The sequence below is a fragment of the Microvirgula curvata genome (assembly GCF_054781615.1).
Genome location: NZ_BAAGUB010000011.1, coordinates 57,672 through 115,342 on the forward strand (window position 1 = coordinate 57,672; position 57,671 = coordinate 115,342).

Annotated in this window: 44 protein-coding genes (2 of these 44 cut by a window edge); 17 read left to right on the top strand and 27 right to left on the bottom strand. The window is 65.3% G+C overall.

What is annotated here, in order from left to right:
• Positions 1 to 561 carry the 5' portion of a peptidylprolyl isomerase gene (locus ACYVG8_RS06050; RefSeq protein WP_460745174.1) on the bottom strand. The gene continues 159 nt to the left of window position 1, outside the view, so 561 of the gene's 720 nt are visible here — the first part of the coding sequence; the start codon lies at positions 559 to 561; its stop codon lies off the left edge, out of view.
• Between the two features lie 82 nt (positions 562 to 643).
• On the bottom strand, positions 644 to 1,327 hold the full coding sequence (locus tag ACYVG8_RS06055; RefSeq protein WP_460745175.1) for a hypothetical protein: 684 nt from the start codon (positions 1,325 to 1,327) through the stop codon (positions 644 to 646).
• Between the two features lie 233 nt (positions 1,328 to 1,560).
• Between ACYVG8_RS06055 and ACYVG8_RS06060 the strand changes: the two genes are divergently transcribed.
• From ACYVG8_RS06060 to ACYVG8_RS06075, 4 genes are read left to right on the top strand one after another with little or no spacing between them, the layout of a single operon-like run.
• Positions 1,561 to 2,682 (top strand): AAA family ATPase, encoded by a 1,122-nt coding sequence (locus ACYVG8_RS06060; RefSeq protein WP_315384401.1) that lies wholly within the window; start codon positions 1,561 to 1,563, stop codon positions 2,680 to 2,682.
• A complete protein-coding gene (locus ACYVG8_RS06065) occupies positions 2,679 to 3,119 on the top strand; it encodes a bpX5 domain-containing protein (RefSeq protein ID WP_107889636.1) in 441 nt (146 codons plus the stop codon). Before ACYVG8_RS06060 ends, ACYVG8_RS06065 begins: the two co-directional genes overlap by 4 nt.
• Positions 3,116 to 4,921 (top strand): hypothetical protein, encoded by a 1,806-nt coding sequence (locus tag ACYVG8_RS06070; protein WP_460745176.1) that lies wholly within the window; start codon positions 3,116 to 3,118, stop codon positions 4,919 to 4,921. The genes ACYVG8_RS06065 and ACYVG8_RS06070 overlap by 4 nt, the downstream gene beginning before the upstream one ends.
• A complete protein-coding gene (locus ACYVG8_RS06075) occupies positions 4,908 to 7,703 on the top strand; it encodes a bpX6 domain-containing protein (protein ID WP_460745177.1) in 2,796 nt (931 codons plus the stop codon). Before ACYVG8_RS06070 ends, ACYVG8_RS06075 begins: the two co-directional genes overlap by 14 nt.
• A 19-nt stretch (positions 7,704 to 7,722) precedes the next feature.
• Here the strand turns inward: ACYVG8_RS06075 and ACYVG8_RS06080 are convergent, their stop codons facing one another.
• From ACYVG8_RS06080 to ACYVG8_RS06110, 7 genes are all read right to left on the bottom strand, one after another.
• A complete protein-coding gene (locus ACYVG8_RS06080) occupies positions 7,723 to 8,985 on the bottom strand; it encodes a hypothetical protein (protein WP_460745178.1) in 1,263 nt (420 codons plus the stop codon).
• A complete protein-coding gene (locus ACYVG8_RS06085) occupies positions 8,982 to 10,226 on the bottom strand; it encodes a TolB-like translocation protein (protein ID WP_460745179.1) in 1,245 nt (414 codons plus the stop codon). Before ACYVG8_RS06085 ends, ACYVG8_RS06080 begins: the two co-directional genes overlap by 4 nt.
• Positions 10,223 to 11,755, bottom strand: a complete 1,533-nt coding sequence (locus ACYVG8_RS06090; protein ID WP_460745180.1) for a hypothetical protein — start codon at positions 11,753 to 11,755, stop codon at positions 10,223 to 10,225. Before ACYVG8_RS06090 ends, ACYVG8_RS06085 begins: the two co-directional genes overlap by 4 nt.
• 182 nt (positions 11,756 to 11,937) lie before the next feature.
• Entirely contained in the window at positions 11,938 to 12,633 is a 696-nt protein-coding gene (locus tag ACYVG8_RS06095; protein WP_107889630.1) for a hypothetical protein, read from the bottom strand.
• Between the two features lie 148 nt (positions 12,634 to 12,781).
• On the bottom strand, positions 12,782 to 13,570 hold the full coding sequence (locus tag ACYVG8_RS06100; protein WP_028499637.1) for a hypothetical protein: 789 nt from the start codon (positions 13,568 to 13,570) through the stop codon (positions 12,782 to 12,784).
• 39 nt (positions 13,571 to 13,609) lie between these two features.
• Complete coding sequence (locus ACYVG8_RS06105; protein ID WP_460745181.1) at positions 13,610 to 17,494, bottom strand: Hint domain-containing protein; 3,885 nt, start codon at positions 17,492 to 17,494, stop codon at positions 13,610 to 13,612.
• A gap of 161 nt (positions 17,495 to 17,655) precedes the next feature.
• Positions 17,656 to 17,949 (bottom strand): hypothetical protein, encoded by a 294-nt coding sequence (locus ACYVG8_RS06110; RefSeq protein ID WP_169735651.1) that lies wholly within the window; start codon positions 17,947 to 17,949, stop codon positions 17,656 to 17,658.
• A gap of 239 nt (positions 17,950 to 18,188) precedes the next feature.
• Here ACYVG8_RS06110 and ACYVG8_RS06115 point away from each other — a divergent pair, with 239 nt between their 5' ends.
• Positions 18,189 to 19,553, top strand: coding sequence for a tetratricopeptide repeat protein (locus ACYVG8_RS06115; RefSeq protein ID WP_460745182.1), 1,365 nt, complete (start codon positions 18,189 to 18,191; stop codon positions 19,551 to 19,553).
• Between the two features lie 267 nt (positions 19,554 to 19,820).
• Here ACYVG8_RS06115 and ACYVG8_RS06120 read toward each other — a convergent pair whose 3' ends face one another.
• Positions 19,821 to 20,753, bottom strand: a complete 933-nt coding sequence (locus ACYVG8_RS06120) for a CsgG/HfaB family protein (protein WP_373280392.1) — start codon at positions 20,751 to 20,753, stop codon at positions 19,821 to 19,823.
• Between ACYVG8_RS06120 and ACYVG8_RS06125 the strand changes: the two genes are divergently transcribed.
• Complete coding sequence (locus tag ACYVG8_RS06125; RefSeq protein ID WP_460745250.1) at positions 20,655 to 21,149, top strand: hypothetical protein; 495 nt, start codon at positions 20,655 to 20,657, stop codon at positions 21,147 to 21,149. The two genes, ACYVG8_RS06120 and ACYVG8_RS06125, sit on opposite strands and share 99 nt — an antisense overlap.
• Before the next feature lie 35 nt (positions 21,150 to 21,184).
• Here the strand turns inward: ACYVG8_RS06125 and ACYVG8_RS06130 are convergent, their stop codons facing one another.
• The 5 genes from ACYVG8_RS06130 to sbcD all read right to left on the bottom strand — a co-directional run bounded on the left by ACYVG8_RS06130 (position 21,185) and on the right by sbcD (position 28,984).
• On the bottom strand, positions 21,185 to 21,823 hold the full coding sequence (locus ACYVG8_RS06130; RefSeq protein WP_107889625.1) for a hypothetical protein: 639 nt from the start codon (positions 21,821 to 21,823) through the stop codon (positions 21,185 to 21,187).
• Between the two features lie 54 nt (positions 21,824 to 21,877).
• The gene (locus ACYVG8_RS06135; protein WP_460745183.1) at positions 21,878 to 22,942 is read right to left on the bottom strand and encodes a hypothetical protein; all 1,065 of its coding nucleotides are present in this window, start codon (positions 22,940 to 22,942) and stop codon (positions 21,878 to 21,880) included.
• Positions 22,933 to 24,099, bottom strand: coding sequence for a hypothetical protein (locus ACYVG8_RS06140; RefSeq protein WP_460745184.1), 1,167 nt, complete (start codon positions 24,097 to 24,099; stop codon positions 22,933 to 22,935). The genes ACYVG8_RS06135 and ACYVG8_RS06140 overlap by 10 nt, the downstream gene beginning before the upstream one ends.
• A 245-nt stretch (positions 24,100 to 24,344) precedes the next feature.
• Positions 24,345 to 27,767, bottom strand: a complete 3,423-nt coding sequence (locus tag ACYVG8_RS06145; protein ID WP_460745185.1) for an AAA family ATPase — start codon at positions 27,765 to 27,767, stop codon at positions 24,345 to 24,347.
• Positions 27,764 to 28,984 carry an exonuclease subunit SbcD gene (gene sbcD, locus ACYVG8_RS06150; protein WP_460745186.1) on the bottom strand — a complete coding sequence of 407 codons (1,221 nt, stop codon included), beginning with the start codon at positions 28,982 to 28,984 and terminating at the stop codon, positions 27,764 to 27,766. Before sbcD ends, ACYVG8_RS06145 begins: the two co-directional genes overlap by 4 nt.
• Positions 28,985 to 29,166: 182 nt before the next feature.
• Here sbcD and ACYVG8_RS06155 point away from each other — a divergent pair, with 182 nt between their 5' ends.
• The 4 genes from ACYVG8_RS06155 to ACYVG8_RS06170 all read left to right on the top strand — a co-directional run bounded on the left by ACYVG8_RS06155 (position 29,167) and on the right by ACYVG8_RS06170 (position 35,002).
• Positions 29,167 to 31,521, top strand: coding sequence for a TonB-dependent receptor (locus ACYVG8_RS06155; RefSeq protein WP_460745187.1), 2,355 nt, complete (start codon positions 29,167 to 29,169; stop codon positions 31,519 to 31,521).
• A 41-nt stretch (positions 31,522 to 31,562) separates the two neighbouring features.
• On the top strand, positions 31,563 to 32,711 hold the full coding sequence (locus ACYVG8_RS06160; protein ID WP_460745188.1) for a GGDEF domain-containing protein: 1,149 nt from the start codon (positions 31,563 to 31,565) through the stop codon (positions 32,709 to 32,711).
• A 272-nt stretch (positions 32,712 to 32,983) separates the two neighbouring features.
• Positions 32,984 to 34,315, top strand: coding sequence for a branched-chain amino acid transport system II carrier protein (gene brnQ / locus ACYVG8_RS06165; protein ID WP_107890342.1), 1,332 nt, complete (start codon positions 32,984 to 32,986; stop codon positions 34,313 to 34,315).
• A gap of 90 nt (positions 34,316 to 34,405) precedes the next feature.
• Positions 34,406 to 35,002 carry an HD domain-containing protein gene (locus ACYVG8_RS06170; RefSeq protein WP_107889622.1) on the top strand — a complete coding sequence of 199 codons (597 nt, stop codon included), beginning with the start codon at positions 34,406 to 34,408 and terminating at the stop codon, positions 35,000 to 35,002.
• Positions 35,003 to 35,006: 4 nt separating this feature from the next.
• On the opposite strand, the gene ACYVG8_RS06175 is transcribed toward ACYVG8_RS06170, so the two are convergent.
• Entirely contained in the window at positions 35,007 to 35,486 is a 480-nt protein-coding gene (locus ACYVG8_RS06175; RefSeq protein WP_112692335.1) for an AtaL-like protein, read from the bottom strand.
• Between the two features lie 156 nt (positions 35,487 to 35,642).
• Here ACYVG8_RS06175 and ACYVG8_RS06180 point away from each other — a divergent pair, with 156 nt between their 5' ends.
• A complete protein-coding gene (locus ACYVG8_RS06180) occupies positions 35,643 to 36,656 on the top strand; it encodes an RHS repeat-associated core domain-containing protein (RefSeq protein ID WP_158537424.1) in 1,014 nt (337 codons plus the stop codon).
• Between the two features lie 3 nt (positions 36,657 to 36,659).
• Here ACYVG8_RS06180 and purL read toward each other — a convergent pair whose 3' ends face one another.
• Positions 36,660 to 40,622, bottom strand: a complete 3,963-nt coding sequence (gene purL, locus ACYVG8_RS06185) for a phosphoribosylformylglycinamidine synthase (protein WP_460745189.1) — start codon at positions 40,620 to 40,622, stop codon at positions 36,660 to 36,662.
• 115 nt (positions 40,623 to 40,737) lie between these two features.
• Between purL and ACYVG8_RS06190 the strand changes: the two genes are divergently transcribed.
• Positions 40,738 to 41,076 (top strand): P-II family nitrogen regulator, encoded by a 339-nt coding sequence (locus tag ACYVG8_RS06190; RefSeq protein WP_028499651.1) that lies wholly within the window; start codon positions 40,738 to 40,740, stop codon positions 41,074 to 41,076.
• Positions 41,077 to 41,225: 149 nt separating this feature from the next.
• Here the strand turns inward: ACYVG8_RS06190 and ilvD are convergent, their stop codons facing one another.
• Positions 41,226 to 43,088, bottom strand: a complete 1,863-nt coding sequence (gene ilvD / locus ACYVG8_RS06195; RefSeq protein WP_460745190.1) for a dihydroxy-acid dehydratase — start codon at positions 43,086 to 43,088, stop codon at positions 41,226 to 41,228.
• Positions 43,089 to 43,388: 300 nt separating this feature from the next.
• On the opposite strand from ilvD, the gene lgt reads away from it, so the two are divergent.
• From lgt to ACYVG8_RS06210, 3 genes are all read left to right on the top strand, one after another.
• Complete coding sequence (gene lgt / locus ACYVG8_RS06200) at positions 43,389 to 44,252, top strand: prolipoprotein diacylglyceryl transferase (RefSeq protein ID WP_460745191.1); 864 nt, start codon at positions 43,389 to 43,391, stop codon at positions 44,250 to 44,252.
• Positions 44,253 to 44,319: 67 nt separating this feature from the next.
• On the top strand, positions 44,320 to 44,499 hold the full coding sequence (gene ccoS / locus ACYVG8_RS06205) for a cbb3-type cytochrome oxidase assembly protein CcoS (protein ID WP_107889612.1): 180 nt from the start codon (positions 44,320 to 44,322) through the stop codon (positions 44,497 to 44,499).
• Between the two features lie 237 nt (positions 44,500 to 44,736).
• Entirely contained in the window at positions 44,737 to 49,038 is a 4,302-nt protein-coding gene (locus ACYVG8_RS06210) for an RHS repeat domain-containing protein (protein ID WP_460745192.1), read from the top strand.
• 91 nt (positions 49,039 to 49,129) lie between these two features.
• Here ACYVG8_RS06210 and ACYVG8_RS06215 read toward each other — a convergent pair whose 3' ends face one another.
• The 7 genes from ACYVG8_RS06215 to ACYVG8_RS06245 form a co-directional block, all read right to left on the bottom strand.
• Positions 49,130 to 50,242 (bottom strand): glycosyltransferase family 4 protein, encoded by a 1,113-nt coding sequence (locus tag ACYVG8_RS06215; protein ID WP_107889609.1) that lies wholly within the window; start codon positions 50,240 to 50,242, stop codon positions 49,130 to 49,132.
• Between the two features lie 143 nt (positions 50,243 to 50,385).
• Positions 50,386 to 51,042, bottom strand: coding sequence for an adenylate kinase (gene adk / locus ACYVG8_RS06220; RefSeq protein ID WP_107889608.1), 657 nt, complete (start codon positions 51,040 to 51,042; stop codon positions 50,386 to 50,388).
• A 39-nt stretch (positions 51,043 to 51,081) separates the two neighbouring features.
• Positions 51,082 to 51,846 carry a 3-deoxy-manno-octulosonate cytidylyltransferase gene (gene kdsB / locus ACYVG8_RS06225; protein ID WP_460745193.1) on the bottom strand — a complete coding sequence of 255 codons (765 nt, stop codon included), beginning with the start codon at positions 51,844 to 51,846 and terminating at the stop codon, positions 51,082 to 51,084.
• The gene (locus ACYVG8_RS06230; RefSeq protein ID WP_107889606.1) at positions 51,846 to 52,028 is read right to left on the bottom strand and encodes a Trm112 family protein; all 183 of its coding nucleotides are present in this window, start codon (positions 52,026 to 52,028) and stop codon (positions 51,846 to 51,848) included. Before ACYVG8_RS06230 ends, kdsB begins: the two co-directional genes overlap by 1 nt.
• 6 nt (positions 52,029 to 52,034) lie before the next feature.
• Positions 52,035 to 53,033, bottom strand: a complete 999-nt coding sequence (gene lpxK / locus ACYVG8_RS06235) for a tetraacyldisaccharide 4'-kinase (RefSeq protein WP_107889605.1) — start codon at positions 53,031 to 53,033, stop codon at positions 52,035 to 52,037.
• Positions 53,030 to 53,455, bottom strand: coding sequence for an ExbD/TolR family protein (locus ACYVG8_RS06240; protein ID WP_028499661.1), 426 nt, complete (start codon positions 53,453 to 53,455; stop codon positions 53,030 to 53,032). The genes lpxK and ACYVG8_RS06240 overlap by 4 nt, the downstream gene beginning before the upstream one ends.
• On the bottom strand, positions 53,455 to 54,060 hold the full coding sequence (locus ACYVG8_RS06245) for a MotA/TolQ/ExbB proton channel family protein (RefSeq protein ID WP_028499662.1): 606 nt from the start codon (positions 54,058 to 54,060) through the stop codon (positions 53,455 to 53,457). Before ACYVG8_RS06245 ends, ACYVG8_RS06240 begins: the two co-directional genes overlap by 1 nt.
• A gap of 52 nt (positions 54,061 to 54,112) precedes the next feature.
• Here ACYVG8_RS06245 and ACYVG8_RS06250 point away from each other — a divergent pair, with 52 nt between their 5' ends.
• A complete protein-coding gene (locus ACYVG8_RS06250) occupies positions 54,113 to 54,325 on the top strand; it encodes a hypothetical protein (RefSeq protein ID WP_146745031.1) in 213 nt (70 codons plus the stop codon).
• 95 nt (positions 54,326 to 54,420) lie between these two features.
• The gene (xseA, locus tag ACYVG8_RS06255) at positions 54,421 to 55,767 is read left to right on the top strand and encodes an exodeoxyribonuclease VII large subunit (RefSeq protein ID WP_107889604.1); all 1,347 of its coding nucleotides are present in this window, start codon (positions 54,421 to 54,423) and stop codon (positions 55,765 to 55,767) included.
• A gap of 45 nt (positions 55,768 to 55,812) precedes the next feature.
• Here the strand turns inward: xseA and ACYVG8_RS06260 are convergent, their stop codons facing one another.
• Both ACYVG8_RS06260 and dusA read right to left on the bottom strand, forming a co-directional pair.
• Positions 55,813 to 56,847, bottom strand: coding sequence for an ABC transporter substrate-binding protein (locus ACYVG8_RS06260; protein WP_199489779.1), 1,035 nt, complete (start codon positions 56,845 to 56,847; stop codon positions 55,813 to 55,815).
• Positions 56,848 to 56,983: 136 nt separating this feature from the next.
• A protein-coding gene (gene dusA, locus ACYVG8_RS06265) for a tRNA dihydrouridine(20/20a) synthase DusA (RefSeq protein ID WP_460745194.1) crosses the window boundary here: on the bottom strand, positions 56,984 to 57,671 show its 3' portion. Its footprint extends 359 nt past the window's final position; the window shows 688 of its 1,047 coding nt (coding positions 360-1,047); its start codon lies beyond the right edge, outside the window; the stop codon is at positions 56,984 to 56,986.

The following is a 57,671-nucleotide window of genomic DNA, read 5'->3' on the forward strand; positions in this document are numbered from 1 at the left end:
GCCGGGAACGCGCTGGTCGATGCGCAGGATATGGAAGCCGAAGCGCGTGCGTACCAGTTGCGGCCACAGGCCGACGGACTGGTCGGAGAACAGGGCGGCGTCGAATTCCGGCACGGTTTCGCCGCGTTGCAGCTGGCCGAGGCTGCCACCAAGCTCGGAAGACGGACAGTTGGAGTTCTCGCGCGCCAGCTGGTCGAACCGCTCCGGCTGGTCGCGCACATTGCGCAGGATGGCTTCCGCCCGCGCCTGCAGTGCCGGCAAGTCCACGCCGGACGTCACCTGCAGCAGGATGTGCGAGGCAAATACCAGTTCGCCGGCACAGTAGCGCCGGGCATGGGCGGTGTAATAGCGTTCCAGTTCGCTGTCGCTGGCCTGCGGCACGCTGACTTCCTGTTCCAGCAGTTGTTCCAGTGCGGCAGCACGGGTGTCGTCGTCGGCGCCGTCTTCGAGCAGGCCGACAGCCAGCGCGCGCTGGCGCAGCAGTTCCTGCACGGCGGCATTGTTCAGTTCGGCCCGGGTGTCGGCTTCGATCCGGATATCGTTGATGGTCGCTTCAGGCATGGCAGGTTCGCGGGGTCGGGAGTAATGAAGGCACGTTATCCACCCCGGCGGCGCGGCACAATACGCCGAGCGGGCTAGGTCCCTACTCCGAAAACACGAAGAACGGCGCCGGCATCGGCATGCCTTCCGGATGGGAGAAGCGGTCGCCCGGTGCGCACTCGTTCCGGTTCAGCGCCGTCACCCGCAGCGCATCGAACCGGGCGCGGCCATTGACGGCCAGTCCCAGCGTGCCCCGCTGCCGCGTGTCGTGCGGCTCACCGCTCAGATAGCGCTTGCCGTCGATGCTGACGCTCAGGTTCCGGTTGCAGACGGTGATCTCGACCCGGTACGGGCGGTTCGTTTCCACCTGGAACGGCACTTTGGCCACGTTCTTGCCGCCATAGGCCTTGTCCGCAGTCGAGCGTCCGTTGCCGATGGCCAGCTTGTTCTCGATCCGGTACAGATAAACGCGGGTATAGCGTTGTGCGGTGCGGTCCAGCATCAGCTCGGCCAGCACGCCATCCTGCAGTGTCAGCGTGGTACCGAGCCGGTAGTTGGCCGGCAGCGGCACCCGGCCATTGATGCTGGCCCAGTCGCCCCGGCAGCCGCTGCTGCCCGTCTCGCAGCCCCCCTGCAGGCCCCCGTCCGCCAGCGGCTGCCACTGTCCGTTCTCGACCTGCCACAGTGACGGGAAGGTGTCGCTGCGGGTTTCGGAATAGCTGGCGCAGCCGGCCAGCAGACCAGCCAGGGCGATGGCGGGAGTCAGGGACAGGAGGGAAGTGCGCAACGGGATACCTTTTTCCGGACCGGGGTGGGCCCCCATACTAGCGCGTTGAAAAAATCCGAAAAATATCTGGCGGCACCGCGGTGCGAAATCGGCACGAGCGCAAAAAACAAGCCACTGATTCAAAACGGGTAACGTCAACGTCATTTTGATAATGACAAATTGTTGCTATTGGAATGATTTTCGCCAATCTGGCAAACTGGCCTTTTCTTTCCCTGGTGGAAGCCACTCCAGCAATGATTGCCGAACTGCACCATGCCGCCGGGCAGCTGCGCGAAAACCTCCGGCAGGCGACCACCGGGCTGGTAGAGCGCGAACAGCTGGCCGAACTGATCCTGCTGGCAGCGGTCGCCCAGGAGCATTTACTGGTTATCGGCCCGCCCGGCACCGCCAAGAGTGCCGTGGTACGCCGCGTCGCCCGTTCGCTGGGCGGCCGTTACTTTGAGTATCTGCTGGGCCGGTTTACCGAGCCGTCGGAGCTGTTCGGCGCGGTGGATCTCAGGAAACTGCGCGACGGCACGGTCGAGACCGACGTCAGCGACATGCTGCCGGAAGCGGACATCGCCTTTCTGGACGAGGTGTTCCTCGGATCGACGGCGATTCTGAACACGCTGCTCGGCCTGCTCAACGAACGCCAGTTCCGGCGCGGCCATACCCGCCTGCACTGCCCATTGCGCATCTGTGTCGCGGCAGCCAATGCGCTGCCCGAAGACGAGGCGCTGGCGGCCTTTGCTGACCGTTTCCTGGTCCACTCCTTCGTGTCGCCCGTGGCTGACCACCAGCTGGAAGCCCTGCTGGCCGGCGGCTGGCAGGTCGCGCAACAGCCGCCGGCCGCCGGAAACAGTCTCGCCCAGCTGGATCTGCTGAGCGCACAGGTGGCCCGGGTCGACATGCGCGAGGCGATGCCGGCGCTGGTCAATGCCATCCGTTCGCTGCGGGCCGCCGGCATTCCGCTGTCGGATCGCCGCCTCGTCAGGTCACAGCGGCTGATCGCTGCGGCCACCGTGCTGACCGGACGCCTGCAGGCGCAGGAGGCCGACATCTGGCCGCTGCTGTGCGTGATTCCGACCGAAGCGCTGCAGGCGCAGGCACGCGATGTGCTGCGCGAGCAGATCGCGTGCTCCGCTAACGCTACCCTGTTCAGCGCCTGTGAGGCCACCGTCCAGCAACCGTTGTCCCGTGCGGCGCGGCTCGAGTCGGCTGCGCAGGAATGCCTGGCCCGGTCCGCCACGGTGACGCCCGCCCGGCTGGAGGCACTGTTGCGCGAGATCGACGCCAATTTCAGTCGCGAACAACTGCCCGAAGCCCTGGCCGGGCTCAGAACGCAACTGGCCGCCCGGCTTGTCGTAACGGCATGACGCTGGTTCCCCCCCTGCCCTGGCACTGGCGCCCCGCCGTCACTGTCGCCGAACCCGCTGCCGCCGTGGCGGGACGGGACGCGGCGCCCGCGCTGCTGGCACGGCTGGCGTCCCTGCCTGCCAACGTCCGTGCCCGGTTGCAGATGTGTTCATCTTCTGACCTGCTGGTGCTGATCGGTGCGGCGGCCGACCTGCCATGGGTCGATGGTATTGCCTATGCGGCACCCAGCAGGCAGGCACCGGCACTGTGGCTGCCGACGCAGGACGAACCCGACGTCGCCCATGATCTGCTCGCCCGGGCGCTAGACCTGCGCTGCCATCGCCAGCCGCTGCTGCTGTGGCGAACGCCGGCGGTGTTCATGCCGCTGGACCGGCAGCATGCAGTTTCCCCCTGTCTGCTGGAACGGCTGGCCAGGCGCTGGCCGGGACACCCATGAGCGACTGGAGCCTTCCCGCCGCGCTTCGGCCCTGGCACCACTGGCTGCAATGGTTCAGGCCCGATGTGGCCGTCGCGCTCGGCGATCTGGTTCGCCAGCTGGACACCCTGCCCGGTCTCGCCGCGTCCCGCCTGCACGACACCTCCGTGACAGAGCCGGACGGGCTGGATGACCTGAGGCATCGCGGGCCCTATCCGCGGCTGCTCGCCAGCGAATGGCTGCTGGCCGAAGCCGCGCCGGACGAGTTCCTGCGCCGGGCGGTCATGGGTGAGCACCTGTTCCTGATGCCACGGCCGAGATCCCGGCAGGTCGACCGTCTGATCCTGGCGCTGTTCGACGCGGGTCCGCACCAGCTCGGCGCACCGCGGCTGGCGCATCTCGCCGCATGGATCCTGCTGGCGCGCCGTGCGGAACAGGCCGGCGCCACACTGCGCTGGGGCGTTCTGCAACAGCCGGGGGCGCTGCACGAAGCGCGGGAAGTCCGCAATCTGCACGATTTGCTCAAGCAGCGCGGCTGGACCCTGCCGACACAGGCCCATCTGCAGCAGTGGCAGCAGTCACTGGCCGATGCCGCGCTGAATCCGGCCGAATGCTGGCAGATCGGCAGCCCGTCCGCCGGGGCAATGCCGCAGGCCAGCCACCGCCTCGGCATCGCCCGGGCCCTGCAGGGCAGCGACCTCGACGTCCTGCTGGAAACGCGCACCCGCCGGAGCAGGCTGCAACTGCCGTTGCCGCCGGAGCCGCTGGCGCAGGACATACTGAAAGGCCGGTTTGCGCCAACTGCCGCCAGCAACGCCCATCAGAAAAACAGTGGTCGTCTCAGCATCAAACAGCCGCCCATTCTGTCGCCCGCAGGCCGTCATGTCGCCGTGCGCCTGCTCGACGCCCCCGGCGTCATGGTGTTTCCCATTCCTGGCGCCAACCATGCCCGGGGCAAGGCGCGCCGGCAACTGTGGCCTGACGGCGCCCAGCCGCTGGCCCTCCTGCTCGATGGCAGGACGGCGCTGGGGGTACTGAGGCAGTCGGGGCAGACCCTCGCCTGGCAAGCCGAGGGTATCAGGCTGCCGACGGATCTGGTGCCGGCACCGGCTGGCAGCGCGGCGCTGCAGCCGGCGGCCTGTCTCACCGCCGGCCGGCAGCGGCAGCTGCTGCTGTTGACGACGGACAATGCCCTGCTCTGCGCGAAGCCGGCCAGCGGCGGCAAGCCGCCTGTGCCGGAAACCCTGGCCAGCAATGTGCTGGCGATCACGCAGGTGGGCAAGCACCGGCTCGCCTGTGCCTGGCGTGAAGCCGACAGGCTGCACATCCGGCAGTACGATACCGATCCTGACGATGTCCAGGTCACGCTGGGACCGGTCGGCCAGGACGTTGCGGTCCTGCTGAACGGCATCGCCTCGCGACCGGAAGTGTTCGGCGGGGCCGCAGTCTGCGACCGCCGCCCGGGGGAAGCAGAAACGTGGCGGGTCTATCCGCTCCAGTGGCAGTCGGGCGGCCCGCTTCAGTCTCTGGAATGGACCTTGCCCCCCGGCTGGCGGGCGATCGGCATGTTCGACCGGACCATTGGCGATGACAGCGCCCTGCTGCTGATCGACGCCGGAAACGAACGGCTCGCGCGGTGGGACCAGGACGGTCTGACGACGCTGTACACCCTGCCCGCCGCTGCCGTGCGCCTCAGCTACTCACCGATCAGCGGACAGGTTGCGCTGCTGACCGGGCAGCAACAGTTGATCGTCTATTCGCTGGCAGAGCAGGCCCTCAAGCTGTTTATCCATGAAGGGAGCAGCGAAGATGCCAGCCATTGATCCCGGCCTGCTGCCGTGCCAGCCGGTATGGCATGGCAATCCGCCGCTGCACGGGTTGTGGTTCCCGGCCGACTGGTACGACGACGCGCAGCGCGCGGCGCGACTGGTCGCAGCCTGGCAGCCCGGAGCCACCGCCTGGCGCTTTGCCGCCGGCGACGCGCTGCGCTTTGCCCTCCCGCTCCCCGCCGACGCCGCCCAATTGGGCTGGCCGCTGGTGCGGGTCGGGCAGACACTGAGTTCGGCCGGCATCCGCCCCGGCGAAGCGGCCCGGCTGCCCGAGGCCGATCTGTGGATCGTCGATGGCGGCCGCGTGCTGGCCCTGCATTTTGCCGGGGCCGAACCACTGGAACCGGCCGGCTGGCTGTCGGTCGACGACCATGTCCTGCTCGACACGGATGATTTCCGCGACGAACCCGGCGAAGCCGTGCTCGCCACCCCGGCCATTCCCGGTGATGTGCGCGAGGTACTCGGCGAGGCGGTCGCCCCGGCGGACGCGGCTCAGCAGCGTTTTGTCCAGGCCATCGGGCAACCGCCGCAAAGCCGGCCTGATACCCGGAACGGCACGACCGGGTCGGCAGTATGGAAATGGCAAGTCGCGCTCGCCATCATGTTGATGGGGTGGCTGCTGATCACCGACAGGCTGCCGCCGCTGTCCAGCCCCGGGTGGCTGATACCCATCACGGTCTGGGCCGTGCATCACTGGATCGCGCGCCGGCTGGCCGGCGGGGCCCGGCCGCTGGCCGCCCGGCTGGTGGACAGCCTGCCCGCCCGCCGGCTCCGCGCCCGCTTGCCGCAGCGCTGGCAGGACTGGGTGGCCCGCATGGTCATGACCACGCCGCTGGCCCGGGCATTCGGCCACCGTCAGGCCGCCTACCTGCGGCGGATGCTGGAAATGTTTGAAAACGGCCGGCTCGACGAGGCACTTCGCCATGCGATCCCGCTCGGCGGTGGCGACGGGTCGGACTCACCGTCACTCAGTACGCCGCATGCGCGAAAGGATCTGCGTCTCGGCGCACCGGGCACATCGGGCCGCGCCAGCCTGAATCTGGACCCGCCTCTGCGTCAGTACCTCATGGACCTGTACCGGAGGAGCTTCGGAAAACTGGACCGCGAAGGCCGTATCGACGAGGCGGTCTTCGTGCTCGCCGAGCTGCTGCAGTCCCATGCCGAAGCCCTCGACTATCTGGAAAAACAGCAGCGCTTCACCCAGGCCGCCGCGCTGGCACTGTACTGGGACATGGCGGCCGACACCATCGTCCGTCTGCACTGCCTCGCCGGCGACTGGAAACATGCGGTTGCCGTGGCGCGGCGCGACAACGCCTTCTCCACCGCCATCCTGCAGCTGGAAGACAAATGGCCCGATGCCGCCCGACGCCTGCGCGAGGAATGGGCCACGACCCTGGCGGCCCAGGGCGCATGGCTGGAGGCGGTCGATGCCGCCTGGCCGCTTCCCGATTTCCGGCCGCAGGCGGCACAGTGGCTGCAGAACGTCGAGCAGGCCGGGGGCCAGTTGCAGGCCAGGGCGCTGCTGAGGCGAGCAATCCTGTTGCCGGACACGATGGTGCATTACCACGACTTCCTGCTGGGCCTGCGCGATGATCCGGCACAGTACCCGGCCCGCGCGGCCATCGCCGACAGCGCCCTGACGCTCGGCGCGCGCGGTCCCGGCGTCGCAGCCATCCTGCGTCCCCTCCTGCCCGGGCTGCTGGCCGACCGCATGGCAGGACATGGCAAGCTGGACCGTCGTACCCTGAGCAAGCTGGTGACGCTGGCGGCGGACCCGGTATTCGCGGCCGACCTGCCAGATCTGCGTTTCCCGCCTCCGGCCGTGCTGCCCCTCAATCAGCAACAGACACCGCTGGACTGGCAGGCGCCGGCCGCCGGCGCGCGTGCGCTGCAGGATGCCGTGCCGCTGAACGATGACACGTTCCTGCTGGCCCTCGGCGAAGCTGGCGCCATGCTGGTCGACAGGCACGGCACCCCGCTCCACCGCTTCCCGCAACCGGCGGAACGGCTGGTGCCGGCGCACAACGGCCAGGTCGTGCTGGCGCTGGCGCAGCGCGGTACCAGGTGGCGGGTCAGCCGGCTCGACCTGCTCAACCGGACAGCCACCGATCTCGGCAGCGGCGAGTTCGACCATATGGCGGAGCAGTTCGACGGCATCGGCTGGACCGTGGTCAGCGGTTCGCGGCTGCAGGTGCTCGATGTCACCACCTCGCTGCAGTCGGTACTGTGGCAGGTGGCGGACCTGCCGGGCATGGTCACGGCCTTCTGCGCCGGGACAAGTGTGGAGCAACTGCTGATCCAGACCGGGCCGGACGAAGTACAGTTGTGGTGCTACCACCTGCCGGAACGCCGGCTCAGCTCACGCTGGCCGCAGGAAAAGCACACTGGCGACGGCCTGTTGCTGGAACGTGACGAAGGCTGCGTGGTATTTCACACTGAGCAGGACCGGGACGGGCAGATCATTCTGCATCGTGGCGGTCGCGGGGACGACGGCGCCGCCGTCACGCTGCCCGGCCCGGCCGGCCACGGCAGCGGCCTGATGCTGAAAACCGGCGCCGGCTGGTATCTGGCCTGCCGCACCAGCCCGAATGGTGCAGTCGACCTGTTCCATGTCGGCATGCGCGACTGGGCCCTGAAAGCAGCACTGCACTGGCCGGCAGGCAGCGGCCTGCAGGTCCGGGTCGCGGATGACTGGTGGCAGGTCATCGATCAGCACGGCCGCCTGTTCCACGTCGATGTCAGCCTCGGGCGTACCTTGTCGCTGTCCGTGTTCTGACCGGATGCTGCGGGCGGGCTTACTGCTCCGCCCACGCCGCGCCCAGCACCTGCCACGCCGGGCAGCCCGGCAGATTGCTGGCCCGGTAGATCCTGCCGTCAGCCAGCCATCCGGCCACGGTCGCCCCCCGGCGCGACAGGTAGCGGGCGCTGGCCGGTTGCTGGCCGGCCGGTACGGCATACACGGCGGACAGCGGCTGGCTGCCATGATTGGCCCAGACCACGGCCCGGGTGGCGTCGGATGCCGCCGCCCCGTCAGGCAGGGTGGCGCCGACGCCGATGCGGCCATCCTCACTCAGCGCATACAGGCGGACACGGCTGCCGTCGTCCAGCCCGTTCACCCACTCGGTCAGCTCCGGCGAGACCACCACACTGCGCGGCGCACCGGTGCTGTCCTTCAGGCTGACGGTATAGCGGCTGCCGTCGCGCGACAGGGCCTCCATGCCGATTTTGACCTCCGGGTCCGGCACGGCCGCCCGCAGCGGCTCGAGCCAGTCGTTGCGACGCATGTCACGACCGGCCGGCGCGACAAAGCTGAAGTAGCTGCCATCGCCGTCACTGCGGCCCTGGCCGGCCACCAGGCCGCCATCGGCCGACAGCGCTTCGGCGCGGGCGTAGCGCGCACGCGGCCCCAGCAGGGTCAGCGTGCCGTTGCGCAGCACGAAAGCCTGCTGCCAGCCGCCACTGTCCGCCGCCTGCCCGGCCACCACGCGACCGTCGGCCGATACCGCGCTGGCGGCGGCGTACCCCGGTGGCGACGACAGCAGGCGGAACGAGTAGCCGCGCCCGGTACGCCGGGCGACAAAGGCCCGCGGATACTGGTCATTCGGTGCCAGACTGCCGGCAACTACACTGCCATCGTCGGACACCGCCACCGCCTCGCCCATGCAGGTGCCGGCCGGCAGTTCCAGCGCAACGCGCACGCCATCCACCCAGATGGCAGGCCCGACGCAGGCGGCAGTCTGCCGGTAGCCGCCGACCGCCACCCGGCCATCGGCCGACAGGGCCAGCACATGGCCATACTGGCGATCCAGCCAGCGCCAGCCGTCGCCATCGGACCAGGTGAATGCACGGCGACCGTCCGTCACCCGCGCGTAACCGGCCAGCGTGCTGCCGTCGGCCGACATCGCGGTCAGTACCAGTGGCAGCGGCGGCACGGCGGCACGCTCCGGTCTGGCCGGCGCGCAAAACTCGGCCGGCGCCTGCGGCGCGGAGGACATGCTGGCACAGCCGGCCAGCAACCACAGTGGCCAGGAACGGGCCAGAAAGAGACGCAGGGTCATGGCTGGACTTCCGGAGCAAGATCAAAAACACAATAGCCCCCCGCCTGACCGGCCAGCGTCAGACGGTAGCCATCGGCGGACAGGAACAGCCGTCCGGCTGCCGGATCGCCGGCACAGCGCAGGCGGCGGCTGTCGTCCTGGGCCAGGTCCCGCCACCAGGCGCGCAGGGCCCGCTCTCCGGGACGATCACTGGCCCGGAACAGGGCGGCGACCTGGCGACCGTCGCTGGAGAAAGTCACGCTGTCGGCCTGCAGTCCGGCTGGCAGTGGCAGTTTCTGCATCGGCGTCAGCAGCACACTGTGCTGACGGCCCTGCAGCAGCAGGGCGCGGCCATTGGCTGCCATCGTGCCGCCCGACACCCGGTCCACCTGGCCGGCGGCCAGCGCATCAGCCTCGAATGTCTGACTTTCATGCCCGAGCCGCACCGTCAGCCGGCCCGGTTCGCGGGTGCGCCACAACACCGCTCCCTGCAGGCGGGCATACGCCAGCGCCCGGCCTTCCGACGCCAGCTGCGTCGGCGACTCGCCGATCCGCCAGAAACTGACCCCCGGGTCGCCGGGCAGCAGCGCGGCATCGGGGTCAAGCACGGCCGACAGCGCTTTGCGGCGCAGACTGTCGCGATCCTCCCGATCACTGCTGGCCAGCAGCCCGGTGCCATCGGCGGATACCGCCAGCGGCAACAGCAGGGGGCCGGGCAGCAGACGCACACCGCGCCGCTCCCGCCACAGAAAGCCCCTCGCGACGGACTGCCGGTCAAGCAGCCAGCCGACGACGGTCCGGCCATCGGCGCTGATATCGGTCACCGACGAGTAACGCGCCATGGCGGTCGGCAGCATGCGTTCGGGCGCTTGCCCGCGGCGGATCAGCCACGCGTCCAGCGCGCCTTCCCGGCCGGCACCAACGGCCAGCGTGCCACCATCGGCCGACAGGCGGGCACTGCCGGCAAGCAGGTAGTCAAAACCGTCCAGCGGGGTGACGCGCCGCTCCTGTTCCCAGGCCAGCGCCGGCACCCGGACCAGCGGTTCCCGCCCCGCCCGGTGATACGGCGCCAGGGCCCGCGTCAGCGCCGGCACACTCACCGCAGCCCGGTCTCCGGCACGATGGACCAGCCTGACGCGACCATCGGCCGACTGTGCGAGCAGCACCTGCCCGTCGACGACAAGCTGTGGTGCGGCGGCGGCGGCGGCCAGCATGGCCGGCGCCAGCAGCACCAGGGCCATGCCCGTCAGCCAGCGCCTCACGGCGCGATGCGGCGCAGGCAGATGACGCTGCGTTTGGTACCGGACTGACCGGTGGCCAGCACCTTGCCGTCGCCGGACAGCACCAGCGTTCCGCTGCCCATGCTGTCGCCCGGGCAGTGGTAGGCCGTGTCGCGGCCGGTCGCTTCGGACCAGACCATGGCCGGGTAGCGCTGCGGCCTCGTTTCAGTGGCGCCGATGCCGGCCAGGGTACGCCCGTCCGCGCTGACACTGACCGGCGAGATGGCCGCCTGGACCTTGCCCAGCGGCACCCGTTTGCCGTCGCGGAAGAAGTAGGTACCGGACGACATGGCTTCATAGTCATCACCGCGCAGCCAGACCCGGCTGCCGTCGTCGGAGACCGACAACAGCCTCAGATAGCTGTTCCGCACATTCAGTTTCCCGCCCAGGTCCGTCCTGCCGCCGGCGTCGATCTGCCACAGCCGGGGCGGCCAGCTACCGGTCTGGTACGCGAACAGCGTATCGCCCCGGGCCGACATCCCGGCCGGCACACCGCCGGCCTCGATCACGTCCAGCCCCTTGCCCGGCTGCCAGCTGACCGCATCGGTCTGCAGGAAGGTGAAACGGTCGGCATCGGTCATCCCGCTTGCCGCCCGGATGCGGCGGGCAAAGTCGTCGAAGTCCGGCTTTTCGCCACCGGGCTGCCGCTCCAGCATCGGCGGGTCGGCCTGTTCGACGAAGCCGGTCTGCTCATCCCACAGGAATCCCTGCCAGCGCGACGTCCCCTTGATTTCGACATGACCGGCCAGACGCTGGCCATCGGCGCTGACACCGACGATGTCCCAGTCCCCGGCGCCCTCGGTATTGTCGAACGGCATCTGCTGCTCGAACAGTTCCCGGGCACCGCGCTGCAGCAGTTGCCGGAAGTTGCCCCGGAAACGGGTGCCGAACACGCGCTGGCCGTCGGCACTGAGGGCAAACGGCAGGTTCATGTCGTCCGGCAGCAGCGAAAATCCACCGTCCTCGGTCCACAGAAAGGTGCGCGGCACCGACTGCCGATCCGGCAGCAGCCAGCCCAGCACGGTGCGACCATCGCGGCTGATATCGGCCACGCCGGAGCGCCATGCCCGGCCTTCCGGCACCAGCCGCTGCAGGGTGCCCCCCGCCTGCCAGCGCCAGGCATCCAGGCTGCCATTGGCACCGGCGCCAAAGGCGACAAATTTGCCATCCGCCGACATCCGTGTCGTCGTCGCCGTGAAATACGCACCGTCCGGCAGCGGCACCGGTGTTTCGCCTGCTGCGCCATCCAGCGCCAGCCCCTGTGCCGGTTGCAGATTCCAGAGATCGGTTTCCGACAGGCGCAGCCGCAGTTCGTTGAGCACGACGCCATCGGCCTCTTCCAGCCCGGCGCCGCTCTTGCGGACCAGCAGGACACTGCCATCGGCGGACACTCGCTCCAGCAGCCGGTTTTCGATCAGTTGCACGGCACCGACCGTTTTTTTGACTTCTGCGGCATGGGCGGCGGGCAGGGCCGCAAACAGTGCGGCAGCGAGGAGTGTCTGTCTCAGCATGCGAGGTCCGGATTTGGCTTGGAAAAACAAATGGTAACCGTGGATAAAATGAATGAGCAAGCCAAAGGGATAATGCTATGCGCAAAGCTTTTATATACGAATATTTAATTCAAAACACATAAAAAACCCCCACAGGAATCCATTTATGCCTGCGGGGGCAGTCCTGGCAGAAACCGGACGGATCACTGACGCTGGTAGACCAGCCCGCCGCCGCCCTCTTCCATGACCAGTTTGTCACCCTTGACCGTCAGCGTCAGGCGCTGGAACGGCTGCTCGCGCACATAGTCGATATCGTCCACGGCAAAGGCGCTCAGGCGCTGCCCGGCACGATCCGGGGCAAGGTCGAACCACTGCAGCGGCGCCTTGCTGCCCTCGCGGCGCAGGCCGGCGCGGGCCCAGGTTTCACTGGCCGGCATTTCCACCATGGCATCGCCGGCGCGGTCGCTGACGGCGGTCGCCGTCTTGCCGGATGCACTCTCGAACGTCACTTCCACCCCGCGCATCGGCCCGACGCCCGGCATGCCGACGATGGCGACCCAGTAGCCGTCCTCTGCCGGTTTGCGTACCCGCATTTCCTCATCGCGGAACGGCCGGAACACCGGGTCCTTGTCGGTGCTGGCGGTCTGCAGAACCACCTTGCCCGCATTCACCCGCCAGCTGCCTTTTGCGTACTGGTCCATCGCGCCATAGCTGATGGCCCACTCGAAACGGCCATCGGCCTTCAGCAGCAGTTCCGATCCCATCTCGCGCACACCCTGCAGGTAGTAGTGCCCTGCCAGCGCCTTGTCCGCCTTGCCCGCCTTGCCCGGCCCGGCGGCCTGGGCCTGCAACAGCCAGCCGCTACAGAGCAGTGCAGCCATCAGTGCCATTTTTTTCATGATGCCATTTTCCTGATCCGGTCAATTTCCCCGCATGGTACGTCCTCCCCGAACGGCAGAGCCAGATCTGCAGCCGGAATGTCACGGTGACCGCCCGTGCCCACCCCGAGGCATGGGGCGATGGCACCGGGCGGTCCCGTCTCCGGCATCAGGCGCTGGTGCTGATCTTGATCAGCAGGCTGCCGCGGTTGTCCTTCAGGCCCATGCCATAGCGGCCATCGAGGTCATCGTTGATGCACAGTTCAAGCAGGCCGGCAGCGCCCTGCGGAGCACTGGCCGCGTTGCCGACCAGGAATACCCGGCCGCCGATGCGACCGACCAGCGCACCCTCGGGCGCACCGGGCAGTGTGTAGCCGGGCTTGGCGATCAGTCGCGGATCGCCGGTGCCGGTGCAATTGCCGGTTCCCGGGCTGGCATACCAGTTGCCGCTGACATAGTTGATCGAGGTCGTCTGCGTTCCGGTGACCTGCACGCCGGTGCTCTGCCATGGCTGGGTCGCCAGCACGGTCACCTGCACCGGATAGAGGATATTCGCGGCCAGCAGGGTCTCGTCGGGCGAGAAGCCGGCGCCGGTCAGGGCGTGGCTCAGTTCCGGACGGCCGGTCTGCGGATAGACATTCGGATTCAGCAGGATGCCGCCGAGATCCAGCGCGCTCAGCCCGGAGTAATTGACCTTCAGCGCCACGGCGATGTCATCGACCGGATAGCCGAGGTTGTGCAGGATGATGGCGGCGGCCAGGGCGGTCAGTTCCTCGCCATAGACCTCGCGCAGGGCCAGGGTCAGTACCTCCGCGCCAATCGTGCGCGGATTGATCACTCCGGCAGCATGGCCGGCGCAGGCCAGTTCGAGGTTGAGCACGGCCTGCTGTGGTGTGGCGCCCTGCTGCTTCTGGGTCTGCAGGGCGGCGATCAGCGACGGGTCAAGGGGATTTGCCATGATGATTCCTTGGTGGGAGGGAAAAGAGTCGGGGACGGGTCAGGCCTTGCCATAGGCACTCACCAGTGCGGCGAGCAGTGCCGGTGCGGACAGCGACGGAAAGGCGGCTTTCAGCCCCTGCCCGGTTGCATCCGGCGGATAACCGGCCTGCTGCATGGCGATGGCCATGGCCGTGCTGCCGGTGTCCGGGAACGCCGCGATCAGCCGCCGTCCGCAGGCTGCGCCATCCAGGTGCCCGCTGAATGCCTCGGCAGCCAGCTGATTCAGCGTCGGCACCGGTGGTGCGCCATAGGCGGCGATCAGCGCTGCAGTCAGCGCCGTGGCGGAAATGCCCGGCCAGGCAGCCTTCAGCCCGGCGGCGGTGTCGGCCGACACATAGCCGGCCTGCTGCATGGCGATGGCCATGGCCGTGCTGTCGGTATCCGGCCTGGCCGCGATCAGCCGTCGCCCGCAGGCCGCGCCATCCAGGTGTTCACTGAAGGACTGGGCGGCCAGTTGCGCCAGCGTTGCCTGTACCGTCACCAGTACGGCTGCACTCCAGATCCCCGGCACTTGCCGGCTGGCGGCACTGTCCGGCAGGCAGGCAACGAACAGCGTATAGGTGCCGAAGCTGACCGGTGGCGGCAGCTGCAACTCGGCCTGCGATGTGCCGCTGGCGTCGACCTGCTGGCAAACCGGTTTGCCGACAGGGTCGAGCAGGGTCAGCAGATAGCGCTGCACGCCGGCCACGCCCGTCCAGCGCGCGGTGACCGTCGTCCCGCTGCTGCTGGCCCGGACTTGCCCGGGGGTGCCGAGCCGGGTCCAGACCTGGACCGGGCTGTCATCACCGGGGATGGCGGCAGAACCGGCACTGGCGCCCAGCGAGAACGCATAGTCGCCGGCCGGCTGATCGGCATCGAAGCGCCACGGCAGGGCCAGCGCCGGTGCCTTGACCGGTTCCGGCGGCAGGCGCTCGCCGTTGCGGGACAAGTGGAGCAGATAGTCGGTGGCACCGGCCACGTCATCCCACTGCAGCAGCAGTGTGACGTTCGGTCCGATCGTGCCACCGGTCGGCGTGACCAGACCGGCGCGCAGCAACGGGGTCTGCAGCTTCGGCATCGACACCAGGCTGGCATCGCTGGTGAAGTCACCGAGGCAGGCCATGACTGCCATGCTGTAGTTGCCGGCCACCGCCTCTGCCCCGACCGGGAACGAGGCCGAAGTCTGCATGAAGCTCAGCGACACATCGCCCAGCACCTTGCCGGCCGGGTCCCGCCACTGCACCCGGTAGCCACTGGCATTCGGCGCACTGCTCCAGCTCGCCTGCACGACGCCATTGAGGTAACTGGCGCTCAGTCCTGCCGGCGGCTTCGGGTTCTGGCCCGGTGTCGGCGGCGGCTGCGGGTCCTTGTTGTGAACCAGATAGCCGTCGGCGTAATAACTGTGATTGCCGTCGAGCACAAAGTTGTACAGCTGCAGCCGGGCGTCGGCCCGGGTCGCCGTCAGCGTCCGCAGTTCGGTGACGCTGCCGTCCTGCCGGCACAGCAGATCGCCTGCCTGCAGCAGCCCCACGGCCAGACCCGGGATTTCTCGCCGGGTAGCCAGCGGATCGAGCGCGCACCAGCCGGCACGGGTCATGAACGGATGCTCGGCGGTGACGAAGTGGCGTCCCCGGTTCAGCGCATACAGATGGCGCGAGCCAAGCCGTGGCGAGTCGAGACCCAGCACCCGGTTGTGCGCACCGTCGGCGCCAAGCAGCACATCGCCCGGGCAGACCGATTCGATCGGGCACTGGACACCATCGGCCAGCGTCACCAGGGTGCCGGCGATAAAGCACGACTTGCTGGTGCTGTGGGATACCGCACCGCCAACGGCAGCGATCGACAGCGCCGAGATCACGCCTCCCGCCGCTGCCAGCGCGGTGGCGCCGGCCTCGGTGGCCGCGCTGACTGCCCCGTCGGCCAGGCCCTTGCACACCAGACTCAGTGCATATTGCGCAGCCTGCTTGCCGGCCATCAGCGCCAGAAAGGTAGCCACCGCCTCGCTGTTGTTCATCAGCCCGGTAACGAATGACTCGGCGGCGCCGGCCAGCGCATCGGTGATGGCCGCCGGCAGCGCCTGCATCGACAGCGAGTCCGGCAGCGGAAAGGCCACGGCTTCGGGAAATTCAAGGTGGGCAAATTCGACCCCGGCGGCGGTCAGCCGATACGTGCCGTTCAGCACCAGATACAGCCCGTCGCTGCGGGTCGAGAATGACGGCGAGATCCTGAAGGTCGACGCCAGCAGTTCCTTGTTGACGAAATCGGCCAGCGCCCCGCAGGCGGAACGGTTGCGGTTGGCGATTTGCTTCATCTCTTCGATAAAGTCGATCGCCTCGCTGACAAAGTCGAATGCCGGCCAGTTGTCGACCTTGAAGCCATCCTTCCTGCTGTAGGAAAAGCCCAGTGTCGGCGGTGTGGTGAACATCGGCGGAAAGGTCTGCGCAGACGACAGCGTGCCATCGATCTTCAGCTCGCTGCCCTGGCTCTTGCGCCCCCTGACCTTGACGTCGATGCCGAAATCTTCCTGGAAGAACAGCAGGCTGCAGCCAAAACCCATTTCGCTGCCGTCGACGGTATCGAACGAGAACACCGGCCCGCCGCCTTGCTTGCCACCGGTTATCTGCAGGATGTAGATCCGGATCGGATCGGCCAGCTGTATCGTCGCACTGACGCCCTTGCTGGCGATCCGCACGTCGCCGATGATCCGCAGCGTGGACAGCAGGGTGATGTCGAACACCGAATGGATATGGAAGCCGGGCAGATAGGTGATCTTCTGCGTCGGCACGGCCACCGGCAGCTGCCCCGCGACCGGGCAGTTGAAGCCGCTGACGTCGAGCGGCATCGGACCGCTGTTCTCGTCCTGGTAATACAGACAACTGCCATCAAGAAAGGTGATGTCGATCAGATCGTCCGGCCAGTGAAAGTGCGGGATCGAGGCATGAAACAGGTCGCGAATGGACAGGTCCTGGTCGACCGAGACGGCCGCCAGCAACGGCGTGGTGTCCTGCAGATAGATCTGCCCGCTCAGCTTCAGGTTGGCATAGTCGATGCTGCCCTGGACCCGGTACAACCCGGTCGCCTTCACCGGCGGCCTGGCCTTGCTGTCGGAGAAGGTATAGAACACGCCGAAAATCAGCTTGCGGAATGTGACCCCGAGCATGGCGCCATAGAACGGCTTGTCGATCTCGTGGCCGGGATCGCTCGCGCTCAGGCAGGCCTTCAGTGTCCTGGCGTTGGAAACCACCATGCCGTCGAAGCCATAGGCCTGCCCAAACAGCGCCAGTTCCAGCTTGCCGCTGATGGCATATTCGGCGTCGGTGGCGAAACGGTACTGCAGTTTCAGCTGCCGGAACGCAAACAGGCCCAGCAGCCGGATATCGGGCAGGATCGCGGTATAGATCGTCTGCCGCAGCGCCTCGCCGGCGCTCAGGGTATGGCTCAGGGTGCCGGACAGCGAAATGTCGGCCTGCGGCGTGTCGCCTTCCCGGTAGCCGACCTCGATCAGGCTGTTGAACAGGTCATTGCCCTTGAGCCGGATCGTCAGCCAGAAGCTGCTGGTATCGACCACCGGGCCGGACACGGCAGCCACGCTGGCCGGCAGCATGCTCTGCGGAAAGACGTCCAGCAGGGTCTTGTCACCCGGCGTTGTGCCACGGTGAGAAAAGGTGAAGAAGCCGGCATCCTGCACATACAGCGCGTTCTCCGGCAAGCCGGTGCCGAACGCCTGATTCAGCAGTTTGAAGACGTCCAGATTGTCGCCATCGACCCGGTCCCGGGTGGCCGGCATGTCGATGTAAATCAGGTAATACTCACCCGCCAGGTCCAGCCGGCACTGCATCGTGCTGTTCAGCTTGCCATCGAACAGGGTGCACCCGTCGAATCTGGCCGCGATCTGGAATTTCATCTGCGAAATGGCATCGGATAGGGAGGGCAGTCACGGTAAATGGCAGGCAGCCGGCTCGAATTCCATCCCGGCGGCCCCCGTCGCAGCGGAGGCCACCACCGGCGCTCGTCCGGCAAGACGCCCGGGCGGCCCGGTCCGGGCGCCGGACCGGCAGCGGACGCTCAGGGTGTGGTCTTGAAAGTCTGGCTCTTCGGATCGTATGTGCCTTCCGACACCACCACGTTCAGTTGCTGCACCACATCGCCGGCCACCTCGGTCAGCAGCGACTTCGGCGGCGCCACCGCCACATAGATTTCCGCCGAACTGCCGACGGCCACCGCCAGCAGGTTGTCCAGCACCGTGCCATCCGGTTTCAGCGAATCGACATTGAACAGGAAGGGTGCGGTGGCAGTCGGCGTGCTGGACGGCAGTTTCAGGTCCACCGCATAGCTGTCCGTCCCGAGTTGGAATTTCACGTTCACATTCGCCTGAATACTCATCACTGCTCTCCGGGGGCAAGGGTTGACCGGTCGCAGGATAACAACCTGTGCACGGCATGAAACACGATGAAAAGATCAATTGTCATATATTCATAGCAGCCACTATTCACTTAGCAATCTTTTGTTTGCTTTTTTTATTCCACCGGCAACGGGAGAACCGCCAGCCCCCCGCCACCCTGCTACGATACGGGCCGTTCCCATCCCCGCCCCTTGCCATGACCACCGCACGCCAGCAGGCCGAAACGCTGTTCCACACCGGCAACCAGCAGATGGAGGCAGGCGACGATGCCGGGGCCGAGCGCAGCTTTCTGCTGGCGCTGGCGCAGGACCCCGGGCTGGCCGAGGCGCATGCGAACCTGGCCTACCTGCACGAGCGGGCCGGCGATACGGCAGCGGCCGAAGCCCGTTACCGGCGCGCCCTCGCCCTCAGCCCCGACTGCCTGCAGATCGCGCTGAACCTGGGCAGCCTGCTGCTGGACGGCAAGCGCTTTGCCGAGGCGGAAGCCATCGGCCGGCAGGCGCTGCAGATCGCACCGGGCGAACCGGCGGCATGGTCGAATCTGGGCGTGCTGCTGGCCTGCATGAAGCGGGAAGACGAGGCCGAGCAGTGCTATCGCATCGCACTGGCGCTGGATGACGGCTATGACAAGGCGCGCTTCAACCTCAGCTACATTCTGCTGCGCCAGGGCCGTTTCGACGAGGGCTGGCGCTGCCTGGAGGCACGCAACTGGTACGAGTACCTGAACCGGCATTTCACCTTCCCGCGCTGGCGCGGCGAAGCACTGACCGGCAAGTCACTGGTCATCACCATCGAGGCCGGCCACGGCGACATGATCCAGCTCTGCCGCTACGCAGCGGTGCTGAAATCCCGGGGCGCCAGCCGCATCGCCATCATCTGCCACCCCGGCCTGACCACCCTGTTCCGCAGCCTGCAGGACGTCGACGCGGTGTTTTCCATCACCGGTGAGCTGCCGAGCAACGGCTGGGACTACTGGTCGCCGCCGCTCAGCCTGCCACGGCATTGCCGGACCGACCTGGACAGCATCCCGGCCCGCATTCCATATCTGGTTGCCGATCCGGCCCGCATCGAAGTCTGGTCACGGCGGCTGTCGACCACCGCACGCCGCGTCGGTCTGGTGTGGAAAGGCAGCCCGGGCTTCGAGAACGACGCCGACCGCTCGCTGCCGTCCGTCGCCCTGCTGGCGCCGCTGGCCTCTGTGCCCGGCATCCAGTTTGTCAGCCTGCAGAAAGGCCGTGGCGAAGACGAGATCGCCGGCGCCCCGCTGCCGCTGCTGCCGCTTGGCGGCGAGCTGCAGGACTTTGCCGAAACCGCAGCCGTGGTGTCGGCGCTGGACCTGGTGATCAGCGTCGACACCGCCGTCGCCCACCTGGCCGGCGCGCTGGGCAAACCGTGCTGGCTGCTGTTGCCGGACTACCGCACCGACTGGCGCTGGCTGACCGAACGCACGGACACGCCGTGGTACCCGACCCTGCGCCTGTTCCGCCAGCCGCCAGGGGGCGGCTGGGAACCGGTGATGGCAAGGGTCGGGCAGGCGCTGCGGGAGTGGGTGGCGGGTTGAGCGTTGAATGGAAAAAGAGCGCCGAAGCGCTCTTTTCAGACTGTCCACAAACCCCGTCCGCGAAGAACGGACGAGCGAAGCGAGGTTTCCCCGCGGCGGCGGGGACGGAAGGGGCAGGACTCAATCAGGCAGACTGCCGTGTTCACGACCGATCCTGTCAGTCGGGCGTGCACCGACGCCACGGTTAACGTCGGTGCCCACCTTTATCAGCAGTCCGGGAGCGCCGAAGCGCTCTTTCCTGTTCTGCAAGTCCATCCGGCTGGCGGATCACCACTTGTCCTTGTCGCCGGCAAACACGTTTTCGGCCTTGTGCGGCTTCTTCGCGACGGCTTTCTTCTCCGTGCCGTTACCGGTCCCGGCGGCAGCGGCTGCCTTCGGTTCCGGTGCCAGGTCACGCAGTTGCAGCCCGCCGGGCGGGATCTGTTCCAGCGGCATGCGCACGTTTTCCAGATGGCCCTGCGACATGGTCGGTGTGACCTTGTCGATCACCACTTCGCAGCAGTCATACTCGGTCCGGCCCAGCGATTGCCCGGTCTGCGGGTCCTTGATCTCCTGACCCAGCGAGACCAGCGCATAGCGGGCGCCTTCGCGCACCGACTGGCCGCCCTGGCTGAGGATTACCCGGTTGCCTTCGCGCGAAGCGACGGTAATCGGGAAGGTCCGCACCAGGATCGCGCTGACCACCCGTTCGACCATCTGGCTTTCCATGCTCTGGCGAACCGGATCGGCGCCGCTGGCGTTCAGCCGGCCGACATCGCCCTTCAGCATGCTGGACAGCTGCACCTGACGGCTGGCGACGTTGATCACCCGCTGCGACAGGGCCCAGTTGCCCGAGTCCTTGCCATAGGAGAACGCGTTCAGCTGACCGGTCCAGACCAGATCGGCGCTGATGGCCTGGCTCATCTTCGAGCGCTCCGCCGACGGCGTCTGCCCGGAACCGATCATTTCCAGTTCCTGCTGCACGTCGTCGGTCAGATCGCGTTCGAGCACGGTAAAGCGACCGGTATTGGTCAGCGCGTTGAGGATCTGCTGACGGACTTCACTCGCGACCCTGGCCGACGGCACCGGCTGGCCGGCTACCTGGAACGACGCGCTGTCGACATGCACCGGGCCGACCACGATGCGCAGGCGGTTGCTGCTGGCCGGCGCGGTGAACCTGGCGATGGTCGCCTCGATCTGCGCGCTGTAGCTCTTGCCCATCAGGCCGGGCTCTTCGAGCTTGACCAGCCTGAAGCCGGTCACCACGCCGCCGGACTGCTGGCTGACGTACTCGGCGAACGCGTGCGCGCTGAGCTGCTCGGCATCCTTGCCGCTGGCCACGCTGAGCACGGCCTTGACCTGCTCCGAGCTCATGTCCATCGACACGCCGTTGACCTGGCGGATCGCCAGTTTCAGCGCTTCCTCGACCGCTTCGGCCGGGCTTGCGCCCAGGCCGGTGGCGGTGGTGGTCACACTGCCCACCTTGCCGGCATCCGGCATCGGCTGCGCCGCGCTGCCCTGGGCAGACGGGGAGGCGGTCGCCTTGTCGGCGGCCTCCTCTTTCGGCGAGCAGGCCAGCAGACCCAGCATCAGGCTGCTGGCACCGATCACGCGTAGCAATTTCATTCAGCCTCCCCTGTCATTCGCAGTGATTACAGTGCCTTGGTGGCATCCTTGGGCACCGGGATGTCATTGCTCTTGGCGAAGCTGATAGCCTGGTTCAGGGTGTTGTACAGATTCTTGCTGTTGCCCGGGAAGCTGGTGATGATGTACGAACCCGAGCTGAGCTTCGGCAGGTCCATCGGCGATGCGCTGCTCAGTGCCGACTTGAAGCCGTCGAACTGCTTGGCCATGCCGGCATACTTCAGCAGGCCCAGACCCAGCGAGCCCATGCCTTCGGCGTAGGTCTTCTTGGCCTGCGCGTCCAGGGTCACGCCCTGTGCCTGCTGGCCTTCACTGATCGCCTTGGCGACCTTGCTCTGCACCGAGTCGGCCTTGGCCAGGTTGTCCTTGGTCGCACCCGAGGTCAGCGCATCGGCTTCGGCCTTGGCCAGGGCGGCGGCATCCTTCGCGCCGAGTGCCAGGGCCATCTTCGACTGGGCCATCAGCACTTCCTTGTTGGCGGCAACGTACAGCTCGACCAGCCTGGTCTGCTGGCCGATCAGGTCGCCACCGCTGTTGCTGCTGCCGCCGAGGCTGGCAGCGCCCTTGACGGCGTCGAACATGCCGGCGTGGCTGAGCGGGGCCAGGGCAGCAGTGGCCACGGCGAGGACGATAAGGGATTTGCGCATGATCGAATCACTCCTGAGTAAGGTCGGGTAAAACTATTTGATGAACTCGGTGTTTCAGCGGAGACCGGCGTTGGTCATCTGGCTCAGCAGCTCGCGCGCCACGGTGTCGGCGGCTTTTTTCAGCGCGTTGACCTGGGCTTCTTCCTCGGTCGGGCCGAGGCCTGCGACCTGGATCGGGCCGACTTCGGCGCGGGTTTCCGGGATGGTGTCGCTGGCGTCCAGCAGCTTGCCGGTGGCAGCGACCGACACCCGGTACATGCCGGTGGCCGGATCGGTATCGGGCAGGCGCACGTCCAGCGTGCCGTAGGCGATGTACGGCACCTGGGCGTTCTGCAGGCCGGCGGCCACGTCACGCTCGGTCTGCGGTTGCAGGTCGTTGCCGGACTTGAAGTCGGTTTCGACTGCCTTGATCTTCAGCTTGCCCTTGCTGTACGGCTCCAGGTAGGCAGCGTCGACCACCTTGTAGCCGGCACCGGCGAACACGCCGTTGAACACGCTTTTCAGATAGTTGCTCGGGAAGATCGCGTAGGTCTTTCTGGTTGCCTTGCGCGTGGTGCTGCCGCCGGTTTCCACCGAGGCCCGGTACTGGGCCGAATTGCGGGTGGCGCGACCCTGTTCCTTGATCTCCGCGGTCGCGTATTCACGGTTGGCGAAGCTCTGCGCGGTATCGGTCTGACGCGACACGAAGATGAAGGTCAGCTTGGACTTCTGCCCGCCGCCGTTCTGCGCCACGGCCGAGCCGGCCTTCACTGCATTGTTCAGTTGCGACACATTCAGCGTGGCGCGCACGGTCACGGTGTACTGGCCCATGTCCGGACGGTCTTCCTCGCTGAGGATGGCGGTTTCCAGCACATAGCGTTCCGGATCGGCCTGCACCTTGTCGCGGATGGCGTCCAGGTTCTGCGACTGGGCGTCGCCGGCTTCGGCGTAGTACTTCTCCACCGCCCGCAGCTGGGCCTGCAGCACTGCGCGGGCCTTGACCTCGGGGGTGACCTTGCGGCCGAACAGCGAGCTTTCGTATTTGACAGTGGCCTGGCCCTTGGCCGTCGCCGTGGCCGCCATGGCCTGGATTCCGGTCAGCAACATCAGGCTGACGAGAAAGAAACGAATCATTTGCATGATTTCAGAAGCTCCTGGGTCGAAGTGATCTGTTTATTGATGCCCGAGGTGTCGGTCGCCGAGCTCAGCCAGTCGGTCCTGTTGCCGGCCAGGTTGTCGGAAAGCTTGGCAAACAGCCCCTTGATGGCATCGTGGTAGGCGGGGAAGTCGTCGACGCTGCTCTGTGTCACCGGCACCAGCTTGACTTCACCGTTCTTGAAATCGGCGTTCAGGTAATGCTTGCCGGATACCGGCTCCTGGATGTCGACATGGGCGTAGGCGCCATAGATGTAGCTGGCGCCGGCGGCGGATTCGCCGCTCTTGATCTTGCGGAAGCGCGGCACGTCCAGCGCGATGGTGTAATCGGCCTCGGGCAGCTTGAGCATGAACACCTCGCCGTCGGAGATGCGCATCGACATCACGTTGCCGATTGCATAACCCTTCGAGTACGGCAGCAGTGGCACGCCGGTCTTGCTCGACAGGTTTTCCGCAAACAGATCGGCCAGCCAGGTCTCGGCGACGCCAGGGTTGCGGGTCAGCATCTCGGGCAGCACGGCGCGCGCCTCGTCCGACAGCTTGACCTGGCCAACCTGCAGATAGCGCGGCACATGCTCGGGAATGGTGGCCGCGCCGACAATGTCGACAAAGCGGTTCAGGATGCCAGGCTTGCCCTGGTCGCCGTAGTACAGCGTGCTGAAGCGCGCCTGCATTTCGGCATTGCCCGGCATGTGGTCGATCACGTCGAGGTGGGTGAAACTGAACGGATAGGCGCGCAGCACCGACATGGTCTTGAAGTCGAAGAACATCGCCTGGGCGCGAACCTGGGTCAGCAGTTTCGCCACTGAGCCGAAGCGTTCCGCCGATACCGTTTCCCCGGTGATCAGCAGTGCGACGACGATGGCCTGGTCCTGGCCTTTCAGCGAGGTCAGGCCGGTCTGGTTCAGTTCAAAGTGCGCCGGCTTGCTGCTGGCCAGCGCCGACGACAATTGCGCGTTCAGCGTCAGGCCGGCAGCCGTCCGGGATTTCTCCAGCTTCAGGCTGTGCGGAAAGCGCTGCGGAATGGATTTGCTGTCGCCGGAATAGGCAATGCCGGCAAAGGTGACAGTAGCGGCGGAGGCTGTGGTGGCCAGACAGAGCAGGACCACGACCGAGCAACTCGACAGGATTTTCTTGATCACGGAATGGGAACCCAGGTGGCAATACCGGACACGCAGTCCGGAACCCCGGGCTGTTGCCGGTCGACGTCAGTGACATCAGATCAGCAACAATGACAATATGCTGAAACGGCTATTGTTAATTTTCCAGCGCGATAATGTACATGAATGTCATGATTTTCGCCCGGATTTTTATCGCAATTGAATGATGTCCAGCATGGCCCCCGCCTGCGCAGCCTCTGCGACGCGGGCGGGGGTGCAGCCCGGATTCACTGGCTGATGCTGAGGGTCGACACGCCGACGCCATTGCCCTTGCCGATGCGGATCTGCACCGGAATGCGTTCCTTCATCGCCTCGACATGGCTGATGACGCCGATCATCTTGCCGCTCGCATTCAGGCTGTCGAGCGCATCCAGCGCGATCTCCAGCGTCTCGCCATCCAGCGTGCCGAAGCCCTCGTCGAGGAACAGCGAATCGATCGAGGTCTTGTGGCTGACCAGATCGGACAGCGCCAGCGCCAGCGCCAGGCTGACCAGAAAACTCTCGCCACCGGACAGCGTGCGCGTATCGCGGGCCACATCGCCCTGCCAGGTATCGACTATCTCCAGCTCCAGCTCGCCACCGTGCCGGCGCCGCAACTGGTAGCGACCGTGCAGCCGCAACAGTTGCCGGTTGGCCAGATGAACCAGGTGGTCCAGCGTCAGCCCCTGGGCAAACTTGCGGTACTTGTCGCCGCGGGCCGAGCCGATCAGGCCATCCAGTCGCTGCCACAGGTCGACGTCGTCGGCCTGGGCGTCGATCTGCGCCAGCAGCGCCTGCTGGCTGGTCCGGCGTTCGTCATCTGCTGCCAGCAGTGCGCGGATCTCCCCCTGCCGCTGCGCGACGGCGCGGCGCTGTTCGGCCAGCGTGGCCAGTTGCTGTTCCAGCGCCTCGCGGGTCAGTGCTGTCGGCGACGCGGCGTTCAGCGCGTCGAGCGCCTGCTGCGCGGCCTGCAGCAGGGTGTCGGCTTCCAGCCGCTCCTGCTCCAGCCGCGACTTGATGTCCTGCAGGCGCTGGCGCTGGTCATCGTCCAGCAGCGCCGCACGGAAGGCGGCGGCATCGTCGAACGGGCTGGCTGCCAGCGCCAGTCGCCAGCCGGTATCGGCACCGGCGACCTGCCGCTGGTGGGCAATCAGATCGGCATCCAGTTGCTGCTGCCGGCCATGCAATTGCGCCAGCGTCTGCTGCGCGTCGTCGATGCCGGCCACGCAGCGGGCCAGATCGGCAGCCGGATCGGCCACCTCAGGCAGCGGGACGGCCTCGCCCATGCCGAGGGCGTGCCAGCGCTGCTGCCAGTCCTGCGCCTGCCGGGCAGCCGCCTCCGCCAGCGGCTGTTGCCGCAACAGTGCGTCTTTCAGCGCCTGCAGGCGTTCCTGCCCCTGCTGCCACTGCGCCCATTCGGCCTCGCGACCGGCCAGCCATGCCGCACTGTCGGCCGGCAGCGCGTGGCCGAAGCCGGCCAGCGTTTCCGCCAGTGCAGCCTGCTGGGCCTCCGCTTCCTGACGGCACCCGGCCAGTTGTTGCCGCAATTCGTCATCCTGCTTGTCACCGGCGGCCAGCGCCTGCTGCGACAGTGCCAACTGCTGCTGCAAGCCGGCCAGTGCCTGCGCCTGGCGATGACAGTCCTGGCGCGCGGCGGTCAGGGCGGCCTCGGCACGGTCGAGTTCGCTGACGGCGGCGGCGGCGGCAGTCAGCGCGTCCTGCTGCCGCTGGCTGCGGGCCTGCAGCGCGGCCGCATCCAGCCAGTCGTCGTCGCCCAGTTCCCATGCCGCGGCAGCGGCCTGCCAGCCGGCGGCCAGTGCATCGGCATCACGCACGGCCTGCGCCTGCTGGATCTCCAGCTGTTCCAGCTGTGTCGCCAGCCGGCTGATGCGTCCGGTCAGCGCCTGCCCGCGTTCGCGCAGCGCTTCAAGTTCGGTGCGCTTCTGCGCCAGGGTCAGCCGGGTCTGCGACGGATCGATGGCGTGATAGGCGGCAATGGCCGGGTGTTCATGCGCCCCGCACAGCGGGCAGGCGTCTCCGGGACGCAGGCCGGTACGCAGTGCTTCCAGACTCTGGATGCGCTGTTCCTGCTCCAGCAGCGCTTCCTTGTCCGTGATCTGCTCCTGCACATTCTTGTACGCCAGCCGCAGTGCGCGGCGTTCGTCGTCGAGCTGCCGGTGTTCCTGCTGCAGTTGCGTCTGCTGCTCCTGCCATTGCCGTTGCTGCGCGGCCAGCTTGCGCCGCTGTGCCGCAGTGGCTGTCAGCTGTTCGAGCGCATGCACGCCCTGTTGCTGCCGCTGCCAGTCGGCGCGCAGCATGGCGGCATCCTTGCCGGCCAGTACGGCAAGGCGATGCGCCCCGGCCCGGGCGTCGGCATCGCGGGCAGCCGTCAGCGCCAGACCGGCCTGCGCGCACTGCGCCTGCTGGCGCTCGATGTCCTGCGCCAGCGCCTGCTGCCGCGCAGCCAGTTCGTCCCGTGCGGTCTGCAGCCGGTCGTGTTCCGTCTGCAGCCGGGCCAGCGCGGCGAACTGACCGCGCCAGCCGCCCAGTTGCTCGCCCAGCCGCGCATGCTGCGGATGGGCGGCCAGCGTCTGCTCCAGCGCCTGCCGCTGCTGCGTAATGGTCTCCAGCCGCTCGCGTTCGGCAGCGGCGAGCTGCGCTGCCCGCGACCGCGCCCGGCCATGCAGGTCGAGCCGTTGCCGTTCGCTGTCCTCACGCTGGCCGGCCAGGGCTGCCAGATCATCGCGGGTACGCTGCCGCGCGGCTTCGGCCTGGGCCAGCGCGGCCGCCAGCGGCCGCAATGCGTCGGCCGGCCCGGCTGCCGCCAGTCGTGCCAGGTCGGCGCCGGCGTCACGCCAGGCAGCTTCCGCAGCCTGACGACGCGCGGCAGCGGCATCCCGGGCCTGTTCGGCCTGGACCAGGTCGGCGCACCATTGCCAGTGCGCCTGCACCGTCGCCGCTTCGGCCGCCAGCGCCGTGTCACGTTCGCCGAGCGCAGCGGTTTCGGCCTGCAGCGCGGCGCGGGCCTCGTCACCGAGCAGGTCGACACCGTCGGCACGCGCACGCAGCTGCTCCAGCGCCAGCCGGGCGTCACGGGTCCGCTCGAACACCCGCTGCGAAATCTGCCCGTAGATGTCGGTACCGGTCAGTTCTTCCAGCAGCTCGGCGCGTTCGTTGGCACTGGCGTTCAGGAACGCGGCAAAGCCGCCCTGCGCCAGCAGCATCGACTTGGTGAAGCGGCCGAAGTCCAGTCCGGTAATGGCTTCGATCCGCTTGAGCTTGTCATTGATATGCGTGGTCAGGATGGTGCCGTCGCCATCGGCCAGCTCCACCCGTGGCGACTGCAGCGCCCCGTCGGCGCGGTCGCGCGAGCGGCGCTGGCTCCAGAATGCGCGATAGCGGGCACCCTTGACCTCGAATTCGACCTCGGCCAGGCAGTCGGCGGTATGCCGGGTCATCAGTTCATTGCTGCCGGCCGACACGGTGTCGAGACGCGGGGTCTTGTGATACAGCGCCAGGCACAGCGCATCGAGCAGTGTGGTCTTGCCGGCGCCGGTCGGTCCGGTAATGGCGAACAGGCCGTTGTCGCGGAACGGCTCGGCACTGAAGTCGATAAACCATTCGCCCTTCAGCGAGTTCAGGTTCTTCAGCCGCAGGGTCAGGATCTTCATGCGGCATCCTCCTGCAGGCCGGCGACGATCTCGCGGTAGCGCCGCTCAAGCCGGGTTTTCAGTTCATCACTCAGGGTTTCGCCCTGCAGCCGGCGGGCGAACACGTCGTCCGGCGTCAGTTCGTCCAGGGTTTCGCTGGCTTCGCCAGTCAGCGCGACGGCGGCGCGGTCGCGTTCGCGACGGATGCGCAGCACCTCGACCGGCAGGCCATCGGTCAGCGCGTCGATGCGGGTCTGCAGATCGGACAGGTAGTCATCTTCCCGCACCCGGACTTCCAGCCAGACCGGCCGTTCGGCGTCGCCGTGGGTCGCCGCGTCGCGAATGGCGTCGCCGAGTTCGGCCAGCGAACCGGCCACGCTGAGCAGGGCCTGGAAGCGCGGCACCGGCAGCGGCGTCACCGCGCGCAGGCCGCTGCCGTCCAGTTCGACCAGCAGCACTTCCTTGCCCTGCCCGGCCTCGTCGAAGCCGAGCGGAATCGGCGAACCGCTGTAGCGGACATGTTCAAGCCCGCCGACTTTCTGCGGCCGGTGGATATGGCCAAGGGCAATGTAGTCGGCCGGCGGAAACGCGCTGGTCGGGAAGGCATCCAGCGAACCGACGTAGATTTCCCGTACCGACTCGCTGGCGCTGGCGCCGACCGTGGTCAGGTGGCCGGTAGCGATGATCGGCAGCGCGTCGCCGCGCGCTTCGCGCAGCCGGCAGGCCTGCGCATGCAGTGCATGGTAGTGGCGGCGGATGGCGTCCTGCAGCGACAGCTGCTTGTCCTCGGCACTCTGCCCGGCCTGGCTTTGCAGCACGTCGCGCGGGCGAATGAACGGCACCGCGCACAGCAGCGCCCCCGCCTCGCCATTGCGCTGCGCCAGCAGCAGCACCTGGGCTTCCGGCAGCCCGCCGGCACAGGGGATTACGTGCGCGTTCAGCCGCGCCAGCAAGGTCCGGCTCTCGCTCAGCGTCGCCACCGAATCGTGGTTCCCGCCCAGCAGCACCAGCTGCGCGCCGGTTGTCGACAATTCGACCACAAAGTGGTTGTACAGCTCGCGTGCATAGCTCGGCGGCGCGCCGGTATCGAACAGGTCGCCGGCCACGATGACGGCATCAACCTGCTGTGCATCGACCTGGCCAATCAGCCAGTCGATAAAAGCCAGATGCTCGGCCTGGCGTGTCTTGCCCATGAAGTGCTGGCCAAGGTGCCAGTCGGAAGTGTGAAGAATTTTCATGTCAGCCTGAAAAAATACTGTCTCGCGGCAGGTCGGCAAAAACGTGACAAATCAATATGACCGTCGACCAAAAAATCAATTGCTTATATCCTGTCGCCGGCCACGGCAGGCCGGCATTATCCGCTGTATCGCCAATGCCATGTACCGGTACGTGCCGACCCCCACCAGAATTGACGAATCGCATGAAACGCAGATTGCCTGCACGCTTGTCCTCACCGCGCTGCCACCCGCTTGTGCCGCTGGCCCTGACCGCCCTGCTGTCCTCCCCGCTGCATGCCGAGCCGGCGCCGCCCGCGGCGGCCGGCCACGCCGCAACCGGTGCCGATACGCCGTCGCTGACGCCGCTGACAGTGAGTGCGCGACGGCGCGAGGAACTGGCGCAGGAAGTGCCGGCGCCGGTCAGCGTGGTCGACGGCGCCACACTGGAGGCCCGGCGCATCGACCGGATCGAGGATATCCAGCAGCTCCTGCCCAGCACCAGTGTCGCCTTTATCAATCCGCGCCAGACCAGCATTGCGGTACGCGGGCTGGGCAACAACCCGGCCAATGACGGACTGGAGGGCAGTACCGGCCTCTATCTGGACAATGTGTACCTGAGCCGCCCGGGCATGGCGGTCTTCGATCTGCTCGATATCGAACAGATCGAGCTGATGCGCGGCCCCCAGGGCACGCTGTTCGGCAAGAACACCACGGCCGGCGTACTGAACATCAGCACCCGCCGGCCGGATTTCACCCCGGAGCGCAGTCTGGAGATGTCGGCCGGCCAGCACGGCCGGGTCCAGGCCCGCGCCATGCTGTCCGGGCCGCTGACCGATGAGGTGGCGGGACGGATCGTGGTCTATCGCTCGCAGGACGCCGGCACGGTCACCAATCTGTACAACGGCGACCGGCTCAACGGCGGCCACCGTGACGGCGTGCGCGCCCAGATGCTGTTCACCCCCGATGACAGTTTCAGCCTGCGGCTGATTGCCGACTACAACGCGGAGAAATCCAGTTCCGGCACCCAGGTCATCTACAGTCTCGGCCCCGGCCTTGCGCTGCGCCGGGCGATCGCGGCCGGCGCCACCGGCATCGTCAGCGACCCGACGCGCTATCAGACCAATATTGATGAAACACCGCGCATCGAGGTCGAACAGGGCGGACTGTCGGCCGAGGCCAACTGGCTGTTCGACAGCGGTTTCCGGCTGACCTCGATCACTGCCGGCCGCTTCTGGAACTACGACCCGGTCGCCACCGACGAGCTGAACGTCAAGGTGCTCGACAACGGGGTGACGGTACGCAACCGCCAGTTGTCACAGGAACTGCGGCTGGCCTCGCCGGCCGGAGGCCGGTTCGACTATGTGGTCGGTGCGTTCTACATGCAGCAGCGGCTGCGCAACCGGCTGTCGCTGTCGTTCGGCCCCGCCGCCGACATTTTCCTGCAGGGTGCGCCGACCGGCCTGCTCGCCAGTGTGAGAAGCGAAAACCCCGGCCAGCAGGACACCAGCAGTTATGCGCTGTTCGGCCAGGGCACCTGGCATGTCGACGACCGGTTCGACCTGAGCGCCGGCCTGCGCGCCAGCTATGAACTGAAGGAGGCGCGCGTCACTCGCGACAGCCCGGTCGGCGGTTCCGCCCTGCTGGCGCCGATCCGCAACCAGCCGGGCCTGCTCGGTGCCTACGACAGCGGCACCCTGCGGCTGGAGCAGTGGAGTCCGTCCGCGCTGCTGAACGCCAGCTACCGGCTGCGTCCCGACCTGCTCGGCTACATCACGCTGTCGCACGGCGAGAAGTCCGGCGGCGTCAATCTGACCGGCCCCGGCACGGCGCCGGGACCGCTGGGCCCGGACTCGCTGCTGGTCGGACCGGAACGGGTCAACAATCTCGACCTCGGCCTGAAAAGCACGCTGTGGGACCACCGCGTGCTGCTGAACGCCAATCTGTTCTGGGCCGAAGTCCACGGCTACCAGACCACGACGCTGGTACCGGTCAGGAGCCTGAGCGGCGCCTATGTGCAGGTGCTGACCAATGCCGGTGATGTCCGCACCCGCGGTGCCGAGCTGGACCTGCAGCTACTGCCGCTGCGCGGACTGACGCTGACGCTGAACGCGTCGCTGAACGATGCCCGCTACCGCCGCTACGACAATGCCCCATGCCCGGCCGAGGTCAACATCCCGTATCCGAACGCGGTCTGCAGCCTGAGCGGCCGCCAGGTCGCCGGCGCGCCGCGCTGGATCGTCAATCTGTCAGGGGAATACCGGTACCGCTGGTCGGCTGATGTGCAGCACTACCTGAGTGCGGCCTATGCATGGCGCTCGGGTCAGGACGGGACACTGGACGGTTCGGTCTATTCGCGCATCCCGGCCTATGGCCTGCTCGACCTGGCCACCGGCTGGCGCCTCGGGCATGGCGCTTCGCTATGGAGCCTCTCACTCTGGGCACGTAATGTGCTCGACAAGCGCTATTTTCCGGCCGTTGCCGCCACGGCCAACGGGGCGTACACCGCGTCGGTCGGCACGCCGCGCACGCTGGGCGCCACCGTGCGCTACGATTTCTGAACCATGACCAACATCATGTCCCTACTCCCGGGCTGCTGATCTTGACGTTATCCACTCTGCAGATCCTGATGCTCGGCGCCCCCGGCATCGCCTTGCTGTTCGCCAGCGGCTTCCTGTTCGCCTGGCACACCTCGCGCAGCGAACGCCATCTGCTGCACCTGGCCGGCAGCTATGCGCTGTTCGCCGGCGGCATGTCCATGCAGATCCTGGCGGTGCCGGGCGATCTGTCGCTGAACGCCATGCTGTCGGTCACGCTGTACACGCTCAGCGCCCTGCTGCTGGCCGACGGGGCCCTGCGCCGCGCGGGCCGGCATCTGCCGCTGCCACTGGCCATTCTGATGCTGGCGGGGATGGTCGGCGCCACCTATGTGCTGTGCTATGTCACGCCGGATCTGACCCGGCGCGTCCGCCTGCACAACTTCGGCTTCTTCATCCTGTTCCTGCTGACCGCGCTGCAGCTGCATCCGGCATCGCGGCGGCGACGGATCGACCGGGCGGTGTTCTGGGTGTTTCTGGCTTTCGCGCTCGGCTTCATCCCGCGCATGCTGCTGGCGCTGAAGCCGCTGTCGCCGCTGCCGGACCAGTACGGCCATTCGCCGTTCTGGCTCACGCTGCAGATGTCGTTGCTGATTTTCAGCGTGCTGCTGGCGCTGACCCTGCTGACGGCGATGATGCTGGACCGGATCGAGCTGCTGAGCCGCGAACGCGACCAGGATGTGCTGACGCGCCTGCTGAACCGCCGCGGCTTCGACAGCCAGGCCACCCATCGTCTGCGGGACCCCGGCTTTCACCCGGTCTGCGTCATTATCTGTGACATCGACCACTTCAAGCGGGTCAACGATGCGTTCGGCCATGCCGCCGGCGACGCCGTGCTGGAGACCTTCGGTACGCTGGTACGGCACCGGCTGCGGCCGGACGATGCCGCCGGTCGCATCGGCGGCGAGGAATTCGCCATTCTGCTCGCCAACACCGATCTGGACGGCGGGCTGGGCTTTGCCGAGCGCCTGCGCGCCGAGTTTGCCCAGAGCACTTTTCCGCTGGTGCCGGCATCACGGCAGATCACGGCCAGCTTCGGCGTGGTGACCTGCCATCCGTACGAAACGCTGGCCGACAGCCTCGCCCGTGCCGACAGCCTGCTGTACGCAGCCAAGCATGCCGGTCGCAACCGCACCGTTTTGCAGCCCGCCTGAGAAAAATCCGGCACCGCAGCGGTGCATGAGCAGCAACTCATATTGCGATTTGCGCGGCTAGAGCATAGTATTTACTCACATTTTTCACTGGCATTTATGCGAATTGCAAAACGGTTCGCTGCGCATGACCAGATTCCCAGCATTAGCCCTCATTTCCGTGCAATCCACGGATTGACTGCTTGTCGGACAGAATTTCTTCTTGCATGGACCCGTTCCCTCGCGCCCTCCGGCCGACGGACGGTTTTTTCATTTTCCGCAGCGTGCCGTCGTCTATGAATCGCGAAACCCTTTCCGTCCAGGACATCATTGCCCTGGGCTTCATGACCTTTGCCCTTTTTGTGGGTGCAGGCAACATCATCTTCCCGCCGATGGTCGGTTTCGAGTCCGGCAGCCAGGTCTGGCCTGCCGCCGCCGGCTTCCTGATCACCGCCGTCGGCCTGCCGATCGCCACCGTGGTCGCCATGGCCCGCGCCGGGGGCGGACTGGGCCGGCTGACCCTGCCGCTGGGCCGCACCGCCGGCATGGTGCTGGCGGTAGTCTGCTACCTCGCCATCGGTCCGCTGTTCGCCGTTCCGCGCACGGCCGTGGTCACCTATGAGGCCGGAATCGCGCCGGCACTCGGCCACAGCGACCTGCACCTGCTGCTGTTCTCGATCATCTATTTCGTACTGGTCCTGCTGATCTCGCTGAAGCCGGGTCGCCTGCTCGACAGCGTCGGCAAGTGCCTGGCCCCGCTGAAGATCGCCGCCCTGGCCATCCTTGGCGTCGCCGCCTGTCTGTGGCCGGCCGGCACCGTCGGCCCGGTCGCCGCCAGCTATCAGGACAGCGCCCTGTCCCAGGGCATGGTTGCCGGCTACCAGACCATGGACACGCTGGGCGCGCTGATGTTCGGCCTGGTCATCGCCAACGCCATCCGCTCGCGCGGCATCACCTCGACCCGCTCGATTGCCCGCTACACCGTGATTGCCGGCCTGATCGCCGGCACCGGTCTGGTGCTGGTCTACCTGAGCCTGTTCCAGCTCGGCAATACCAGCCATGGCATTGCCAGCGACGCCAGCAACGGCGCCGCGCTGCTGCACGCCTATGTCCAGCACACCTTCGGCACCGGCGGCAGCACCTTCCTCGCCGTGCTGATCGGCATTGCCTGCCTGGTCACGGCCGTCGGCCTGATCACCGCCTTCAGCGAATTCTTCAGCGAACTGCTCGGCGTGTCATACAACAAGATCGCCATCACCACCGCCCTGTTCTCGCTGCTGGTATCGAATATGGGTCTGGATGCGCTGCTGCGGGTATCGCTGCCGGTGCTGACCGCCGTCTACCCGCCGTGCATCGTCATGATCCTGCTCAGCTTTGTCGAGTCGAAGTGGCGCTCGCCGCGACTGGTGGTCGCGCCGACCATGGCGATTGCCCTGCTGTTCGGCATCGCCGACGGCATCAAGGCCGCCGGTCTGGAAGCCTGGGGACTGGATCAGGTCGCCGCCCTGCCGCTGGCCAGCGAAGGCATGAGCTGGCTGGTGCCGTCGCTGACGGTGCTGGTCTGCTGCGCCCTGGCCGACCGCTTCGTGCCGCGCCATGCCGAACGGACGGTGGCGCAGGACAGCTGACACCAGAAACGGCCTGCCGCGCACGGGGCGCTGCCCTGTTGCGCCGGCAGCCGGTAAAATCGGCGGTTTCCGCTTTCAGTCAGCGCCGCCATGTCAGATTTTTCCCAGCTTGAGCAACAGTTCGCCTTCATCATCGAGATCGACCGGCTCAAGGCCGTTCTGCGCAAGAACAAGCCGGTCACGCTCGATCGCTACGAGAATACTGCCGAGCACAGCTGGCAGGTTGCGCTGCTGGCGCTGACCCTGACCCGGCATGCCACCGAGCCGGTCGATACCGACAAGGTGATCAGGATGCTGCTGCTGCACGATCTGGCCGAGATCGACACCGGCGATGCCATCCTGTACGGCGACAACCACCATGGCGCCGAGCGCGAGCAGGCCGAGCGCGCGGCGGTACAGCGCATCTTCGGTCTGCTGCCCGACGCGCAGGCAGCGACCTTCTTTGACATCTGGCAGGAATTCGAGGATCAGCGCACGCCGGAAGCGCGGTTCGCCCATGCCATGGACCGGCTGATGCCGGTGCTGCTGAATCTGGCGCTCGGCGGCCAGAGCTGGCGCGAAAATGGTGTCAGCAAGGCACAGGTGCTGGCACGCGCCGTGTCCCAGGTCGCGCTCGGCTGTCCGCTTGCCGCCGACTGGCTGCGCGACAAGCTGGACTCGGCCGACGCGGCCGGTTTCTTCGGCTGATCGCTCAGGCGGCCGGTCCGTCCAGCCGGTCCGTTGCGGCCAGCTCGCGAATCAGACCGATCGCCTCGGCATCCATCTTGCGATAGGCGGCCTTCAGATAGCCTACGTAGTCGACGCCATCTTCCGGCAGATCGGCCACCGGCGTGTCGTAGCGAAAGCGCACGAACAGGTGCCCCTCGTCCGGCTCCTCTATCGTCACCACCAGTTCGCCGCCCAGGTGATTGCTGCCGGCGCGGGTGTGATAGTGCAGCCGCTGCTCGTGTTCGAGGTCGATGCGGTCATGCACGCTCAGCGCCCCCAGCTGCATGACGCGTTCGATGTGCACGTCGCTGCGGCTGACCAGGGTAACCGCCTCGACGCCGGGCAGGAACTCGCCCGGTGCCTCGATGCGATGGATCAGCCCGCGCCACAGCTGCTGGCGCGTCAGTTGCGTCAGCATCGGGTTGTTCGGGTCGTTGACTTCGATCAGGTGTTCGTACTGCATGTTCCATCCATCCGGCAGTGCCGCAAAAAATCAATCTGCTGAAGATGGTGGCAAACCCCTGCGGGACAAGGGCCCTTCGCCACCGGTCGCCCGTTTGCCGGCCCGGTCCCCTGCTGGCCTATACAGGGGGAATGCCAGACTGCCGCGGGAATGACCATGTCCACCGCCCCCTATCGTCTTCAGAACAGGCCGCTAACGGACGCGCGTCCACTGATCGGCATGCATGGCGAGCGCCTCGACTGGATCGGTCCACGCAGCCAGCTGTATCACCTGGGCAACGGTGTGCGCAGCTATGCGCCCACCATGCAGAGTTTCCTGTCCATGGACCCGTTCAGCCCGTTTTCGGCCGGCGGCACCAATGCGTATGGGTTTTGCGGCAACGACCCGATCAATCACAGCGACCCGAGCGGCTTTCTCAGCGAGTGGGCCACGAACGTCCTGTGGCTTGGCGCCCTGAACATTTTCCTGAGCATCCTGAGTTTCGGCCTGGCTGCCGGTGTGCTGGCCGGCCTGGCCTATGTCATGGCGGCCAGTTCAATGCTGCTCGGCGTGGGCAGCGGCCTGACCGGCATCCTGTCCGCCGCCTTTGAGGAACGGGATCCGGAACTGTCGCGCCTGCTCGGCCTGATATCTGTCGGCATGGGGATCGGTGCCGGACTGACCGCCGTCGGCGCCACTGCGGCCGGCAAACTGCTGGCCACCGGGCGCATCGCCTCGCGCAATGCCGCGCTGACATCCGGCGATGTCCGCATCGGCAAGATGACGCTGCAGGCCGACGACTACTGTGACGTCATCAATTCCCATGGCGCGCCGTTCACCACCCAGACCAGCTCGCCGGTGTCGGGCGGCACACTGGGTCGTCAGTTGCTGCAGGCCGGCCTGGAACGCACGGACAAGCCATTGCGCCTGGCATCCTGCTACAGCGCGGTTGGCGGACGCCATGCGTCACAGGCACAGCGCATCGCCAATCTGACCGGACGGAATACCATCGGCTACTACGGCCGGGTCAACTCCATGGCGCAGGGGACAGTCGTCAGCGGCAGCACGCAGCGCACCCTGTTCTCCCCGCAGGTCGGCATGGCGGCCACCAGGACCGCCGTGCTCAACGAGGCAGGATCGATGCTGATGCGGCCGCTGGTGTTCCTGAGGAACCCCACGGCCTTCATCTGAACCTCAGCCCAGCCACTTCCGCGCATTGGCGAACATGCGGAACCAGGCGCCGTTTTCGCCCCAGTCGGCCGGATGCCACGAGTTCTGCACCGTACGGAACACGCGTTCCGGGTGCGGCATCATGATGGTGAAGCGACCGTCTTCCGTGGTCACGCTGGTGATGCCGGCCGGCGAGCCGTTCGGGTTCAGCGGATAGCGCTCGGTCGCCAGGCCGCGGCCGTCGACATAGCGCAGCGACACGATGGCCTTGTCCTGTGCACCCGGCGCGAACACCGCACGGCCTTCACCATGGCTGACCACCACCGGCAGCCGGCTGCCGGCCATATCGGCCAGCAGGATCGACGGGCTGTCCTGGATCTCGACCATGCTGAAGCGGGCCTCGAACTGTTCGGACGCATTGCGGTGGAACTTCGGCCATGCCTCGGCACCCGGGATGATTTCGGACAGGTTCGACATCATCTGGCAGCCGTTGCACACGCCAAGGGCAAACACGTCATTGCGGGCAAAGAAGTGCTCGAACTCGTCGCGTGCCCGGGCATTGAACAGGATGGACTTGGCCCAGCCTTCACCGGCACCAAGCACGTCGCCATAGCTGAAGCCACCGCAGGCGGCCAGCCCCTTGAAGTCGTGCAGCGAAACGCGGCCGGCAATGATGTCGCTCATGTGAACGTCGACGGCGGCAAAACCGGCGCGATCAAAGGCGGCGGCCATTTCCAGCTGCCCGTTGACCCCCTGCTCGCGCAGGATGGCAATGCGCGGGCGGCTGCCGGTGGCGATGAACGGCGCGGCCGGGTTGTCATTGACGTCGAACGACAGCCGCGCATCGAGGCGCGTGGCCGCGGTGTCGGCCAGCAGCGCATATTCGCTGTCGGCGCAGGCCGGGTTGTCGCGCAGCCGCTGCAGCTGCCAGCTGGTCTCGCTCCAGGCCTTGAACAGATCGTGGCGGGCCTCGTCGAAGATCGGCTTGCCGCCGCGACGGACAATCAGCTTGTCCGCCTTGTTGGTCGAGCCGATAACGAACAGCGCGCGGCCAAGACCGGCGCGGGTGAAGCGCGAAATGGCTTCCGAGGTATGCGCCTTCTTCACCTGCAGCACGACACCGATTTCCTCGGTGAACAGCACACGCATATTGCGTGCATGGTCGGCCTGACCCGGATCAGACTGGGTGAAGTCATTGATGACGCGCTGCGTCACCTTGCGTTCGATCGCCAGTTCGTCGATGTCGATGGTGACGCCGACATGGCCGGCGAACATCATTTCCGCCAGCGTGGCGAACAGGCCGCCGTCGGAGCGGTCATGGTAGGCGGTCAGCAGCTTGTCGCGCAGCAGCGACTGGACCGTCTCGAACAGGGCAATCAGTTCGCCCGGCTGGTCGAGGTCAGGCGCGCGGCCCAGCATGTCGCGATACACCTGGCTGAAAGCCGAACCGCCCAGCGCGCAACGGCCATGACCGAGGTCGATCAGGATCAGGTCGGTATCGCCGTCGGCATTCAGCGCCGGCGTCACCGTGCGCTTGATGTCCTCGACCGGCGCGAAGGCGGTAATCACCAGCGACAGCGGCGCGGTCACGGCCTTCTGCTCGCCATCCTCCTGCCACACCGTCTTCATCGACAGCGAGTCCTTGCCGACCGGGATCGACACGCCGATGCGCTGGCACAGTCTGGACACGGCATCGACGGTGTCGTACAGCGCGGCTTCCTCGCCGGGATGGCCGGCTGCAGCCATCCAGTTCGCCGACAGCTTGATATTGCCGATGTTGCCCTGACCGATATAGGTAGCGGCGATATTGGTGATCGCCTCGGCCACGGCCAGGCGGCCGCTGGCCGCCGGGTTGAACAGCGCGGTCGGCGTGCGCTCGCCCATCGCCATCGCTTCGCCGCGATAGCTGTTGAAGCCCATGGCAGTCACCGCCACGTCAGCGACCGGCACCTGCCAGCGACCGACCATCTGGTCGCGCGCGGTCATGCCGCCAACGGTACGGTCACCAATGGTGATCAGGAAATTCTTGCTGGCCACCGCCGGCAGCCGCAGCACGCGGTAGGCGGTTTCCTTCAGTTCGTAGCGCGAGGCGTCGAACACGCGGAACGGACGCTCGATCCGCTGCACGTCACGCGTCATGCGCGGCGGCTTGCCGAGCAGCACGTCGAGCGGCATATCGACCGCGCTGTTGCCGAACAGGCTGTCGAGCACCTGCAGCTGGCGCTTGGCCGTCGCCGTGCCGACCACGGCAAACGGGCAGCGCTCGCGGTCGGCCAGGTCGCGGAATACCGCCATCGATTCCGGTGCTACCGCGAGCACATAGCGCTCCTGCGATTCGTTGCACCAGATTTCCTTCGGCGACATGCCGGTCTCTTCGATCAGCACCCGACGCAGCTCGATCAGGCCGCCACGGCCGGCGTCGTTGATCAGCTCCGGCAGCGCGTTGGACAGACCACCGGCGCCGACGTCGTGAATCGACAGGATCGGGTTCTGTTCGCCCATCTGCCAGCAGCGGTCGATGACTTCCTGCGCACGGCGCTCGATTTCCGGATTGCCGCGCTGGACCGAATCGAAGTCCAGGTCGGCCACGTTCGAGCCGGTGTCCATCGACGATGCCGCCCCGCCGCCCAGGCCGATCAGGAAGCCCGGACCACCGAGCACGATCAGCAGCGCGCCTTCAGGCAGCCCGTCCTTCTCGACATGACGGCCCTGGATATTGCCCAGGCCGCCGGCGATCATGATCGGCTTGTGATAGCCGCGCACTTCGCCCTCGAAGGTCTGTTCGAAGGTACGGAAATAACCGGTCAGGTTCGGGCGGCCGAATTCATTGTTGAACGCCGCGCCACCGATCGGGCCGTCAAGCATGATCTGCAACGCGCTGGCGATGCGTGCCGGGCGGCCGTATTCACTGGCGGTGTCGGAATGGACTTCCCACGGCTGGACAAAACCGGGAATGTTCAGGTTCGAGGTGGTGAAACCGGTCAGGCCGGCCTTCGGGCGCGAGCCGCGACCGGTGGCGCCTTCGTCGCGGATTTCCCCGCCGGAGCCGGTCGCCGCCCCCGGGAACGGCGAGATCGCCGTCGGGTGGTTGTGGGTCTCGACCTTCATCAGGATATGGGTCGGCTCGGTGTTGTACGCGTAGCCGTAGTGGCCGGCGACCGGATAGAAGCGGTCGATGAAACCGCCCTCGATCACCGACGAGTTGTCCTTGTACGCAACCAGCGTGCCCTGCGGGTGGGCGTCATGGGTGTCGCGGATCATGCGGAACAGGCTCCTGGCCTGCGCTTCACCGTCGATAATGAAATCGGCGTTGAAGATCTTGTGCCGGCAATGCTCGCTGTTCGCCTGCGCGAACATCATCAGTTCGACGTCGGTCGGATTGCGCTGCATGGCACTGAAATTGTCGAACAAGTAATCAATTTCGTCGACCGACAGCGCCAGGCCCATTTCCCGGTTGGCGGCCTCCAGGGCGGCACGGCCGCCGGTCAGCACGTCGACGTGGGCCAGCGGGCGGGGCGCGACATGTTCGAACAGGCGGTCAGCGGCGGCAAAGTCGTCCCAGACCTGTTCGGTCATGCGGTCGGCCAGCAGTGCGGACAGCGTCGCGCGCTGCGCGGCATCCAGCGGATGGCCGGCCTCGACGTACCAGGCCACCCCGCGCTCAAGGCGGCGAACCTGGGCCAGACCGCAATGGCTGGCAATGTCGGTCGCCTTGGACGACCATGGCGATACGGTACCCAGACGGGGCAGCACCAGGAACAGGTCGCCGGCGGGCGCGTCGTCCAGTGCGGATTCACCATAGGTCAGCAGGCGATCCAGCGTAGCCAGTTCTTCGGCGCTAAGCTCGGTATCGCTCTCAATGAAATGCCAGAACTCGGCCCGCACGGACAGGCCGGGGAGACCGGCTTCTGCGGCCGAACGTTCCAGCTTTTCGCTGCGGAACGAGGACAAGGCGGAACCGCCTCGGAGCTTGGAAATGACGGGCATTGCGACACTCGCATCGTAATGAAATCAAGCCGTGCATGATACAGTATTAACGCTGCCCCCATGAACTGGGCAACATCCACTATGGGTTGATGCCCATCAAAATCAGGAGAATACCGTGAAGAAGATCGAGGCCATTATCAAACCGTTCAAGCTCGACGAGGTCCGCGAGTCCCTGTCCGAGCTCGGCGTCAACGGCCTGACGGTCACCGAGGTCAAGGGGTTCGGTCGCCAGAAGGGCCACACCGAGCTGTACCGTGGCGCCGAGTACGTCGTCGACTTCCTGCCGAAGGTGAAGATCGAACTGGTGCTGGCCGACGATCTGGTCGACCGCGCGATCGAGTCGATCACCAACGCTGCCCGCACCGGCAAGATCGGCGATGGCAAGATCTTCGTGTTCCCGGTCGAACAGGTGGTCCGCATCCGCACCGGCGAAACCGGCGAAAGCGCGGTCTAGGCTGCACACTGCGCACAGCCGGGCGCGGTACTCTGCCTGATGGAATCCTGCCCGGTCCCGCCACCGCAAGGGAACGCCCGTCCGTTCTTCGCGGGAGGGGTTTATGGGCGGTCAAAGCCCCTCGCGACAACGCCGCGAGGGGCTTTTTTCTAGCGCACGCCGCGTTCGATCTGGCTGACGTCGCGCACCGCACCGGTGTCCGCACTGGTGGTCATGGCCGCATAGGCGCGCAGGGCCGGCGTCACGACCCGGTCACGACCGACCGGCTTCCACGCATCGGCACCACGCGCCTCCATGGCGGCGCGCCGGCGCGTCAGCTCGTCATCGCTCACGACCAGGCGGATGCTGCGGTTCGGGATGTCGATTTCAATGCTGTCGCCCTCTTCCGCCAGACCGATCGCCCCACCCTCGGCCGCTTCCGGGCTGACGTGGCCGATGGACAGGCCGGAGGTACCACCGGAGAAACGGCCATCGGTCAGCAGTGCGCATGCCTTGCCCAGTCCCTTGGACTTCAGGTAACTGGTCGGATACAGCATCTCCTGCATGCCCGGACCGCCCTTCGGACCTTCATAGCGGATCAGCACCAGATCGCCGGCAACGATCTGCTCGTCGAGGATGCTGGCCACGGCCGCATCCTGGCTTTCGAAAATCCGCACCCGGCCCGTGAACTTCAGAATCGACTCGTCGACCCCGGCCGTCTTCACGATGCAGCCGCGTTCGGCAATATTGCCGTACAGCACCGCCAGGCCGCCGTCCTGCGAGTAGGCGTGTGCACCATCGCGGATGCAGCCGTCAGCACGATCGTCGTCGAGCGACGGGTAGCGCATGCTCTGGCTGAAGGCCAGCGTGGTGCGCACCCCGCCCGGCGCCGCGCGGAAGCGCTCGCGCGCCCGATCGTCGCAGCCCGGACGCTTGATGTCCCAGCGGTCGAGCGCATCGCCCAGCGTCGGCGCATGCACGCTCGGCACATGGCGTTCGATCTTGCCCAGCCGGTCCAGTTCGCCAAGGATGCCGAGCACGCCGCCGGCGCGGTGCACGTCTTCCATGTGATATTTCTGCGTGGCCGGCGCGACCTTGCACAGGCATGGCACGCGGCGCGAGATACGGTCGATGTCGGCCATCCGGAAGTCGACGCCGGCTTCACTGGCGGCGGCCAGCAGATGCAGCACGGTATTGGTCGAGCCGCCCATGGCCACATCCAGGCTCATGGCGTTCTCGAACGCGGCCTTGGTGGCGATCGCGCGCGGCAGGACCGTCGCGTCGTCCTGCTCGTAATAGCGGCGGGCCAGGTCGACGATGGTCCGGCCGGCTTCGAGGAACAGCGCCTTGCGGTCCGCATGCGTGGCGACCAGCGAGCCATTGCCCGGCAGCGACAGGCCCAGCGCCTCGGTCAGGCAGTTCATCGAGTTGGCAGTAAACATGCCCGAGCAGCTGCCGCAGGTCGGACAGGCACTGCGTTCGACCCGGTCGACGTCCTCGTCGCTGACCTGGTCATTGGCGGCTTCGACCATGGCATCGACCAGGTCGAGCTTGCGCACCGTGTCGCCCCACTGCACCTTGCCGGCCTCCATCGGGCCGCCGGACACGAAGATGACCGGGATGTTCAGCCGCAAGGCGGCCATCAGCATGCCCGGGGTGATCTTGTCACAGTTCGAGATGCACACCAGCGCATCGGCGCAGTGCGCATTGACCATGTATTCGACGCTGTCGGCAATCAGGTCGCGCGACGGCAGGCTGTACAGCATGCCGCCGTGGCCCATGGCGATGCCATCATCGATGGCGATGGTGTTGAATTCCTTGGCGATGCCGCCGGCTTTCTCGATCTCGCGCGCGACCAGCTGGCCCAGGTTGTGCAGGTGGACATGACCCGGCACGAACTGGGTGAACGAGTTGGCAATGGCAATGATCGGCTTGCCGAAATCACCGTCCGACATGCCGGTAGCGCGCCACAGTGCGCGGGCACCGGCCATGTTGCGACCGTGGGTCGAGGTTCTGGAACGATAAGCGGGCATGGAGCTGTCCCTTTTCCCTTCAGCAATTGATGTAGTCGGGTGCGGCTGCCAGATGGCCTGGCGCCCCCGTTTCTGTTGTCTGTCGCGTCGCGTCGGGGTCACCGCGCGCGCTGGCCCGGCCGGCCCGGCGCCATGCGCGTCGGGTCGCGGGAGAAACCTGGGTACGGCTGTGGATGTACCTGCGAGCTCGCCACATTGTGCGCGGAAATGCGGGCGGCCGGAAGTCTCCGCCGGTGAAACGAAAAACCGGCAGTTCCCGCTATATAATGCCGCCTTTCTCTACAGGGCCAAGGTTCAGGCATGCTGACTCATCCGCAGTTCGATCCGATTGCCATCAGCATCGGTCCTCTGGCGATTCGCTGGTACGGTCTGATGTACCTGGTGGGATTCATTCTTTTCATCGTGCTCGGCAATCTGCGCATCCGGAAAGGCCACACCGCCTTTACCGGCAAGATGCTCGACGACCTGCTGTTCTGGGGCGTGCTTGGCGTGATTTTCGGCGGCCGGCTCGGCTATGTGCTGTTCTACAAGCTTGGCGACTACCTGGCCGATCCGCTCAGCATCCTCAAGGTGTGGGAAGGCGGCATGTCGTTCCACGGCGGCTTCCTCGGCGTGCTGGTCGCCTGCGCGCTGTTCGCCCGCAAGCACCGGCTGAGCTTCTGGGACATCACCGACTTCGTCGCGCCGCTGGTGCCGCTCGGCCTGGCCACCGGCCGGATCGGCAACTTCATCAACGGCGAGCTGTGGGGTCGCATTACCGATCCGTCGCGACCGTGGGCGATGCTGTTCCCGCAGGCACGCAGCGAGGATCTGCACGCGGCGGCAGGCAATCCGCAGTGGCATGAATGGCTGGCCCAGTATGGCGCCCTGCCGCGGCACCCGTCGCAGCTGTACCAGTTCGCGCTGGAAGGCATGCTGCTGTTCGTGATCCTGTGGTGCTATACCGCACGTCCGCGTCCGCGCGCCGCCGCCTCGGCGCTGTTCCTGATCGGTTACGGTGCATTCCGCTTTATCGCCGAGTTCGCCCGCGAGCCGGACGACTTCCTCGGCCTGCTGGTCATGCACCTGTCGATGGGACAGTGGCTGTCCCTGCCGATGGTGGTGGCCGGCGCCGCGCTGTGGCAGTGGGCGCACCGTCAGGCTGGCAACAGCTTCTCGCGCTAAGCTCGTTCATCTGCCCGCCGCTCCTCCGCGGCGGGCCAACCCGTTCCCGGATCAGGACATCGTCGCCATGGAAAGTCTTTACCTGTTGATTCCGTTGAGCATCCTGCTGGTGTTCTGCATCGGCGCGCTGTTCTGGTGGGCGACCCACTCCGGCCAGTTCGACGATCTGGAAGGCCCTGGCCACAGCGTGCTGATGGATGATGACAAGCCCGAGCACGCCGACGCCGCTGATCGCAACGATCGCTGAGCCCGTCCCGGCCCTTCTGCTCCCACCCCGCATTCGCACAAACGCCTGTCGGAAAGTCGCCAATCCGCGTTTCTTCCCCGTGACGCATGGCATAAGTTGATAAGGCGAACCGCCTGATACCGGCTATCCCGCTTCTTCTGCCTCTCCGCCTGTAACTGGATCGCAGCCCACTGCCCTGGCTGCGCCATTGAAGTCTCCGCACGCCCCCCATTCGCCCCACGTCAACGGGAGCAAACCATGTTATTCGATTCGAATGTATTCAACATGATCGACTGGACAGTCAATGGTGTTGAACCCTGCACAGGCATGTATATTCGCACGATTCCCATTGCCAGCCTGCCCTCCTGCCAGCTGCAGGGGCCCACGCTCGATCTGGCGCTGCGTTTCAACCAGTTCAATGCCAATGACTATGGTTTTGGTGTCGGCTGGGAATTGACGCTGACCAGGGTCGATGTTGAAAACGGTGCAAGCACATTGATTCTGGCCAATGGCCAGCGTTATCGCATTCTTTCTGTCAGTGGCAACACCGTCAATCTGCAATACAAAAACACCCTGACTTTCAACTGCACCACGACCGGAACCGGGCAATATACCATTATCTATAAAAACGGTTTTATCGAGGAGCTGGTCAATTACCAGATCCGCACCCTCACCGCCCCCAACAACAAAAAAATCTACTTCAACTGGTACGCAGACCAGTCATTCAGCATTCAGGATGAAAACCAGAACCGGACAGGCAAGGGATATATGGTATCCAGCACCTGGCAGGGAACGAAGCATGTCGTGACCACACCCAGAGGATCAATTGCCTATGAAACCCTGATCATTGCCAATACCAGGCTCCGGTCTCTGGCTTCTGTGACCACCTTTATCGGCATTGGCCTTCTGGAGCTGTACACCGCCAAGTATCAATCACACAATGAGAAATATCTGTATATCACGGACATGGCATCGACGATAGACAGCTATCAACACGACGTCATAAAGTATAAAACGATAATGGCTCCGCCTGGCATGCCAGGCAGCATATATACAGTCAGTTCCGTAGAATTCAATATTTCTGGCACCTATCAAAAAGAAACTTTCATCAAAACCATCTATTCATTATCGACGGCAAATTACACCGGATACCCGCAGGTCACGACCTGGCAAAATGGTGTTGACAATCTGGAATCCCTGCCAGACAGCTTTTCCTTCAGCACCACAGCCACCACTGACAATAAAAGAAAGATTTTGTGCAGCTATAACAAATTCTACTTGCTGCTCAGTGAACAGCCGATGGCCCCCGAAGATTATCCAGACAGTAACAAACCGGGGAAGCTCGTCAAATATGAATACCAGCTGGTAGCCAACAGCGGCATTTCTTCCCAATCATCGACCTTTATGCTGCCCGTTACCATCAAGAAAATACGCCAGGATTACAACACGACGACAAAACAGCTGCAACAGATTTCATACGACACCCAGTATCGCTACGACAACTATTCAAATATTACCAGGTGCACCAACCCGGATGGCACCGTGGATGACTACACGTATTATCCCTCATCCGGTTCAATCCAGCAAGGTATTGTATATTGCCCTCCTGATCCGGGCGGTTTTGTCAATTACCTGAATAAAAAAACCACTACACCATTCAGCAACACACCAAATTACCTGCGCATATATACCTACACTTATATCGCCATTGCCAATACCAATCTGATTCAGCCGAGTGAAGTAACGTTTTCAGCTCTCGCCCGGGGGCAGCGCGAGATACTTATCGACTGGACCAAAGAAAAACACACATATCAGACCGACACCAGCAGTGCGTTCTATGGCACGCTGATCAAGACAGCGTTCACCATGCTGTATGGCACTGCCCCTTCGTTCACCACCACGACCACGATCAGCACGACGGCCTCCGGCAACAGCATCAACATTATCAACAGCCAGATCGGGTTTGATGATACGCCCAGCGTCCCGGTAAAAAGTTCTCATGTCGAAGTGTATGCGGCTGATACGGGTGACCTCATGCAGTCAACGGATGAAAATAACCTGACCAGCCTGTTCTCGTATGATGCACTGGGGCGCCCGACCAAAACGATACGCCCCTGGGGACCAGGTGCGAGTGACCAGGCAACGATCACAACCAGCTATGCCCCAGCCGCTGGAGAGACGCGCACGCGGGACAGCCGGGAGTGTTTTGACCGAGTCACCACCGTGAACAATCGGGGGGACCTGTTGACTGAAAGCTATAGGTTGACCACAACGGACCCGAAAGGGGTGCCCACAATCAAAGAATTCCTGATGGTTGAGAACACGTACAACACCCTGCTCCAGCTCGAGAAAAGCATTACTCATGATTACAGCCAGGATAAAAAAATCAGCCTGAGCGCAACAACAAACTACCAATGGAATATTTTTGACGAGCTGCTGTCCCAAAAAAATCCGGACATGAGCAATGACAGTTATACGTATGACTTTCTGGGAAATACCATCAGCGTGCTGCATCAGCCAGGGGACAGTGAAATCAAATCCGTCTACAACAATCAGGGTGCCATTATCAAGCGCACACGCAGTTCAAACTGGAAAGGCAAAACAGTCACTGGCGATGTGGAGAGATTCTACTACGATGGCTACTGGAATATTTTGACTCATGCACATTCCCAGGGAGAAACGCTGGACTACACCTATGATGTGCTCGGCCGCACCCTCACGCAAAAGGGAAGTACCAGCGGCAGAAAAACCTATCAGTATGCCCCCCATACCACAGCGGCGCTGGTCACCATAATCAGTGTTGATGATAATCTGATGGGAGAGCGCCGCTACGACGGGCTGAGTCGGGAAATTTCTTCAACCGTGGGCAAGGCGATAACCCAAAGCACATATGCCGGCTCCACGCTCCTGACACAACCGCGTACCGTCGCCATCAACGGCGGCCGGACATTCACATACACATACAATGCCGGGCTGAACCAGCTTGCGGCAAGAACGGTCACACCGAGCCCCAGCACGCAGGACCCTTCCCCCGCCCCGACAGGAAGCCGTGAATATACATTTCTGCAGGGAAGTGGCCTGCCAGCCAGTGCCCGCAACGTGACCGAAAGCCATACCCGGGAATTTGGCTATGATGACTTCAACAATCTGGCCAGTGAAAAAGGAAACTATTCCCTGCCAGTCGTGGCCAGAAGGCAGCCTTACAAAAACACCATCATCTCAACGGTCCGGGGGCTTCCCCTCAAGGCGGATGTCCAGTTGATTGATCCGGATGATACCAGAAAAACCGTCATCATCACCAAGCGCTATGCCTACCAGTCCAATGGCGGCTTCCTGGTCCGGGAAGAATACTTGATCAACAATCAACTCCGCTCCAGGACTGATTACACGCGAGATGAAACGGGAAATTTGACCAATCTGGATATCTACGGCCACGTCGGGGATGGCAGTAGTACAGCCACCCCTGTCACCGATCGGAATGCACAGTATTTTGCGCGGATTCGCACCTTGTTTTCCTACGCCGAATTCAATCTGCTAAAAAGCAGAAAACATTTATGCACCAAACTCACCTCCCCCATCATCGAGCAGCAACTTGCTTACAACCAGATGGATTTGTTGAAAAAAGTCATTACCACCACTGGCGGCACACATGCATTAAGCTGGACAGAACATTACAAATACACACAATCAGGATCTCTGTCAAAATGGCAAAAATCCGGAAACATAAATTTTCAAGATCCATTTTCCCACTGGATAAATTCACAATCTTTCTCATACAGCACATCCGGAAACATCATGACAATCGATGCCGAGCATTCAACCGGAAGATTGCGCATCACTTACGATTACACAGACAATATCACGCTGGGAAAAATCACTCGACAGGCCATTGACAGCAGAGGTCAACCTTACGGCAAGGCAACCACAGTCAGCTATACCACTGACAGCGAAGGCAATGTGACCTTCGAGGCCACTGACGAACCCGTTACCAGAAATGAAACCACATACACCTATACTGGAGAGACAAACTTTTCATCCATCAAAAAGTCGAGCAGCACATCAACGAATTATTTGAATTCGGCTTACCACTACGATGCCAACGACATGATTCTGACCATAGAAAAGTATCCGGGAACCGGACAAACAGAGATAAATTGCCGATACTACCTGTTCAATGAAGTCATCGCAGAATGCATTTACATCGACAAATCAAGAGCCACAACAAAGTTGTACAATATTTTTCATCGTGGCAACAATGAAACACTGATGATAAGCAGCATCAGCCCGGATCAGAAAATAACAACCTACCCCTGCCTCAATCAATCAAACGGCAGCCAGATCGCAATAGGCGAGTACTTTCCGCAGATGGAGAGAATGGAAAGGGGACCACTATCGAGGGTTTACGTCCCCCAATACCGCTTCTATCTGCAGGGGCAAAATGCTTACGGATTTGTATTCAGAACGCAAAGCAGCGTAAATCTGATCTTTCCCATGTACAAATACAACAAGAAGACAGATAAAATGGTGGAAACCCGTGAAATTCCCCATCCCCCCGCATAGCAGACAAGGTGGACACCGACCGCCGCATTGGCGGAATCCGGCCCCTTTCATTTCCGGCAGCGGAGAATTCGTCCGTTTTCTGCGGCGAGATTCATGCCCGGTCTGCGCAGGCTACCTGTCCAGCCTTCAGCCAGTCAGCCCACTGCACCGCCACGCGGCTGGCTTCATGCCGCTCCTCCATGTGCCGCCTGGCCGTACAACTGAGTGCCAGCGCAAACTCCGGCGAATCGACCAGCCGGGCAATGGCATGGGCAAGCGAATCGGCGTCGGCCGGGGGCACCAGCAAACCATCCACGCCTTCACGCAGTCGCTCCGGCACCGCACCGATCCGTGTTGCCACGCAAGGCAGGCCCTGCGCCATGCCGACCAGCAACGCCTCTCCGCTGCCCGGCAGCAACGCCGGTTCGACCAGTGCATCGACGCCGCGCAGGCGAGTGCGCAATGCCGCAGCCGGCGCTGACGGCAGCCATTCGATCCGTGAAGACAGATTCAGCTGGTCAGCCCGGCTTTTCAGCTCGCCGGCCAGCGGCCCGTCGCCAATCAGCAGCAACTGGAGCGGGTAAGCAGCCTTGACCAGCTTCGCCATCGCTTCCAGCAGGGTGGCGTGGCCACTGGCGGCGACCAGCGGGCCGACCGCCATCAGCCTGAATGCCCCGCTGCGGGCCCGCGGCGGCTGCCAGTCGTGACGAAGCAGGTCGATGGCCGGCGGCACCAGCACGGCGGCCGGCACGCCACCTGCAGCCAGCCAGTGCGCCTGCGCATAGAAACTGTCGCACAGCACCTGTCCGTCCGCCGGCGGGCTGGCCAGCCCGGTGCGCGCCCACCACAGACAGGGAATCCCCAGCTCGCGGTGCAGGGCACGCCCCAGCCAGACCGATTGCGCGTCCCCTCCCAGCAGCAGGCTGTCGACTTTTTCCGCCCGCAGGATGGCCGCCATCTCGCGCGCCGCGCCCAGCCACGGCCAGTGGGCGCGCGGCAGCCCCCTGAGCCGCCACGGCCGCCGCAATGCCGCCGGCCACCAGCGGGCACCGGGACGGGGGCTGACCGGCACCACGGTAATGCCGACCCGCGTCAGCGCCTGCTGCCAGGCCGACTGCACACCAAGCGGGTCCGGCACGGTCGCCTCCGCCACCCAGCCGAGACGACGGAGCGGCCAACGCTGCTGCGGTGTGGCCGGTGACGGGGTATACAGCGCCGTGTCCATGACGGGCTCCGGGTCGGGAACTGACTTCTTTACCTTGTCGCCAGGCAGCAGGCTTTGTCAATGAAACAATGCACCAGCCCCCGCAAACAGACAAAAAGCCCCGCCATGAAGACGGGGCCGGGTGTTTCGGGCAGCGATGCGGTTTACGCGCCCAGCGCGCGGAAGATCGCGTCGCGGATGCCGTCGACCGAGCCCACGCCCGGAATCTTCACGTACTTCGGCGCGGTCCTGTCGCCGGATGCGGCCATGTCGGAGTAGTAACCGACCAGCACTTCGGTCTGTTCGTGGTAGATGTCGAGGCGTTTCTTGACCGTCGCAGCGTCGTCGTCCGGGCGCTGGACCAGGTCTTCTCCGGTTTCGTCGTCCTTGCCGGCCACTTTCGGCGGGTTGAACTTGATATGGTAGGTACGGCCCGACGGCAGGTGGATGCGGCGGCCCGACATGCGCTCGACGATCTCGCTGTCCGGCACGTCGATCTCGACCACGTAGTCGATGTTCACGCCGGCAGCCTTCATCGCTTCCGCCTGCGGGATGGTGCGCGGGAAGCCGTCGAACAGGAAACCGTTGGCGCAGTCGGCCTGGGTGATGCGTTCCTTGACCAGACCGATGATGATTTCATCCGAGACCAGCCCGCCTGCATCCATCACTTTTTTCGCTTCCAGGCCCAGCGGCGTGCCGGCCTTGACCGCAGCGCGCAGCATGTCGCCGGTGGAGATTTGCGGAATGGCGAATTTTTCGGTGATGTACTTGGCCTGGGTGCCCTTGCCGGCACCCGGTGCGCCCAACAGGATCAGTTTCATGTGTGACTCCAACGTAGAAAAGACAATCGTGTTCTTGTGTCATCGGGCAGCGAACAGCCGGCGGACACGCTCGAGATCGTCGGGCGTGTCGACACCGGGTGCAGGCGCGCCGGCCAGCGTGGCAACCGTGATCGGGAAGCCGTGCCACAGCACCCGCAACTGTTCGAGGGCTTCGATGCTCTCGATCGGTGCGGGGGACAGCTCGCGGTACTGGCGCAGGAATCCCGCCCGGTAGGCGTAGATGCCGACGTGCCGCAGGGCGGGGTGGTCCGCCGGCAGCACGGACCGGTCCGTCGCAAAGGCGTCGCGCGCCCAGGGCAGTGGTGCCCGGCTAAAGTAAAGGGCGCGGTTATGACGGTCAAGTACGACTTTGACCACATTCGGGCTGAAGAAGTCCGCCGCATTGTCCAGCGGGTGCGCAGCGGTCGACATCGGCGCGTCGCTGTCATCCAGGGCTGCGGCCACGCAGTCGATCACCCCGGGCTCGATCAGCGGTTCGTCGCCCTGCACATTGACGACGATCTGGCCGTCGGCCAGCGCCAGCAGATCGGCGACCTCGGCCAGCCGGTCGGTGCCGCTCGGGTGGTCGGCGGCGGTCATGACCGCCTCGACACCGTGTTCGCTGCAGGCCGCCAGGATGCGCGGATGATCGGTCGCCACCACCACGCGGCCGGCGCGGCTGCGCGCCGCCTGCTCGGCCACGCGCACCACCATCGGCTTGCCGGCGATGTCGGCCAGCGGCTTGTCGGGCAGACGGGTCGATTTCAGCCGCGACGGGATGACGACGACGAAATCGGCCGGCATCAGCCGACGTCCTCGTCTGCGGCGAGTTCGCGCGCATCGCTTTCCAGCATGACCGGGATATCGTCCCGGATCGGGAAAGCCAGGCGATCGCCCTTGCAGACCAGTTCCTGTGCGTCCTTGCGCAACACGAGCGGGCCCTTGCAAACCGGGCAGACCAGGATTTCGAGCAGTTTGGCGTCCATGTGCAGTCACAGTCCTTCGAGGGTTCGGGCCAGCCAGCGCCCGAGATCGGGTTCCATCACGGCGGCAACCGGCAAAGCCCAGATTCTAGCATCCTTGCCCTGCCGCAGTTTTACCGCGTCCTTTTCCGTGACCAGGATGGCGTCGGCATCGGGCATGTCGCCGTCGGCATAGTGATGGTGGTCGGGAAACGCATACTGGCGCGGATGCAGGCCCAGCGACGCCAGCGTGGCGAAGAAACGCTCCGGATGGCCAATGCCGGCCACGGCCGCGCAGTCCTTCCCGGCCAGATCGGCGGCCTCGCAGTACCGGTCCGGTGCAACCAGTTGCCAGAAACGCCCGGGGCGCAGTGTCATGACGAAGCCCGGCACGCCGGCCGGCAGCAGGTCCGGCCGCGCCGCGCCGTGGCTCACCACGGCGTCGACCGTCGCCAGCCGGCCCCGTGGCTCGCGCAGCGGGCCTGCGGGCAGCCGCCAGCCATTGCCGAGCCCGCGCGCGGCATCCAGCACCGCGATCTCGACATCGCGCGCCAGCCGGTAATGCTGGAGCCCGTCATCGGACAGCAGCACGTCGACATCGGGATGCGCCGCCAGCAGCGCGCGTCCGGCAGCAACGCGGTCGCGGCCGACCCAGACCGGGCAGCCGGTGGTCGCCAGCAACAGCGGCTCGTCGCCGACTTCAGCGGCCACACTGTCCACCGTCACGGCCATCGGCGCCTGGTGGCTGCCACCATAGCCGCGACTGATCACGCCGGGGTGCCACCCCTGCGCCCGCAGCGCATCAACCAGATAGCGGGTCAGCGGTGTCTTGCCGACACCGCCGACATTGATGTTGCCGACCACCACCACCGGTACCGGCAGGCGCTCGCAGCGCAACCAGCCATGGCGATACGCGCAGCGGCGCACACTGCTGACCAGGACAAACAGGGCCGACAGCGGCGCCAGCAACAGCGTCAATAGCGGGCGCGGCGCATACCAGTGCGCTTCGATCAGGCGGGACAGGCTCATGATGCCCGACGCGCGGTCGCGGCGAAGGTCACCCGGTTCAGGCCGGCCAGGCGGGCGGCTTCCAGCACCCGCATCACATTGCGGTGCGGCGTCATCTCGTCGGCATAGATCACCAGCGGATGGTCGGCGTTGCCGGCTGCCGCCGCTGTCAGCAACTTCGACAGCGTGGCGGCGTCAGGCAGGGCGAGCGTCTTGCCATCGCCGATGCGGACCTCGCCCTTCGCGTCCAGTCCGACCGCCAGTGGCGCGGTGGCGGCAACGCCCGGCCGGGCACCGAGGGTCGGCAGGTTCAGCTTGAGGTCGGCAAAGCGCGAATAACTGGTGGTCACCATCAGGAAGATCAGCACCACCAGCAGCAGGTCGATCAGCGGAATGAAGTTGATTTCCGGCTCGTCACGCCGGCGACCGCGACGGAAGTCCATCAGCGCGGCTCCGCATGCACGACTTCGACCAGTCGCAGCGCCTGCTGCTCCATGTCGAGCAGCAATTGGTCGGAACGGGCACGGAAATGGCGGTAGAAGATCATGCTCGGGATGGCGACGATCAGGCCGAAGGCCGTGTTGTACAGGGCAATGGAGATGCCGTGCGCCAGCTGCATCGGGTTCTCACCGGCCGGTCCCTGCGCCGCGAAGATTTCGATCATGCCGAAGACGGTACCCAGCAGGCCAAGCAGCGGCGCCATGGCGGCGATGGTGCCCAGCGTGGTCAGAAAACGGTCCAGCTCCGGCGACACGCCGCGCCCGGCCTCCTCGATCGCATCCTTCATGATTTCGCGCGGCTGTTCGGCATTGCGCAGGCCGGCGGCCAGCACGCGCGCCAGCGGCGCACCGGACGCCATGCGCCGGATCAGACCGTCATCGGCCCCCTGGCGGCGCCAGGTGTCCAGCGTCTCGTCGAGCAGGCATGGCGGGGCAACCACGGCGGCGCGCAGGCTCCACAGCCGTTCCAGGATGATGGCGAGCGCGATCACCGAGGCAAGAATCAGAAACCAGATCGGCCATCCGGCCGCTTCAATTATGGCCAACACGGGTACATGACTCCGGGCTTTAGCAAACGGTACACTTTACGCGACGCCGGCGATGACCGGCAACCATGAAGAAATTTCCCTGAAAAGTGAAATTGCAGCCAAATGCATGTCCGGCAAGGATTTTTTCATGTCATCCACAAAAGCTGTGGATAACATTGTGAGCAATGTACCCCCACCCCGCTCCAGCCAGCGCCAATACTGGCTTGCAGCTGATTTGCCTGTTTTGTGTGCAATTTTTCAGAATCGTTTAAAATCAACGACTTGAACAACCCTCTCTTGCCATTCCTCCCGGCCAGCCCACCCCGCGCCAGCGCCGGAAAAGCTTGTGGATGACTTGACAACACAACGGAGAATCGTCCCGTGCCCTTCCCGGACGCCAATGTCATCAGTGTTTCCGAACTCAACCGCCTGGCGCGGGACTTGCTGGAGTCCGGCCTGCCGGCCCTGTGGATCTCCGGCGAGATTTCCAACCTGACGCTGGCCGCGTCCGGTCATGCCTATTTCTCGCTGAAGGACGAACGGGCGCAGATCCGTGCCGTCATGTTCCGCAACCGCCTGTCCCAGCTGGGTTTTGTACCGAAGGAAGGCATGCGGGTCGAAGCGCGCGGCACGGTCACCCTGTACGAACCGCGCGGCGACTACCAGGTCAATCTGGCCGAGCTGCGCCAGGCCGGGCTGGGCGCGCTGTTCGAAGCGTTCGAGAAGCTGAAGGCCCGGCTGGCGATCGAGGGCTTGTTCGACAATCGTCACAAAAAGCCGTTGCCGGCCCACCCGCGCGCCATCGGCATCGTGACCTCGCCGCGCGCAGCCGCATTGCGCGATGTCGTCACCACCCTGCGCCGCCGGGCGCCGGGCATCCCGCTGATCCTGTACCCGGCCCAGGTTCAGGGTGAGGCCGCACCGGCGCAGATCGTCGCCGCCATCGAGGCCGCCGGCGCCCGCCAGGAAGTCGATGTGCTGATCGTGTGCCGGGGCGGCGGCAGCATCGAGGATCTGTGGTCATTTAATGATGAGCGGGTGGCGCGGGCGGTGTTTGCCTGTCCGCTGCCGGTGGTCAGCGGCGTCGGTCACGAAACCGACTTCACCATCTGTGATTTCGTTGCCGACCTGCGCGCCCCGACGCCAACCGCTGCCGCCGAGCTGACCAGCCCCGACCGGGCCGCGATGCTGGCGCGGCTGGCGGAGCTGCGTCGTCACCTCGACCATGCGCTGCGTCGCCGGCTGGAGAACGCCGCACAGCGGCTCGACCAGCTTGGACGCCGGCTGGTCCACCCGGGTGCACGACTGAACCAGCAGCGCGAGCGGCTGGCGGCCGATGGCCGGCTGCTGGAACAGCTGATCCGCTCGCGGCTGGCGTCCACGCGGCAACGGGTCGACGGACTTGGCGAGCGGCTGCGCCGTGCAAGCCCCGACCTGCCGCGTCGCGCCGAAAGACTCGCCCGCGATGCCGCCGCGCTGACCCGTGCCCGCAACGGCCTGCTGGACACGCACCGCCAGCGGCTGGCCCGGCTGGCCGACCAGCTGGCAGCCCTGAACCCGGCGGCGGTACTGGCACGCGGCTATGCCATTGTCGAAACCGCCGATGGCCACGCCGCCACCGATCCGGCGCAACTGGCACAAAACGAACGGGTCACGCTGCGGCTGGCGCACGGCAGCGTCGATGCGCGCATCAGCCATCCACCACGCCAGCACGAGCTGCCGCTGTAAGAAACGAGGGCGGATGCTGCATGCATCCGCCCTCGTTTTGCTGCTTTACGAGCCCACCTTGACCCGGGTCCACAGCCGGGTCAGATAGCGCCGCTCCTTCGGCTCCAGCTCGCGCAGCACCGTCCATTGCCGCACCGTGGCCGGCGCCGGGTTGATGACCGGATTCGCCTTCAGGTCCGGCCGGAAAAACGCCGTGGCGGTGCTGACCGGATTGGTCGCGCCATTCAGATTGGTCAGTTGCGCCGCATTGCGGCCTTCCAGCATGAAGTTCATGAACTGCAGCGCCAGATCCGGGCGGCGTGCACTCTTCAGGATCGCCATGGTGTCGACGCCAAGTTCATTGCCCTCGCGCTGCGGCACATTGCCGATGCTGAACTTGCGCTTCGCTGCGCGGGCATCTTCCTGCGCCTGGAAGAATTCGGTCGAATAGCCGAGCGATACCCAGATATTGCCGACCGCCAGCTCCTTCAGGTAACTGGCATTGGAGAACGTCGCCCAGTACGGCCTGGCCTTGCGAATCACCGCGGCGGCCTTGTCATAGTCGGCCAGATTGCGCGTGTTCGGGTCGATGCCCAGGTACATCAGCGCCGCCGCGAACACTTCGCGCGAGCTGTCCAGCACCGTGACCTTGCCCTTGACCTTCGCCAGCACCGCCGGATCGAAGATCACTGCCCAGCTGCCGGCATCGACACCGCGCTTTTTCAGCGCTTCGACGTTGTAGCCGACGCTGGTCAGACTGAGCACGGTCGGCACGGTATAGGTGTTGCCCGGATCGTATGACTGGTTCAGATAGGCCGGCGCCACATTGCGCAGATTCGGCAGCTTGCCGTGGTCAAGCGGCAGCAGCAGATGCTGTTTGGCCATCGCCTGGATCACGAAGCTGGACGGAAACACCATGTCGTAACCCCTGGCGCCGCTGGCCAGCTTGGCCAGCATCTCCTCGTTGTCACCGTAGAAATCCTGCACCACGCGGCAGGCGCACTGCCGCTGGAAATCGTCGAGTATCTTTTGCGACAGTGAGCCGCTCCAGTTGTACAGATGCAGCACATCGCCGGTTCCCGCCAGAGCGGTGGCGGACATGAGCGTCAACAACCAGGCCAGTTTCTTCAATTCGATTCACCTCCACAGTTCGGCGCCATGCGCCACGGACAACCGCCCCCGCGCACCGGGTGCGCGAGGGCGGCAGACAGGCCGGGACACGCCCGGCCAGAAAGGATCACGCGCCGGTCCGCGCGTGGCGGACGCTGTCGAGGGCGCGCAGGAACAGGCCGCTGTCGGCCCCGTTCAGCAGCGTCGCATCGGACAGCATCTGGCGGAAGCGGCGCGCGCCGGTCAGGCCGGTCATCAGGCCCAGCGTATGCCGGGCAATATCGCGCACCCGCCCGCCGGACGCCAGATGGGCATCCACATAGGGAATAAAGCGCTCGATGATGTCGCAGCGATCCGCTTGCGGGTGGTCGTCACCGTAATAGCGGGCATCGACGCCGGCCAGCAGATAGGGATTGTGATAGGCCTCACGGCCGATCATGACGCCGTCGACATGCGCCAGATGCGCGTCGACCTCGTCCAGGGTGCGGATGCCACCATTGATCAGGATTTCCAGTTCGGGATGCTCGGCCTTGAGCCGGTACGCGTAGTCGTACTTCAGCGACGGCACCTCGCGGTTTTCCTTTGGCGACAGTCCCTTGAGGATGGCATTGCGTGCATGGACGATAAAAGTCCGGCAACCGGCTTCCGCGACCTCGCCGACGAAGTCGGACACGAAGTCGTAGCTGTCGACCTTGTCGACGCCGATGCGATGCTTGACCGTGACCGGCAGGCTGCACGCATCGCGCATCGCCTTCACGCAATCGGCCACCAGCGTCGGTTCCTTCATCAGACAGGCACCGAACGCCCCGCGCTGC

Bases quoted from the DNA above. Each gene is read 5' to 3' on its own strand.
- ACYVG8_RS06060 (WP_315384401.1), top strand. From the start codon at position 1,561: ATGATTGCCGAACTGCACCATGCCGCCGGGCAGCTGCGCGAAAACCTC.
- ccoS (WP_107889612.1), top strand. From the start codon at position 44,320: ATGGAAAGTCTTTACCTGTTGATTCCGTTGAGCATCCTGCTGGTGTTC.
- ACYVG8_RS06145 (WP_460745185.1), bottom strand. From the start codon at position 27,767: ATGAAGATCCTGACCCTGCGGCTGAAGAACCTGAACTCGCTGAAGGGC.
- ACYVG8_RS06155 (WP_460745187.1), top strand. From the start codon at position 29,167: ATGAAACGCAGATTGCCTGCACGCTTGTCCTCACCGCGCTGCCACCCG.
- ilvD (WP_460745190.1), bottom strand. From the start codon at position 43,088: ATGCCCGCTTATCGTTCCAGAACCTCGACCCACGGTCGCAACATGGCC.
- ACYVG8_RS06125 (WP_460745250.1), top strand. From the start codon at position 20,655: ATGCACCGGGCCGACCACGATGCGCAGGCGGTTGCTGCTGGCCGGCGC.
- ACYVG8_RS06180 (WP_158537424.1), top strand. From the start codon at position 35,643: ATGTCCACCGCCCCCTATCGTCTTCAGAACAGGCCGCTAACGGACGCG.
- ACYVG8_RS06170 (WP_107889622.1), top strand. From the start codon at position 34,406: ATGTCAGATTTTTCCCAGCTTGAGCAACAGTTCGCCTTCATCATCGAG.
- ACYVG8_RS06250 (WP_146745031.1), top strand. From the start codon at position 54,113: ATGACCGGCAACCATGAAGAAATTTCCCTGAAAAGTGAAATTGCAGCC.
- ACYVG8_RS06230 (WP_107889606.1), bottom strand. From the start codon at position 52,028: ATGGACGCCAAACTGCTCGAAATCCTGGTCTGCCCGGTTTGCAAGGGC.
- ACYVG8_RS06105 (WP_460745181.1), bottom strand. From the start codon at position 17,494: ATGAAATTCCAGATCGCGGCCAGATTCGACGGGTGCACCCTGTTCGAT.
- ACYVG8_RS06210 (WP_460745192.1), top strand. From the start codon at position 44,737: ATGTTATTCGATTCGAATGTATTCAACATGATCGACTGGACAGTCAAT.
- ACYVG8_RS06135 (WP_460745183.1), bottom strand. From the start codon at position 22,942: ATGCAAATGATTCGTTTCTTTCTCGTCAGCCTGATGTTGCTGACCGGA.
- adk (WP_107889608.1), bottom strand. From the start codon at position 51,042: ATGAAACTGATCCTGTTGGGCGCACCGGGTGCCGGCAAGGGCACCCAG.
- ACYVG8_RS06100 (WP_028499637.1), bottom strand. From the start codon at position 13,570: ATGGCAAATCCCCTTGACCCGTCGCTGATCGCCGCCCTGCAGACCCAG.
- purL (WP_460745189.1), bottom strand. From the start codon at position 40,622: ATGCCCGTCATTTCCAAGCTCCGAGGCGGTTCCGCCTTGTCCTCGTTC.
- ACYVG8_RS06090 (WP_460745180.1), bottom strand. From the start codon at position 11,755: ATGCTGAGACAGACACTCCTCGCTGCCGCACTGTTTGCGGCCCTGCCC.
- ACYVG8_RS06080 (WP_460745178.1), bottom strand. From the start codon at position 8,985: ATGACCCTGCGTCTCTTTCTGGCCCGTTCCTGGCCACTGTGGTTGCTG.
- lgt (WP_460745191.1), top strand. From the start codon at position 43,389: ATGCTGACTCATCCGCAGTTCGATCCGATTGCCATCAGCATCGGTCCT.
- ACYVG8_RS06065 (WP_107889636.1), top strand. From the start codon at position 2,679: ATGACGCTGGTTCCCCCCCTGCCCTGGCACTGGCGCCCCGCCGTCACT.
- ACYVG8_RS06240 (WP_028499661.1), bottom strand. From the start codon at position 53,455: ATGGACTTCCGTCGCGGTCGCCGGCGTGACGAGCCGGAAATCAACTTC.
- ACYVG8_RS06260 (WP_199489779.1), bottom strand. From the start codon at position 56,847: ATGTCCGCCACCGCTCTGGCGGGAACCGGCGATGTGCTGCATCTGTAC.
- kdsB (WP_460745193.1), bottom strand. From the start codon at position 51,846: ATGCCGGCCGATTTCGTCGTCGTCATCCCGTCGCGGCTGAAATCGACC.
- ACYVG8_RS06070 (WP_460745176.1), top strand. From the start codon at position 3,116: ATGAGCGACTGGAGCCTTCCCGCCGCGCTTCGGCCCTGGCACCACTGG.
- sbcD (WP_460745186.1), bottom strand. From the start codon at position 28,984: ATGAAAATTCTTCACACTTCCGACTGGCACCTTGGCCAGCACTTCATG.
- ACYVG8_RS06095 (WP_107889630.1), bottom strand. From the start codon at position 12,633: ATGAAAAAAATGGCACTGATGGCTGCACTGCTCTGTAGCGGCTGGCTG.
- ACYVG8_RS06120 (WP_373280392.1), bottom strand. From the start codon at position 20,753: ATGGGCAAGAGCTACAGCGCGCAGATCGAGGCGACCATCGCCAGGTTC.
- ACYVG8_RS06115 (WP_460745182.1), top strand. From the start codon at position 18,189: ATGACCACCGCACGCCAGCAGGCCGAAACGCTGTTCCACACCGGCAAC.
- ACYVG8_RS06215 (WP_107889609.1), bottom strand. From the start codon at position 50,242: ATGGACACGGCGCTGTATACCCCGTCACCGGCCACACCGCAGCAGCGT.
- ACYVG8_RS06175 (WP_112692335.1), bottom strand. From the start codon at position 35,486: ATGCAGTACGAACACCTGATCGAAGTCAACGACCCGAACAACCCGATG.
- ACYVG8_RS06130 (WP_107889625.1), bottom strand. From the start codon at position 21,823: ATGCGCAAATCCCTTATCGTCCTCGCCGTGGCCACTGCTGCCCTGGCC.
- lpxK (WP_107889605.1), bottom strand. From the start codon at position 53,033: ATGAGCCTGTCCCGCCTGATCGAAGCGCACTGGTATGCGCCGCGCCCG.
- ACYVG8_RS06075 (WP_460745177.1), top strand. From the start codon at position 4,908: ATGCCAGCCATTGATCCCGGCCTGCTGCCGTGCCAGCCGGTATGGCAT.
- brnQ (WP_107890342.1), top strand. From the start codon at position 32,984: ATGAATCGCGAAACCCTTTCCGTCCAGGACATCATTGCCCTGGGCTTC.